Source organism: Bradyrhizobium liaoningense, from assembly GCF_018130955.1.
GTDB classification, from domain to species: Bacteria; Pseudomonadota; Alphaproteobacteria; order Rhizobiales; family Xanthobacteraceae; genus Bradyrhizobium; species Bradyrhizobium liaoningense_C.
The window spans coordinates 1-43918 of the sequence record NZ_JAFCJM010000057.1 but is presented as its reverse complement, the minus strand read 5'-3'; the positions used below and the strand labels follow the sequence as shown (position 1 = coordinate 43918).

Sequence of the window (43918 nt, the reverse complement as noted above, 5' to 3'; positions counted from 1 at the left end):
CTCGCCCTTCTCAACCGCCACCATAAAGCGCATCCGCTCGTCCACGGCACAGGTCTCCTTCCAACCCATCGGCAAAGTCCTCCTTGCCGACAGTTGACCTGTTACCCATGTCGTCGGTCTATTCTGTTACCCATGTAGCCGGTTAGGACCGCTCACTTCCCTTCTCCCCTTGTGGGAGAAGGTGGCATAGGCCGCCTCCGGCGGCCGTTCCTAAGAACGCCGAAGCGAAGCTTCGGCTATGGTGCCGGATGAGGGGTTCTCTCGGCGAACTCGAGCGGGCGACTGACTCGTGGAGAGAACCCCTCACCCGTCTCGCCGCTACCCGGCAAGCCACCCTCTCCCACAGGGGGAGAGGCAAGAAAGCGGCTACCACATCGTCGCGGCAGCGCGCGCGGGCCAAGCGCGATCGTATTCCTCGCCGCCGACGGTGTGCTGGCTCATCTCGGCGAGGATCTGGCCGGGCGTCGGCAACGTCTTCGGATCGATGCGCTTGTCGGGATTCCAGAGGTCGGAGCGTACGATGGCGCGCGCACACTGGAAATAGATCTCGTCGACCTCCATCACCATCACGCTGCGCGGCGCCTTGCCGTCGACCTTGAACGAGGCAAGCAGATCGGCATCGACGGAGAGGTGCGCGCGGCCGTTGGCGCGGATGGCGTTGCCGGAGCCCGGGATCAGGAACATCAGCGAGACGCGGGGGTCACGGACGATGTTGCGCAGGGAATCGACGCGGTTGTTGCCGCGGCGATCCGGTAGCATCAGCGTCTTTTCGTCGTGAACGCGGACAAAGCCCGGCAAGTCGCCGCGCGGCGAGCAATCGATGCCCTCGTGGCCGATGGTCGCGAGCGCGGCAAACGGCGATTTCTCGATGAAGGTGCGATAGAGTGGCGTGACGTGATCGGCGACCTTCACGGTCGAAGCGTCGTTGGTCTGGCCGTAGATGGCCTCGAGCTGGTCGATCGTCGCAATCACCGTCATTCCGTCACTCTCCTTGCTTTCCGTGCCTGATCTACTCGTGCCAGCACTCGTTCCTGATGACCCGCACCAGATGCCGGCCGTGATATTCGGCGCTGCCGGCATTGACAATGGTGACGTCGGCGCTGGTTCCGACAGCGCGATCGAGCCGTTCGCGGATATTGCCGTCGCTGACGCGGGCGCGTGCGGCCAGGCGTTCGGCGAGCACTTCCGGCGGCGCCGTGATCGCGACCACGACGACGTTGACATAGGCACAGCGCAGATCGTCCAGCACCGTGCGCGAGACATTGGCGACGACCGTGCGGCCGGCCCGGATGTCGTCATTGATCTCGATCGGGAGAGCATAGGCATGGCCGTGCGCCTCCCAATGCTCGGCAAAGTCGCCGTGATCGAGCGCGCGGCGAAACTCGTCCGGGCTCATCGCGATGTTGTCCTCGGCCGCCGACGCCTCGCGCGTCACGATGCGGCGCGGGAAGACGATGTCGGTGTCCTCGGCGCAGGCGGCGCGCGCGAGGCCCAGCAGCGTGTCCTTGCCGGCGCCGCTCGGCCCGACCACGAGGATCAGCCGGCCCGGCCCGATCGCCTCTTTCTGTTCGGCCATCGCCAGGGTTTCGCTCATGCGACGCGGCGCCCTTCGCGCCAGACGCTGCGCACCACGGGAACGTTTCCGACGACGTGCACGCGGATCAAATCGGCACGCTTGCCGACCGCGATTTCGCCGCGGTCGGTCAGCCCAACGGCTTCAGCGGGCGCCTTGGTCACGGTGCGGATCGCGGCCGGCAGGTCGATCGCGGGCGCGACCACCGGCAGTTGCAGCGCCGCCATCAGCAGGCTCGAGGGAATGTAGTCCGACGACAGGATGTCCAGAAGGCCTTCGCGCGCGAGATCGACGGCTGCGATATTGCCGGAGTGCGAGCCGCCGCGTACCACGTTCGGCGCGCCCATGAGGATGTCGATGCCGGCCTCGTTGAGGCCGCGCGCCGCTTCGATCGTGGTCGGGAATTCTGCCACCGCAACGCCATCGCGCACCGCGTCCACCACGTTCTCTTCCGTGGTGTCGTCGTGGCTCGCGAGCGGAATCCTGTACTCATGCGCCAGCGCCACGATCTCGCGCATGTTGTTGGCCGCATAGGCCTGCTGATAGGCAAAACGCTTGGCGAAGAGCTCGTCGAGCTGGGCATCGGTCATGCCGGCGCCCTTGCCGCGATAGTAGTCGCGCAGCTTGACCTCGTCGCGGAACTGGCGCTGTCCGGGCGTGTGGTCCATCAGCGACATCAGCCGCACGTCGGGGCGGCCGATCAGCTCCTTGGCCTCCTCGACCACGCTCGGCATCGGGATCTCGCAGCGCAGATGCAAAAAGTGGTCGGCGCGCAGCAGATTTTCGTCACGTGCAGCCGTGATCGCCTTCGCCAGAATGCCCGCGCGGCCGTCGACTTCTTCGGCGCCGTCCTCGCGCCAGACACGCAAGGAATCCAGCACGGTGGTGATGCCCGAGGTGGCGAGCTGGCCGTCATAGGAGATGACAGCGGCAATCGGGTCCCAAAACACCTTTGGACGCGGCACGTAATGGGCTTCGAGATGGTCGGTGTGCAGTTCGATCAGGCCCGGTGTGACGAGGTCGCCGCCGGCATCTTCGGCGCCCGCGGGCGCCCTGCCTTCGCCGACCTCGGCGATCTTGCCGTCGGCAAGAGCGATCCAGCCTTGCTCGATCACGCGGTCCGCCAGCACAATCCTGGCGTTTGCGATCACGGCTTCATTCGGCTTCGCGTTCATTTCCATTTGTCCTTCAGGCCGCGGCGGCAAAGCTGGTGACATCGACGATGCGGTCGGCAATCAGACGGCGGATCTCGTCGTCATGGACGATCGCGACCATGGCGACGCCCTGGCGTTTCTTCTCGGCGATCAACTCGACCACGACGGCGCGGTTGGCGGCATCGAGCGAGGCGGTCGGCTCGTCCAGCAGCAGGATCGGCAAGTCGGAAATGAAGCCGCGGGCGATGTTGACGCGCTGTTGCTCGCCGCCGGAAAAGGTCGCCGGCGGAAGCTGCCAGAGGCGCTCGGGGATGTTGAGGCGATGCAGGAGCTCGCCGGCACGCTTTTGCGCCTCCGCGCGTTCCACGCCGTTGGCGATCAGCGGCTCCGCGACGACGTCCACGGTCGCAACGCGCGGCACGGCGCGCAGGAACTGGCTGACATAGCCGATCGTGGAGCGGCGGATATTGAGCACCTGCCGTGGCTCGGCGGTGGCGAGATCGACCAGCGTGCCGCGGTGACGAATGCCGACGCGGCCGCCGTCGCAGCGGTAGTTGCCAAAGATCATCTTCAGGATCGACGATTTGCCGGCGCCGGAGGGGCCGGACAGCACGACGCACTCGCCGGGGTTCACATGGAAGGTTACGCCGCGCACGACCGGCAGCTCGATGCCACCTTGCAGATGCATCGTAAAAGTCTTTTGCGCGTCGGCGATGTCGATCATGGCGGTCATCGGCAAACTCATGGCGGCAGAATCGAGGAAACCAGCAGTTGGGTGTAGGGCTCGCGGGGGTCGTCGAGCACCTGGTCGGTCAGGCCGGTCTCGATGACGCGGCCGCCCTTCATCACCATCACACGGTGCGACAGCAGTCGAGCCACTGCGAGGTCATGGGTGACGATGACGACGGCAAGATGCAGCTCGGCGACGAGGCTGCGCAGGAGGTCGAGCAGCCGCGCCTGCACCGAGACGTCGAGCCCGCCGGTCGGCTCGTCCATGAATACAAGCCGCGGCTCGGTGACGAGGTTGCGCGCGATCTGGAGACGCTGGCGCATGCCGCCGGAATAGGTTTTTGGCGCGTCATCGATGCGGGCCGTGTCGATCTCGACGCGCGTCAGCCAGTCGGAGGCGGTGTCGCGGATGCGGCCGTAATGATTCCAGCCCACCGCCATCAGCCGCTCACCGACATTGGCCCCGGCCGAGACCGCCATGCGCAGGCCCTGCGCGGGGTCCTGGTGCACAAAGCCCCAATCGGTGCGAAACAGGAAGCGCCGCTCGGCTTCGCCGAGGGTGGCGAGATCGCGCGTGATGCCATCGCGCATGCGGTAGGACACGCGACCGCCGCTTGCTGCAAGCTGGCTCGACAAAAGCTGCAGCAGCGTCGACTTGCCCGATCCGGACTCGCCGACGATCGCCAGCACTTCGCCGGGATAGAGCGCAAAGGACACGTCGCGGCAGGCCGCGATCTTGCCGTAGGACTTACTGAGGCCGTCGGCAATCAGCAGCGGCTCGTCGTTCTCGAGCAGAGCCTGATCAGCCATTGCTTGTCTCCTGCTGCTGCGCCTTCTCCTTGTACGGAGCAGCGCTCAGGCTGCCGTGATGGCCGTCCGCCTGACGGCCTTCGCAGAAATCGGTATCGGAGCAGACGAACATGCGCCCGCCCTTGTCGTCGGTCACGATCTCATCGAGGTAGGAGTTGTCAGCGCCGCACAGCGCGCAGGGCGCGTTGTAGCGGTAGGGTTCGAAGGGATGATCCTCAAAATCCAGAGAGACCACCTGGGTATAGGGCGGGATCGCATAGATGCGCTTCTCGCGGCCGGCGCCGAACAATTGCAGCGCCGCGCAATTGTCCATCTTGGGATTGTCGAATTTTGGCGTCGGCGACGGATCCATCACGTAGCGCGCGTTCACCTTCACCGGATAGGCGTAGGCGGTGGCGATGTGGCCGAAGCGAGCGATGTCTTCATAGAGTTTTACATGCATCAGGCCGTATTCGGCGAGTGCGTGCATGCGCCGCGTCTCGGTCTCGCGCGGCTCGAGGTAACGCAGCGGTTCGGGGATCGGCACCTGATAGACCAGCACCTGGCCCGCTCCGAGCGTCGTCTCGGGGATGCGGTGGCGGGTCTGGATCACGGTTGCATCTTCGGTCGCGGTCGTGGTGGCGACGCCGGCGGTCTTGGCGAAGAATTTGCGGATCGAGATCGCGTTGGTGGTGTCGTCAGACCCCTGGTCGATCACTTTCAGCTTGTCGTCGGGACCGAGGATCGCGGCAGTCACCTGCACGCCGCCGGTGCCCCAGCCATAGGGCATCGGCATTTCGCGGCTGGCGAACGGCACTTGATAGCCGGGGATCGCGATCGCCTTGAGGATCGCGCGGCGGATCATCCGCTTGGTCTGCTCGTCGAGATAGGCAAAATTATAGGCGGGCGCGTTCATTCCGCGGCCTCCTGCAATGGCTCGACATCATTGGCCTCAACGAATTCCTGGCGCAGCTTGCGCAGCAGGCCGAGCTCGGACTGGAAGTCGACATAGTGCGGCAGCTTCAGATGCTCGACAAAACCGGTCGCCTGGACGTTGTCCGAATGCGACATCACGAATTCCTCGTCCTGCGCGGGCGCCCTCACCTCTTCCCCGAGCTCGCGGGCACGTAGCGCGCGGTCGACCAGCGCCATCGACATGGTCTTGCGCTCGCTCTGCCCGAAGGCGAGGCCATAGCCGCGGGTGAAGCACGGCGCTTCCGTGGCCGATCCCTTGAACTGATTCACCATCTGGCACTCCGTGAGCTCGATCGAACCGAGCGGCACGGCAAAACCGACGTCCTCGGCGAAGAACTCCACATCGACCTCGCCAAAACGGATCTCGCCGGCAAAGGGATGGTTGCGGCCATAGCCGCGCTGGGTGGAATAGCCCATCGCAAGCAGAAAGCCTTCGTCGCCGCGCGCGAGATTTTGCAGCCGCAGATCACGATCGGCCGGAAAGTTGAGTGGCTCACGCGTGAGATCGCCAACCGGCGCATCCGGCGCCGCCTGCGGCGATGGCTCGATCAGGCCGTCACGTCCCAGAATGTCGGTGACACGCGGCGTCGCCGTGGTCGCAACCTCCGCCGTCGCGGGTTCTTCCGGCACAAATCCTTCGGCGAGCTGGGGATCGAGCAGCCGGTGGGTGTAGTCAAAAGTTGGCCCGAGAATCTGGCCGCCCGGAATGTCCTTGAAGGTCGACGACACCCGCCGCTCGACGCGCATGGCGCCGGTATCGACCGGCTCGCTCGCGCCGAAGCGCGGCAACGTGGCGCGGAAGGCGCGGACCAAAAAGATCGCCTCGATCATGTCGCCGCGCGCCTGCTTGATCGCAAGCGCGGCGAGCTCGCGATCATAGAGCGATCCCTCGCTCATGACGCGATCGACCGCAAGCCCAAGCTGCTCGGAGATCTGACCGAGCGTCACCTCGGGAACGTTCCGGTCGCCGCGGCGCGCATGCGCGAGCAGGCGATGGGCGTTCTCGATGGCGCGCTCGCCGCCCTTGACTGCGACATACATTCTACTGACTTCCCTTCGTCACGAGGCGCGTGGTGCGCGGGATCGCAACCACTGTCGCGTCGGCCACCAGCACGACGTCGATGCCGCGCGGAAACAGCGCCTCGTTGATGCGCAGACGCTCGAACAGGTCGGCAGGCTTGATCGCGGCCTGGAACGCGGCGGTGCCGTCGATGCCCGGCCCGCGCAATTCATAGGCGCATCCGTCGGACAGGCTCTCGACCTGGAGGATGACCGTGGCCGAGCGATCCGGATATTCGTTGCTGCCGAGCGCAAAGCGCTCCAGCGGTGGAAGTGCTGCGCCGTCGGCGATGAGCGCAAAGCTCACCACCGACGAGTCCTGCACCACCGGCGCGCCGGTGTGGAATTTCAGCCACTTCAGGACATCGGGGCTCTCCCGCAGCCGCGCATCGAGCCAGAGCGGGGTGTCGTGATCGAACAACGTCAGCGCGATCGCGGCGGTGCCGCGCATCATCGGGCCGGGCGTGCCGGCGACCGGCGCGATCCGCCGCACCGAGCCGGGCCGCGCCATCGCGTCCATCACGGAGCGAAACGTCGACTGCGCCGACAGCACCTTGTCGGCAAAACCCGGCGGCAGTTCCGCAATCGTGGTCATGGCCTCACCCCTCACCGCGCACCATGGTGTAGAAATCGACTTTCGTTGCCGCCGTCTCGACCGCACGCTGCTTGCGCTGCGCAGCGAGGCTCGCACGCAAGGGCGCAACGACCTCTCGCTCGACAGCAACGCCAAACTCCTTCGACTGCACCAGCGCATCGCACAAGGCGATCAAACGCGCCTTCTCCCCATCCCGGCCGAGCGTGTAGCCAAAACCGACTTCGCCGCCCGCGAGCCGCACCGCGGCGCGGGAAACGGTCGCTTCGCCGAGATTGAACGGCGCACCGTCGCCGCCGACCCGGCCGCGCAGCATGACGAGGCCGTTTTCCGGCTCCCGCAGCGTCTCATGTGCCGGAAGTGCGATGTTGCGGAGGCGGGCGGCGATCTCGCCCGCCTCCGCGTGCACCAGCACGGCCATCGCGGCCTTGCGCTGGATTTGCTGACTGTCCTGCCGGGTCATGCGGATCGCCAAACTTGCCTGATCGAAGTTGTCTATGATAATAGACAACTTCATAATGAAGCGCCATGACTGTTTCGTGACAAACGTGTGATTTTGGAGCCAGGCTTCGCGTCATGAGCTTGCAGGACACCGTCTCTTCCGGCGTCGCGCTGTGGCGCCTCGTTGCCGACGGCATCGAGCGCGGCATCGCCGACGGCCGCTTCGCCGCCGGCGAGAAACTGCCGGGCGAAATGGAGATCGCCGAGACCTATCGCGTGAACCGCCACACGGTGCGGCGCGCGCTGGCGGCGCTTGCCGAGCGCGGCCTTGTGCGCGCCGAGCGCGGCAGCGGCACCTATGTCAAAGCCCAGCGCCTGGCCTATCCGCTGCGTTCACGGACCCGATTCTCCGAGATCGTCGGCGCCGGCGGCCGCGAGCCGCGCGGACAACTGATCGAGGCCTCCGAGGAGGCGGCAAGCCGCGAGCTTGCGCGTGAATTGGGATTGAAGACGGGAGCTGATCTTGTGCGAATCGAGTCGGTGCGGCTCGCCGACCGCACACCGATCTGCGTCTCGACGTCCTGGCTATCGGCCGAACTGTTTCCCGACGCCGGCAACGTCTTCGCCGCGACGCGCTCGATGACAAAACTGCTGGCGCATTACGGCATCCGCGACTACGCGCGCGGCTCAACGCGGATCACCGCAGGGATCGTCGACGCGACCGACGCGGCCCGGCTCGATCTCGCGCTGGGACGGCCGATCCTGGTGGTGGACTCGACGGACGTCGATCCGGCGGGAAAGCCGCTGGTGACGAAGCGCTCAAGGTTTGCCGCGGAGCGCGTGGAATTCTTGATCGAGAACGGGTGACGGCGCTCTTGTAGGGTGGGTTAGCCCCGTGGCCGCGCGAAGCGCAGGCCGCACGGCGTAACCCACCACTTCTGTCAACGCGGAAACAAAGACCCAGCGCGATTACAGGGACGATCATCTCTACAAGGGGCCGACGCCCTCGCAGCGTCATTTCGATGCGCTCAAGCGCCTGCTGGATCGCAAGGAGCCGGATTACGCGGAGTAGATCTAGCCAAGCGCTCGGAATCGGTAGGGTGGGTTAGCCTTGCGACTGCGCGAAGCGTAGTCGCTGAGCGTAACCCACCAACTGCATGACACCTCCCTGCTGACCTGTTTGTTGTGGTCCGGGACGATTTTTCGCTAGCGGGACGCCCGGACGCTTATGTGGGCAGTCTAGCGCAATTCAGGGTGGTGGCGGTTGATATTGCCGCAGGCCGGCCATCCGGATTTGCGGCATGCGGGCGCAGGGAGATTGTGGCCCGGATGGAGCGCAGCGCAATCCGGGATCACTGCAGCATCATGCAAGCAAGAACCCGGATTACGCTGCGCTCCATCCGGACTACGCGAGCCGCTACGCGCTGCGCGCCAGCGCGCCGTCGATCATGTTGACGGCATTGCCGACACCGTAGACCGCGACGAAGGAGCCGAAGCGCGGGCCCTTCTCCTGGCCGAGCAGCACTTGGTAGAGCATGTTGAACCAGTCGAGGGTCACGCCGGGGCGGCCGTCCTTGCCCTTCTTGACGTGGTCGAGGAACGGCTCGCGGCGGCCGATCTCGTAGACGACGTTCTGGATGTCTTCGGCGGATGCCTCCTGCGGCAGTTGCGACAGCGCATCGCGCAGATCCTGCAACGCGGCGCGATCGCCATCCGTCGGCTCGCGGAACTGCTTGGTCGGCGCGACGAAGTCGCGATAATAGTTGATGGCGTAGCCGACCATCGCGTCGAGCTTCGGATGCGTCTTCGCCGTCACGCCCGGGCGATAGCGGCCGATGAAACCCCACAACGTCTCGGCGTTCTCAGCGTTCGACGACGACACCAGCGTCAGCAGGAGCTGGAACGTCACGGGCATGTCGGCCTTCGGTGGATGGCCGTGATGGATGTGCCAGACCGGGTTGCCGAACTGCTGCTTGGCGTCCTGCCGCGGAAAGCCGTCGAGGAACTGCTGATAGTCGTCGACGTTGCGCGGGATGACGTCGAAATAGAGCCGCTTCGCCGCCTTCGGCTCGCGATACATGAACAGTGTCAGCGATTCCGGCGAGGCGTAGCGCAGCCATTCGTCGATGGTCAGGCCATTGCCCTTGGACTTCGAGATCTTCTGGCCCTTCTCGTCGAGGAAGAGCTCGTAGTTGAAGCCTTCCGGCGGCGTGCCGCCGAGCGCGCGCGCGATCTGGCCCGAGAGCTTTACGGAATCGATCAGGTCCTTGCCGGCCATTTCATAGTCGACGCCGAGCGCGACCCAGCGCAGCGCCCAATCCGCCTTCCACTGGCACTTCACATTGCCGCCGGTGACGGGAGTTTCGACTTCCTCGTGTGTATCAGGGTCGACATAGGTCACGGTGCCGGCGGCGACGTCGCGGCGGATCATCGGCACCTGCAGCACGACGCCGGTGGTCTTGCTGATCGGCAGGAACGGCGAATAGGTCGCGCGGCGGTCCGGCCCCAGCGTCGGCAGGATGATCGCCATCACCTTGTCGTAGGCGGCGAGCATCTTCAGAAGCGTCGCGTCGAAGCGGCCCGACGTGTAGTAGTCGGTCGCGCTGGCAAACTCGTAGTCGAAGCCGAAATGATCGAGGAAGGCGCGCAGGCGCGCGTTGTTGGCGGCACCGAACGAGGGGTGCTCGTTGGAGAACGGGTCCGGCACGCGCGACAGCGGCTTGCCGAGATGGGCCGCCATCATGTCGCGATTGGGCACGTTGTCCGGCACCTTGCGCAGGCCGTCCATGTCGTCGGAGAAGGCGAGCAGCCGCGTCTTGATCTTGTCCTCGGTCAGCACGCGGAAGGCATGACGCACCATCGAGGTGCGCGCGACCTCGCCAAAGGTGCCGATATGCGGCAGGCCGGACGGACCGTAGCCGGTCTCGAACAGCACCTCGTCCTTCGGGCTTTTCTTCAGCCGCGCGACAATGGCCTTCGCCTGCTCGAACGGCCAGGCGTTGGATTGTTCGGCGAGCGCGCGAAGATCGCTCGGGCTTGCGGCGGGATCGATGACAGACATAAGGGCCTCCGGGCCGCGGAAAATAGCGATTTCCGGGCAGAATGCAATTTTGCGGGGAGCTCACCGCGCTTACTCCCTCTCCCCGTTCTTATGGGGAGAGGGTTTGGGTGAGAGGCTCTATCCGCGGGGACGGTGAGAGTTGGATTCGCGGAGAGTCCCCCTCACCCGGAATCCGCGCTTCGCGCGCCTTCCGACCTCTCCCCGCAAGCGGGGCGAGGTGAAGAAATCAGAACGGGCTCACCGAGAAATAGCGCAGCCACAGATCGGTGTAGCGGCCCTTTTCCCAGACGCGGAATAGCGCCCAGTTAAGGGCTTGCCGCAACAAATCGTTGCCCTTGCGCACGGCGATGCCGATGCCCTCGCCGAAGAAACGGCTCTCGACGAAGGGGCCGCCGGAGAAGGCGCAGCAATCGCCGGAATCCGTGCCGTTGATCCAGAACGCGAGCGAAATGGCGTCGCCGAAGATGAAATCGACCTCGCCGCGGCGCAGGGCGGTCCGCAGCGCGTCGTCGTTGGGATAGGGATGCAGTTCGGCGTCGGTGAACATCGCCTTCAGGTAAGCCTCATGCGCGGAGCCCGCGATCGCGCCGACCTTCTTGCCCTCGAGATATTCGGGGCGGATCTCCGGCATGACAGCGTCCTTGCGCGAGGCGAAGCGCGCCGGCACGCGGTAATAGGGATCGGTGAAGTCGACGCGCGCGCGAAGCTGCGGACTGACAGCCATGGAGGCGATGATGGCATCGCCCCGGTTCGAGGACAGCGCATCGACCAGCGTCTCGAAGCGGCGCATCTGCACGGTGCAGGTGACCTTGATCTCGTCGCACAGCGCGCGCGCGAGATCGACGTTGAAGCCGGCCGGGTTGCCGTCGGCGCCGGTGTAATTGAACGGCGGATAGTCGGTCTCGGTCAGGAAGCGGATCACGGTCAGGCGCGACAGGTCCGGCCGCTCCGGGCGGCGGCGCGGGTCCCAAAAGCCGGGCACGGCCTGAGGGGCCGCCTGAGGCGCGGTCTGGGGCACCGCCTCGGCGGGTTTTGCCCCGGCCTTGGGCGGCGGAGTGGTCTGCTGCGCATGGGCGGCGCCCGCGAACACGCAGGCTCCGGCCGCAAGGGCGGCCAGCAGGCGGATGATTCGGGGCGATTTGGCCTGTTGCGCGGAAGCCATCGGCGGAGACTAGCGGGATTTCGTTGGAATTGGATGGCCTTATAGCCCATCCCGCCGGGAACGCGAGCGCCGTTTCGGAGCCCAGCCCAAGGCCGTTAGAGGTAGCGCTTCAGGTCGCTGGCGGCTTCCTCGGGGGTCCGCTTGAGGTTGAAGGGCGAGACGAACCGGCCCTCGCGGTCCATCAGATAGACCAGCGCGGTGTGATCCATGGTGTAGTCGCCGTCCTTGCCCGGGATCTTCTTGGCATAGACCCGGTAGGACTTGATCACCTTCTCCACCTCCGCCAGATCGCCGGAGAGGCCCTCCAGATGCGGATCGAAGCTCGACAGGTAGTCCTTCATGACCGCGGGCGTGTCGCGCTCGGGGTCGACCGACATGAAAACGGCATTCACGCGACCCGCATCCTTGCCGAGCGCGCGCATGACCTCGGAGATCTCGAACAGCGAGGTCGGGCAGACGTCGGGGCAGTGGGTGTAGCCGAAGAAGATCAGGGTCGGCTTGCCCTTGAGGTCCTTGTCGGTGACTGTCTTGCCGTTCTGGTCGGTGAGCTGGAACGGGCCGCCGATCGCCGCCGGTTGGGCGACATTGCGCACGCCGCCCATGGCCCAGAACATCAGGAGCAGCCCGACGACGAGGCTTGCGGCGAAGGCGGTTGCGATCACCAGCGGGCGGGCAGTCCGGCTCATCGTGGATGAAATCCCGTTTTACGGATCAGAAGCAGGCGGACAGGCCGGCCCTGATCGTTTCGAAGAACACCTGGGTGCCGTAGTGGAACCACAGCGCCAGCGTGGCGAGCACGGCGAGACCGCCAAGCCCTGCGCCCGCAAATAGCAGCACGGACGGCGTCCTGCCGGCAGTGGGCGAATTGTCCGATACCGGATGCGCTGATTGCAGTGGTTGTGCCATGACAATGACCGGGGCGATACGCGCCGGTTCCCTGCCCTTCAAATAGGCGCAGGCTTGCGCCTGGGCAAGCGCTGCCGGCAGGCCACGGCGCTGCTGGCAGGCCAGGGAACGCCTGCCCCGGGATCAGGGTGATATCAGTGAAGCAGCTGACCCCGGGCGGACTCGAGCTGTTCCGTTTGCGGAAGAGCCCGGCGCGACGGTCGGTTGGTCGAGGCCTGCGCGTCCAGGTAGCAGGGCTTGTACATGGACTGGAGCTGCTTGCCCCTGAGGAAGATCATGCGCGGGGTGAGGCCGCCGCGGTGTGCGATCCACCGCTTCACCTGCGACGGATACATCGAATACAGCATGTGGGTGGCTTCGGGATTGGTCACCGCCCGGCCGTTGGAGCCGAAATCCCACGCGGCGTGGAACCCGAGCGTTGCATGCGACGTCACGCAAATACGGTCAGACGGGATGGCGCCGAGAACAATGGTGCAGGCCGAGGCGCAGAGCCCGTCGATGATGACGGTCTCACCGGACTGACGCAGGTCCTGGTATCTGTCGACATAGGTACCGATCCTGCCGCCGCGATCATCCGCGATCCGGACCACGGCGTGAGACACCCCCATACCCGCGAGCAAGAGCACCAACGCGAGCAACCCCGTCAGAACCTTCATGTCCCCCGCCCCAGTCGAATTCGAATCCGCGTGTCAGGTGATGCAAGACCGATACTAAGGTCCGTCGTCTCTGTGGTTTTGTCTAGGCACGCGAGCTCGCTCAAAACAAATTCAAATCCGGTGTTGCGCCCGCGCTGCACTTGGCCGGTCTCTATCCCAAAGTGGAACAAGTTAACGGGCTCTTACGCCCGGCACCCTTGATCTCAGCGACGGCGGCTGGCTTCAATCCGGATGAATACAGGGGGGGGAACTCAATGGCAGAGCAAGCGGACGTCATTGTCGTCGGCGCGGGACTGGCGGGGCTGGTCGCCGCAACCGAGATTGCCGATGCCGGCAAGCGCGTGATCGTCGTCGACCAGGAGGGCGAGCAGTCAATCGGCGGCCAGGCGTTCTGGTCGTTCGGCGGATTGTTCATGGTCGATTCGCCGGAGCAGCGCCGGCTCGGCATCAAGGACTCCTTCGACCTCGCGATGCAGGACTGGCTCGGCACCGCCGGCTTCGACCGCGACGAGGATCACTGGCCGCGCAAATGGGCGGAGGCCTATGTCGCCTTCGCCGCCGGCGAGAAGCGATCCTGGCTGCGCGCGATGGGCCATCGCATCTTTCCGGTGGTCGGCTGGGCCGAGCGCGGCGGCTATGACGCGATGGGGCACGGCAATTCGGTGCCGCGCTTCCACGTCACCTGGGGCACCGGGCCCGGCATCGTCGAGCCGTTCGAGCGGCGCGCGCGCGAGGCCGCCAAGAGCGGAAAGCTGATCTTCAAGTTCCGCCATCGCGTCGATGCGCTGTCGATCACCAACGGCACCGTCGATGGCGTGAGCGGCGCGATCCTCGAGCCCGACAATGTCGAGCGCGGCAAAAGCACTTCGCGCAAGACGGTCGGCGAGTTCACGCTGAAGGCGCAGGCCGTGATCGTCGCCTCCGGCGGCATCGGCGGCAATCATGATCTCGTGCGGCAGAACTGGCCGGAGCGGCTCGGCACGCCGCCAAAGTTCATGATCTCCGGCGTGCCCGAGCATGTCGACGGCCGCATGATCGGCATCACGGAAAGTGCCGGCGCGCGGCTGATCAACCGCGACCGCATGTGGCATTATGTCGAGGGCATCCAGAACTGGAATCCGATCTGGCCGCGCCACGGCATCCGCATTCTGCCCGGCCCCTCCTCGATGTGGTTCGACGCCACGGGCGCACGGCTGCCGACGCCGCTGTTTCCCGGCTCCGACACGCTCGGCCAGCTCAAATACATCATGTCGACCGGCTACGAATATTCCTGGTTCGTGCTGACGCAGAGCATCATCAAGAAGGAATTTGCGCTGTCCGGCTCGGAGCAGAATCCGGATCTCACCGGCAAGAGCTGGCGCATGACGGTGAAGCGCGCCACCAACAAGGGCGCGCCGGCGCCGGTGGAGGCGTTCAAGCAGCACGGCGTCGACTTCATCGTGCGCGACCGGCTCGACGACCTCGTGGCGGCCATGAACAAGCTCGCCGGCAGCGATCTGTTGAAGCTCGACCACATCAAGGCCCAGATCGAGGCGCGTGATCGCGAGATCGCCAACCCTTACGTCAAGGACGCGCAGGTGATGAACATCCACAATGCGCGCCGCTATATCGGCGACAGGCTGATCCGCACCGCCGCCCCGCATCGCATCCTCGATCCCGCGCACGGGCCGCTGATCGCGGTCAAGCTCAACATCCTCACCCGCAAGACGCTCGGCGGTTTTGAGACCGACCTCGACTCCCGCGTATTCGGCAATGGCGGTCAGCTCATTCCGGGGCTCTATGCAGTCGGCGAGGCCGCCGGCTTCGGCGGCGGCGGCGTGCATGGCTATCGCTCGCTGGAAGGCACGTTTCTCGGCGGCTGCCTGTTCTCGGGCCGCAACGCAGGACGCGCGGCGGCGAAGGCGGTGTGAGCATGATGCGGCCGTTGCGATGCTGCAGACATGCGCGGCGAGGTTCGCGGCCTGCTCTGAACGGGGTGGCGGAGCACGAGGCGCTGCGCTAGACAGTGCCGCCATTCAATCAGGAGATCCCGATGAGCATCCAGCGTTTCGAAACCGGCCCGCGCATGAGCCAGGTCGTCGTCCACGGCAACACTGTCTATCTTGCCGGCGTCGTCGCCAGCAACGCCGCCGGCGAGAGCGTGACGAAGCAGACCCAGGATATCCTCGCCACCATCGACGGCCATCTCGCCAAGGCCGGCACCGACAAGTCGAAGCTGCTCTCGGCGACGATCTACATCACCGACATGAAGACCTTTGGCGAGATGAACGCGGTGTGGGACGCCTGGGTGTCGCCCGGCAACACGCCTGCGCGCGCCACCGTCGAAGCCAAGCTGGCGGCGCCGCAGTACACGGTCGAGATCATGGTGGTCGCGGCGAAGTAATGTCCAAGGAAATCACGCGCGCTGATAACCTCCGAGGTAATCGATCAGCGCGCGTGAACCTTCGATAGTGACGGTCAGCCGAAGCAAACGGCGCCATCGAAGGAGAGCACCATGACCGACGTCACGACAATCGCCCGCCGCTACATCGACCTCTGGAACGAGCGCACCGAAAGCCGCCGCCGCGACATGCTGAGCCGCGACTGGACCGCGGATGCGAGCTATGTCGATCCGCTGATGAAGGGCGACGGCCATGCCGGCGTCGATGCGCTGATCGCGGGCGTGCAGCAGCGCTTTCCCGATTTCCGCTTCAAGTTGATCGGCGAGCCCAACGGTTTTGGCGACCATGTGCGCTTTAGCTGGGGTCTCGGTCCCGACGGCGTCGACAGCCCGATCAAGGGCACCGATTTCGCCGTGCTGAGCGATGGCCGCATCAAGAGCATCACCGGCTTTCTCGATCAGGTGCCCGCCGGAGCGTGAGGTAGGGATCGGCATCGGCCTTCCTTCTCCCCTTGTGGGAGAAGGTGGCGCGCGAAGCGCCGGATGAGGGGTCTCCATCCGCGGATGACAGTACGAGCGAGAGTCGTCGCGGAGGCAGACTCCTCACCCCAATGAGCTCGTGTCTCCCGGCGGAGCTGCCCTCTCCCACAAGGGGCGAGGGCACAACAATGCGCAGCGCGCCCTCCCCTCCAGGGGAGGATAAGAGTTGGCTCCGACCAAAACATCGAAAACAACCCCATGCACAGTAGCCGCTGATTTCCGGCGTGATGCCCTGTGAATCCTGTGAAGCGCTTGACACGTCGAGAAAATCGGCGGCTCCGGCGCAAAAGGCGCGCTTCCTTCCCCTTTTCCCTCGTGGGAGAGGGTGACACGAAGCCGACCAAAGAGACGCCAATGGGAGGACCTCAGTTTCGTTCTTCCCCACCCGCCAATCGCTGATGAAAACGCATGGCCAAGGTTTCGAACAGACCGATTGTCCAGCACATCGGACACCCCCGAAGCAGATAGAGGGACACGGGAAGCAGAACGAGGGACGGCCAAAGAGTCGTATTCATGGTCGCGAGCGCTGCGCCAAGCGCAAGGAAACCACCCACGCCTCTGAGAAGATGAACGGAAATACGACGACTACCGAAGGTCAATTGGGCCTCTTTATGCAAGGGATTGGCGTATCAGATAACGAGCGCGGTGCAGTCGGCTCTTGGCGGCCTCGACCGACGTACCGAGCTCGCTGGCGGTCTCTTCAGCGCTCAGTCCCTTGACGTCACGCAGGATGACGACTTCTCGATAGAGTTCGGGCAGCATCGCGATCGAGCGGCAAAGGTCCAGCCGCAGGTCGATGTCCAGGGATTCCTCCGGTTGGTGTTGGTCGTCCCCACTCAATCCTTCAGATTTTCGCCTCTGAAATCTGCGCAGGCAGGCTCGCTTGACGATCTGAAAGAGCCACCCCGAAAAGCTGGCGATCGTGCGCAAGGCCCCCAGGCGGCGATACAGGATGAGCAGGGCATCCTGGATCGCCTCCTCCACGTCTTCCGTTGCGCAGTTGCGTCGGGCGTAGCGGCGCAAATCTGGCTGGCAGGCATCGAGCAGACGAGCAAGCGCTTGCTCGTCGCCCCGCCTTGCCGCCTCAAGCAGTCCGTGCTCGATCCGGGAGGTCATTCCGGTCCTTGAGCTTGCAGCTCGCTCTTTGCCCGAATCCTTCGGCCGGCCAAGGCGCACATGGGACAGAAGCCGACCACGGACGTCAGCGCCATGGGAATGGCAAGCACGGCCCAGAGATAGCCGACGGGCGTGCCCCAAAAACGGGCCGCACATACGCCCATCGCCGCCGCAGCGACCAGACGCGCAATCCTTTCCCAGGCAGGGAGGTTCTTCCGGTAGAACATTCATGATCCTTTCGATGAGGCGTTCACACCTGACAAGAGCCTCACCGAAGCAAAAAGGGTTCAGGATTCCTGAGAAAAATGTCGGCCTGCCCCGATACGCATGCTCATGCCGGCGCAACCACAGCCGAGAGTTGCCGGCAATGAACCACGGTGCACGGGCTGGTTGTCGCGCTCAGCGTCCTGGCTTTGCGAGAAGGTAAGCATCGCGGGCATTGCGACCACGGGCCTTCTCGTAGACATTGCTGCCAAGCCGCGCAAGGCACGCCTCAAGCGCGCCCTTGATCTCGGCGTAGCTGCCGGCAAGCAGGCACACCGGCCAGTCCGAGCCGAAGATCAGGCGGTCCTCGCCAAAACATTTTGCGGCGTGCTCGACGTAGGGAAACAGGCGCTCCGCGTCCCAATCGTCCCACTTGGCCTCGGTGGCAAGGCCGGAGATCTTGCACCAGACATTGCCGCAAGTCGCGAGCGCTGCGAGCAGGTCAGCCCAGTCGCGGCTAAAACCGTCGGCGATCGGCGGTTTTGCAACGTGGTCGAGCACGAAACGTGCGCGCGGAAAGGCCTGCGCGGTTGCGATGGCGGCCGGAAGCTCGCGCGTGCGCACCAGAAAATCGTAGGCGAGATCGTGCGCGAACACCGCCGTCAGGCCGCGCTGCACGTCCTCGCGCAGCAACCAGTCGGGATCGGCCTCGTCGTGCACCTGATGACGGATGCCGACCAGCTTTGCACCGCCGGGTGAGTCACGCAGCCGGCCGAGCGTCACGTCGAGATCGCCGTCCGTCAAGTCCGCCCAGCCGACGACACCGATCACGAAGGGCGTGGCATCGGCGAGGCGCAAAAATTCCTCGGTCTCCTCGATCGACGAGCGGCATTGCACGACGATGCTGGCATCGATGCCGTTGGCACGGAGCAGCGGCGCGAGATCGGCGGGCGCAAAGGCACGGCGGATCGGCGCGAGTTCGGCCGCCTCCATCCAGGGATAGTCGGCGCGCGCCGGATCCCAAAAATGCTGATGGCCGTCGATCATCATGTCAGGCTCCGCCCGGCAGCGGCGCGTTCGCATCCACCAGCTTGCGCGCGCGCAGCTCCTGCCAGAAGGCCTGCGGCACCGGCAGTTCGGCCATCGCGATGTTCTCGGAGACCTCGGCGGCCGTACGCGCGCCCTGAACTGCGACCGTCACCGCGGGATGGGCCATGCAGAACTGCACCGCGGCGGCCTTGAGCTCGGTGCCGTGCTTCTTGCACAGCGCCTCCAGCTCCAGCGCGCGGGCGACGAGCGCAGCGTCGGCATCCTGGTAATTGAACTTCGCACTGGTATGCGGATTGGCAAGGATGCCGCTGTTGTAGATGCCGCCGAGCAAAATGCCGATGTTCTTTGCGCGGCAGATCGGGAATAGCGCGGTCAGCGCGCCCTGGTCGAGCAGCGTGTAGCGTCCCGCAAGCAGGAAGCAGTCGACCGGCAGGATTTCCGCGAAACGCGTGAGCATTTCGGACTGGTTCATGCCGGACCCGATCGCCTTGACGGTGCCATCGTCGCGCAGGCGCATCAGCGCGCGGAAGGCGCCGTTGACGGCGTCGTCATAGTGATCGTCGGGATCGTGCACGAGGAGCACGTCGACGCGATCGAGCCCGAGGCGCTCGAGACTTTCCTCGACCGAGCGCATCACGCCGTCGTAGCTGAAATCGAATTGCGGCCGGAGCGCCGGCGCGCCCTTGTAGTGATCGTCTTCGCCCGAGTTGGCCTCGGGGCGCAGCAGCCGGCCGACCTTGGTCGAGATCGCAAAGGAGTCGCGCTTCTGCTGGCGCAGGAAAGCGCCGAGGCGGCGCTCGGCGAGGCCAAAGCCGTAGAGCGGCGCGGTGTCGAAGAAGCGCACGCCGAGCGACCAGGCCTTTGCGATGGTGGCTTCCGAGTCGGCATCGCTGACGGCTGAAAACAGGCCGCCGAGTGGCGCCGAGCCGAGGCCGATTGCGCTGACGTCGAGACCGTTAGCAAGCTGGGCTTTTTTCATTTTTTGCACCTTGCGAGCTCTCTTCCCTTCTCCCCTTGTGGGAGAGGGCGGCGCGAAGCGCCGGATGAGGGGTTGTCTCCGCGCCTCACAGCGGCATGGACTCGCGGAGAGAGACCCCTCACCCGGCTTCGCTACGCGAAGCCACCCTCTCCCACAAGGGGAGAGGGTTGCCACGGCGGGAACGTCGGGGCTGGGTGACGTTCCTGCTTTGACGTCGCTACTTCAACAGTTTAGCGACGTTGTCCTTCGTCACCAGATCGAGGCCGGTGTAGATCACTTCCGGAACCTTCTGGCCCTTCTTGATCGCGAGCAAGGCGTCCATCGACTTCTCGCCCATCTCGAACGGGCGTTGGCCGGTGAGCGCGTTGGAGTAGCCGTCGCGCAGCAGCTCGAGCTGCATCTTCAGCGTATCGGCGACGACGAGCGTGAGCTTGCCGGCGTCGATATCCTTCTTGTTCTTGTTGACGAAGGCCTTGTAGCCTTCCGGCGCGAACATCGGCCAGCCGCCGACCGGCACGATCGCGGCGAGGTCGGGCGTTGCGGTACGCAGGTCCGACATCTGCTGAACCGCAAGCGCGGAATCGTCATTGCAGAAGGTCGGCGAACCCTGGACCTCGACCCATTTCGAGCCCTTGAGCGCTTCGCGGACACCATCGACGCGTTCGGCAAGGTTTTTCGCGCCCGGGCCGCCGGAGACCATGGCATATTTGCCGCCCTCGGGCCGAAGCTCGCGCAACTGCTTGCCGAGCGCGAGGCCGAAGTCCTTGTTGTTGGTGCCGATGTAGGAGAGCCGCTTGGAACCCGGCGCATCCGCGTCAAACGTGATGACGGGGATGCCGGCTGCAGTCGCTGCCTCGATCGACTTGGTCATCGCCGCAACGTCGGCCACCGAGATCGCGAGCCCATCCACCTTCTGGGTGATGAAGTCCTGGATGATCTGCGCCTGCGTCGCCGGCTCATGCTCGATCGGCCCCTTGTAGATGCATTCGACGTTGCCGAGCTCCTTGGCACGCTTCAGGCAGCCGTCGCGCGCCACGTCGAAGAACGGATTGTTCATCGCCTTGGGCACGACGGCGAACTTGTAGGTCTGGGCGAATGCCGGAGTCGCCATCATCGCGATGGTCACGCCAGCCAACAGAAGCTTCTTCATTACTTTCCCTCCACACTTTGGTGCCTATCCTTTGTGATGTGATGCTCCGGCGGGCGGATAGACGACCTTGCGTTGTCCTTCCGGAGTAACTCTCTGAAGCGCAATGAGGATGAATCATCATTTCGCTTCAGGTCTTTGTTTGAGCATGATCTTTCCGGAAAACCGCTTCGCACTTTTCGCTAACGCGGCCCTCCGGGTCCGGATCATGCTCTAAGTCATGCGCGAGCGGATGCGATCGACCAGCACGGCCAGGATAATGATCACGCCCACCAGCGTCTGCTGCCAGTAGGCGTTGACCTGCGCGAGCACGAGGCCGTTGCGGATGACCTCGAGCAGCACGCAGCCGACGATGGCACCGAGCGGACCGCCAATACCACCAGCGAGATTGGCGCCGCCGATGACGGCGGCCGCGATCACGTTGAGTTCGTAGGATGTCGCCATGTTCGCCGGCGCCGAACCCAGCCAGCCGGAAATGATGATGCCCTGAAGTCCGGCGGCGAGCGCGCAGATCACATAGACCTCGATCTTCACCCGCACGACCGAGATGCCGGTCAGTTCGGCCGCCTTCTCGTTGCCGCCGAGCGCGAAGACGTAGCGGCCGAAACTCGTGTGATGCAACACAACCGCCATCACGGCGGCGAGTATCACCAGATAGATGAAGGGCGCGGGTATGCCAAGCACATCGCCCGAGGTGAGCGCGTAGAAATATTCGGCGTCCGGCCCGCCCGGGAAGCTGCCGCGGCCGTTGGAGACGACATAGGCGAGTCCGCGCACAATCGAGAGCATGCCTAGCGTGGTGACGAAGGGCGACAGCCCGAGCACCGCAATGCAGAAGCCGTTGACGAGCCCAACGATCAACGCGGCGCACAGCCCTGCAAGCACCGAGACCAGAAGGATCAATCCGGGCACATTGGCGACGACGGCCTTGCCGTCGGCGGCCAAATGGACGAACGGCGATCCCGGCGCCGACAGCTCGACCATGACCATTGAGGTGATCATCGCAGAAAAGCACATCATCGAGCCGACGGAGAGATCAATACCGCCGGTGATGATGACGAAAGTGATTCCGAGCGTGGCGATGGCGATGAAGGAAAAGTTCTTCGCCACGTTCTGCATATTGCCCTGGGTGAAGAAATAGGGGCTGGCGAAATGCATCACGAGCATCAGCACCAGGAGTGCCGCCAGCACGTAGCCGGTCTGGGACGCAAAAATCCCGCGCTGCCACCATTTGCTGCGGCCGACATTGGTGAACGAAATCGGGGTTTCCATGGGTACGGACATCACGCCGCCTCCTTTGCGCCGGTAATGAGGGCGGTGACTTCCTCGGGACTGGTATCAGCAATTAACTTGTCCGCACGCTTCTCGCCGCGGCGCATCACGACGACGCGGTCGCAGACTGCGAAGACATCGGGCATGCGGTGCGAGATCAGCATCACGGCGACGCCCTGCTCTTTCAGCCGATGGATCAGGCTCAGCACCTGCTCGACCTGGCGCACGGAGATCGCGGCGGTCGGCTCGTCCATCATCACGAGTTTTGCGTTGGAGAGCCGTGTGCGCGCGATCGCCACCGCCTGGCGCTGACCGCCGGACATCTGCTTGACCAGATCATGCGGCCGCGTCTCCGAGCGCAGCTCGCCGAACAGGTCCAGCGCGCGCGCCGCCATCGCCTTGTGATCGAGCAACGAGATGGGGCCAAATTTGCGCTTGAGCTCGCGGCCGAGGAAGACGTTGGCGGCCGCCGTCAGATTGTCCGCCAAGGCGAGGTCCTGATAGACGACCTCGATCCCGACACCGCGGGCGTCGATCGGGCGATGGAAGTGGACCGCGTTGCCGTCAAAGCGGATCTCGCCATGGCTGGGGCGGAAATTGCCGGCAATGACTTTTACCAGCGTCGATTTGCCCGCGCCGTTGTCGCCCATCAGGCCGACCACTTCGCCGGGAAACACCTGCATGTCGACGTCGTGCAGGGCGCGGATCGCGCCGAACTCCTTGCCGATGCCCGTCAGCTCCAGGACCGGCTGGCCGTTTGTAGAAGGGGTTGTCATGTTCGGCCTCGCTCAGACGTACCAGTTGACGAGAGATTCCAGATATTCCTGCCGGCCCGACCGCGGCTGCGGATCGAAGCCGGATGCGAGCGCCCGGTCGGCAAGATCGGCGAGCGAACGCTGGCCGGCAAGGATGGCCTGCCCTTCCGCGCCCGTCCATCCGGCGTAACGGTCCGCAATCGGCTTCGTCAGCGCCTCGGCGTCGAGCATGTCGGCTGCCGCCAGAAGCGCCCGGGCGCAGGCATCCATCGACCCGACATGGGCGTGGATCAGATCGTCCGGGTCGATCGATTGACGCCTGATCTTGGCGTCGAAATTGAGACCGCCCGTCGTGAACCCACCCGCCTTCAGCATGTCGTGGAATACGAGCGCCAGCTCCGGCACGTTCATCGCGAACTGGTCGGTGTCCCAGCCCAGGAGATCGTCGCCGCGGTTGATGTCGAGCGAGCCGAACACGCCGAGCGCCTGGGCCAGCGCTACCTCGTGCTGGAATGAATGGCCGGCAAGGATGGCGTGGTTCTGCTCGACGTTGAGCTTGACGTCGTCGAGGAGGTCGTAGCGCTGCAGGAAGCCGTAGCAGGTGGCGACGTCGAAGTCGTATTGATGCTTGGTCGGCTCCTTCGGCTTCGGCTCGATCAGCAGCGGGCCCTTGAAGCCGATCTTGTGCTTGTGCTCGACGACCAGCGAGACGAAGCGGCCGAGCTGGTCGAGCTCGCGCTTGAGGTCGGTGTTGAGCAGGGTCTCGTAGCCTTCGCGCCCGCCCCACAACACATAATTCTGCCCGCCGAGCCGGTTCGTCACCTCCAGCGCAGCGCGGACCTGGCCCGCGGCATAGGTGAAGATATCAGGATCCGGATTGGTCGCCGCACCCGCCATGTAGCGGCGGTGCGTGAACAGGTTGGCGGTGCCCCACAGCAGCCGCACCTTCGCTGAAGCCATCTTCTGCTCAAAAATGTCGGCAATCGCATTGAGGTTGGCGACGGATTCGGCGAGCGTTGCGCCTTCCGGCGCGGCGTCGACGTCGTGGAAGGTGAAGAAGGGCACGTCGAGCAGGCGGAACAGCTCGAAGGCGACATCGGCCTTGGCCCGCGCCATCGCCATGGCATCGGAGCCATGGTGCCATGGACGCATGAACGTCTCGCCGCCGAAGGGATCGCCGCCGGGCCAGCAGAACGAATGCCAATAGCAGACCGCGAACCGCAGATGATCCTCGAGCCGCTTGCCATGGACGATGCGGTCCTTGTCGTACCAGCGGAAGGCCAGCGGGTTTTTGGCGTCCTTGCCGCCATAGGCGACCGGATCGGCCGCGGCGAAGAATTTTGGTAACGCGTTCACAGGGAAAACTCCTTCAGCGCGGGATATAGCTTGCGCCATTGGTGATAGGCTTCGTCGTAGGCCGCACTGCGCGATGGATGCGGCGTGAATGTTGCGAGGCGCCGGGGGCGCGTGCAGACTTGCGCGGGATCTTCGCCCGTCGCGGCGAGCCGGCCGAGCCTGGCAGCACCGAGCGCGGCGCCGACCTCGCCTTCCTCGACGCGATGCACGGGTATGCCGAGCACGTCGGCGCAGATCTGCGCCCATAGCGGAGAACGCGAGCCGCCGCCGACGAGATCGACCTCCGATATCGCCGAGCTGGCATGGCCGAGCGCGGCGAGATTGTCGCGCGCGGCAAACGCGACGCCTTCGAGCACGGCCTGCACTAACCCATCGCGCCCCGTCGCGCCGCGCAGGCCAATGAACGCGCCGGCCGCGGCGGCATCGTTATGCGGCGTGCGTTCGCCATCGAGATAAGGCAGAAACTTCACGGAGCTCGGTCCGGCGACGCTGTCGCCGAGCGGCGCGAGCAGTGAAGCGGCCGGCGTCGCCATCACGCCCGAGAGCCAGGCGAGCGAAGCGGCGGCCGACAGCATCACGCCCATCTGGTGCCAGAGGCCGGGTAGCGCATGGCAGAAGGCGTGCACGGCCGAAGCTGGTGCCGGCGCAAAACTGTCGGTGACGCGGAACACGACGCCGGAGGTGCCGAGCGACAGGAACGCATCGCCCGGCGCAATCGCGCCGAGCCCGATCGCGCTCGCCGCGCAATCGCCGGCGCCGCCGGCAACGAGGACGCCCTTTGCCATGCCCCAGCGCTGCACAAATTCTGGCGCCAGCACCGCGCTCACCTCACTGCCCTCGACCAATTGCGGCATGTGGTGGAGATCGAGCCCGGTGGCGTGCAGCAGCAACGCCGACCAGCGGCGCTGGCCGACGTCGAGCCAGAGCGTGCCGGCAGCATCAGACATGTCCTCGACCATCTCGCCGGTCAGGCGGTAGCGGACATAGGCCTTTGGCAGCAGCACCTTTGCGACGCGCTCGAAAACCTCGGGCTCGTGGCGCGCGACCCAGAGCAGCTTTGGCGCAGTGAAACCCGGCATCGCGAGATTGCCAGCGATGGAATGCAGCGACGGGCAGCGCCGCTCGAGCCTTTCGCATTCGGCATGCGACCGGCCGTCATTCCACAGGATCGCCGGGCGCAGCGGACCGCCGTCATCGCCGAGCAAGGTCGCCCCATGCATCTGGCCGGAGAGACCGATGCCGCGCACGTTTGCGACATCGCGCGGATGGCTTGCTGCGAGATCGTCGACGGCGCCGATGGCGGCATCGACCCAGGCGTCCGGATCCTGCTCGGACCACAGCGGCGCCGGATGCGACAGCGCAAGCTCGCGCGAAGCGGTCGCGACAATCGCGCCAGCCTCGTCAGCGAGTACCGCTTTCACACCGGACGTACCGATGTCCATTCCGAGATACACTTCGTCCTCCCTCCGGCCGCTGTGCGATGTGGCGAACTTCCGCCGCCTTCCCCACCAGGGCCCCAAAATTCCTTTGCTACGGCAGATTGTCCCGCATCACGATATCGATCCGGATCTTCTCCTGTTCGATCAGGATCGGCTCGCCGCGCGCAAGCGACAGCAGCACGCGCACCGCGGCGCGCGCCTCGTGACCCGGGTTTTGCGAGATCGCCGCATCCATCACACCCTGCAACAACAGTTTTCGCGTCAGCACCGTGACGTCGTGACCGACGAACACCACCTGTTTCTCGCGGCCGCTGTCGCCGAGCGCTTTTGCAACGCCCTGCGTACCGGCACCGACATTGTAGAGACCGACGATGTCGGCGTGCTTGCTGAACAGCCGCGCCAACATCTGTTGCGAGCGCTCGTCCTCGTCGCGCCCCTCGAGCACGGGCAGCACCTCGAGATGCGAGAATTCCGCTGATATCACCTGATTGAATCCAAAAATCCGTTCGGCATGATCACGCAGGCCCTGCGAGCCCGCGACGATCGCGACCTTTCCGGGACTTGCGCCAGTTCTTGGGCCGACGAGGCGGCCGACCAGCGCGCCGGCGGTACGACCTGCGGCGATGTTGTCGATGCCGATATAGTGGTTGCGGCGCGACGACGGCACGTCCGACACCAGGGTCACGACCTTGGTGCCGGCATCGACGAGATCGTTGACCGCGGCCCGCACGCTCGGGTGATCGAGCGCGACCACTGCGACACCGTCATAGTCGCCGCCGATGAGCGCCTCCAGCGAGGCCGCGAGCACGGACGCGTCGAACACGTCGGTTGCGACGATCTCGACCGCAAGACGCCGCGCTGACAGCCAGCCCGTCATCTCGCCGAGATAGGACTCGATCTGCTGCATGAACGGGTTCGGCCCCGACGGCATCACGAAGGCAAAGCGGCGCGCCCGGCCGCGGGCGAGCTCGGCGGCCGCCACATGGGGCTGGAACGAGTTGCGCTCGATCGCCTCCCGGACGCGACGGACCGTGTCCGGACGCACGCCCGGACGGTTATGCAGCACGCGGTCCACCGTCGCGAGGCTGACGCCAGCCTGGCGCGCGATGTCCTTCAGCGTGAGAGGGCTGCTGGGGTCCGGCTCCTTCATGGGATGAAGGCTAGCAGAGGTTATTTGAGGTACGCAACTCATTTTGAGGCGAGAGCGACCCCGATCTCGGAGCGATCGTCGCCTTCAAGCCGCCGAACTCCGATCTGGAGAGCTCCAGTCCCCAACCGTACGCGTCAAGGACGTCCTGCACGATGGCAAGCCCCAGGCCTGCAGCGCCACCTCGCTCGTCGAGGCGGGCGCCGCGCTCCAGCACGCACGACAGGTGCGGAGGCTCGATGCCCTCGCCGTCATCTTCGACGACGAGGGATGGCCAATTGTCACCGGAGGTGATCCGGACGCATCCTGCAGCATGCCGGGCGCCGTTCTCGATCAGATTACCGAGGACTTCGGCGAGGTCGGTCCTATCGAGCGGTACGGATAAGTCGTCGCGGGCAAGGTTCTCGAACCTCACGCGCGCGCCGTCGGGTGTGCGCGACAGCGTTGCGACGATGGATCCGACGAGCGGCTTCACAGGGGTAGACGCTGCGGCGCTGCCTCTGGCGCGCCCGCGAACCCTGGCCCGGGCGAGTTCGCGGTCGACATGGCGGCCCATGGCTTCGCCGACGGACTCGATGTCGCGTGCGATATCGCGCTCGCCCCGCTCCCGAAGTCGAGACGCATCGGCCGCAAGAGCCATGAGCGGCGTCTTCAGCCCGTGCGCCAGGTCGGCGGCGCGGCCGCGCGACCGTTCGATTTCGCGTTCCTGCGCATCGATGAGGGCGTTGACCTCTTCGACGAGGGGCCGGACTTCGGAAGGGACCGACGAGGGGAGATATCGGGTCCGCCGTGCTCTAATCTCAGCCACGCCACGGCGCAACCCGACCAACGGACGCAGGCCCACACCGACCTGGACCCACGTCGCAAGGGCGAGCACGCAGCCGAGAAGTACGAGCGCGATCGAGAGATCCTTGGCGAAAGCAGAACTCGCCTCCGACACCCTCGCCAGGTCCTCGGCGACGGCAAGGCGGACGATCACCGGCCTGCCGCCCGCGGAAAACGTTACGGCGCGCTCGGCAACCAGAACACGCTGACCTCCGGGACCCGACGCTTCGTGCTGATGCGTTTCGCCAGGCCCCAACCGATCGGCCGGGAGTTCCATGGCGAAGTCCCACAGCGAGCGCGAGCGCTGAAGCTGGCCGCGGTCATCGCTGACCTGCCAGTACAGTCCGGAAAGGGGATCGGCGAAGCGTGGATCGACCGGGATCTGCGTCAGCACCAGCTTGCCTTGCGGATCGATGTCGATGCCCGCCAGAAGCTGCTTGAGATGAACGTCGAGATCCTGAGCCAGGGTGCGCGAGACGTGGCGTTCGAAGACGACGACGAGCGCGCCGCCGGCTATCGCGAGGGCGATGAGGATCGCGACGATGCCGCCCGCGACCAGCCGCAGCCTGAGCGAATGCCGGTTCATTCGGGGGCCTCCGGCATGACATAACCGAAGCCGCGCCGTGTCTCGATCGCGTCGGCGCCGAGCTTCTTGCGCACGCGGCCGACCAGCACCTCGAGCGTGTTCGAGTCGTGCTCTTCGCCGTGGCCGTAGACGTTTTCGTCGATCTCCTGCTGCGAGACGACTCGCCCACGATTTCGGAGCAGATGGGCGACCAGCCTGTACTCGAGCGGCGAAAGCGTGATGGGTATGCCGCGGCGGGTCACCTTCATCTGCCGCTCGTCCAGTGTGATCTCTCCCGCTGTCATGACCGAGGAGCCGTGCCCCGCCGAACGCCGCACGATCGACCGCAGCCGCGCCAGCAACTCCTCCATCCGGAACGGCTTCGGCAGGTAGTCGTCGCCGCCGGCGTCGATCCCATCCACCCGCTCGGCCCAGCTTCCCCGTGCGGTGAGGATGAGAACGGGCATGTGGCGGCCGTTGGCGCGCCAGCGCTTCAGGACCGCGAGGCCGTCCATGCCCGGCAGACCGAGGTCGAGGATGACGGCTCCGAAATCCTCAGTGTCGCCGAGGAACCAGGCGTCCTCGCCGTTGGCAACCGTGTCGACCACGTAACCGGATGCTTCGAGCGTGCGCGAGACATCAGACGCGATCCGCTGGTCGTCCTCGACAACAAGCACGCGCATCTCACTTCTCCCTAGTCCGCGCGACTTCGCCGCTACGGGCGTCCACATGGATCTCGAACAGCCGTCCCTTCTCGTCGATGACGCGCAGCTCGTACATCCAGGCACCGGCTTCCCGTTCGAGCTTCACGCCGACGACGTCGCCGGGAAGTTTGCCCTTCACCACCTTCAGAATCTCGGCAAGCGCACGTATCTCGCCGGCCTCGACGGCCCGTCGCGCGTCATCGTGGTCGCGTGCCAACGCCGACGTCCCGCCGCCCACGACCACAAGGGCGGCCGCAAGGATCAGGGCGCGAATTCGGTGCGGGCGTAAGTCCATGAAACAACTCGTCATCGGGAAGATATGGATGCCAGATCTCACCTGACAAATCGCTGACTTGGCTCAACAGGCGCCGGTCAGGCCGCGTCTGGCAGGTTGCCCCGCGTCGCCGGCGCATGGTGCGGCCGGCCACCATCAGGAGATAGCTATGCGCAAGATCGCCATTCTTACCGTCGCGGCCGGGACGCTCGTTGCAGCCTCTGCCCAGGCCGGCAGCCTCGGCAAACCGTGCACGTCGGCCCCCGAGACCCAGTGGCTGCCCATGCAGCAGTTGCAGGCCAAGGTCGAGGCCCAGGGCTACAAGATCCAGAAGGCCAAGCTCAAGAACGCCTGCGGCGAGCTTTACACGCTGGACAGGAACGGCAACCGGGTCGAGCTTTTCGTCGATCCGACCAACGGCCAGATCATCGGCCAGATGTGACGGTTCGCAAATGAGAACCGTGAGCAACACGATCGGAGCCGGCGGCGCGATGCCGCCGGCCACGGTCAAGGTATGGGATCCGTTCGTCCGGATCTTCCATTGGTCGCTGGTGGCCTGTTTCGTGATCGCCTACGCCACCGGCGACGAGATCGAGCGGGTGCACGTCGCGGCCGGCTACGCCATCGGAGGCCTCCTCGCGGCCCGCATCGTCTGGGGGTTCTTCGGTCCGCGTCACGCGCGATTTTCGAGCTTCATTCGTCCGCCGCGCGAGGTGTTTGCCTATCTTCGCGATGTCGCGCTGCTCAGAGCGCCCCGCTACATCGGGCACAACCCGGCGGGCGGCGTCATGATCATCGCGCTCCTTGTCGCGCTGGCCGGCACCTGCGGCACGGGCTACATGATGACCACCGACGCCTACCGGGGCTCCAAGCTGGTCGAACACATCCACGAGTTCCTGGCCAACATGACCGTCGGCCTCGTCGTGGCACACGTGCTCGGCGTGCTGATCGCGAGCTTCGAGCACCGCGAAAACCTGGTCGCGTCCATGATCTCCGGCCGCAAGAGGGCTGCCGACTGAGCGGCGCGCTGAGGTCGCTCGGAGCTCCGGCCGCTCAAGGCGCCCATGACCGCTGATCGCGGCCTAAGCCTCGCCCCGCAAGCGGGGCGATGTGAAGGGCCTATGGAAATGGCCCCGCTCGAGATAATCGAGAGGGGCCACACTCTGCGTCCTTCAAGCCTTGAGGAAGGTCGCAAGATAGAACAGGGCAGCCAAACCGACGGTGATGCCGACGGCCGTTAGGGCCGCCCGTTTGGTTGAAACGTCCCGCATACCAGGCCTCCTTCAGTTGGACACCCCCAGCACCGTCAAGGACCGTTTGTGGTGGGTCGGCGTCTGAAACTCGATGGCTTGGCCAACCGATAGGCCGATCAACGCAGCGCCCACTGGCGTAAGAACCGAAACGCGCTTTAAGGTTATGTCCGCTTCGTGCGGATACACCAGCACCACGTCCCGGACCTCACCGGTCCTGTCATCGCAGAACTGGACCTGCGAGCCCATGCGGACAACCCCGCGCAGTTCGGAATCGTCCGGCACCACGCTTGCACGCTCCATCTCCTGTGCAAGGAAATGCGCCACGCGCGGGAAGAGTGTCGCGCTCGAATTCGCCAGGGCGTTCAGACGCCTGGCCTCATCCTCCATCACCGTGATGGGCGGTAACACGACTTCAGGCTTGCTCTTGCGGTTAGTCTTGCTCATCTCATTCTCTCTCCTTTCCTAAGCGGCCGATGGTCCCGGGTCATCGTCATCAAAGGGCTTTTTGCCCTGGAACATGGGATTGCTAAACAGAACCCTGACAACATCATTCGGATCGGTTCGACTGACGCTTTCGATCCTGACGACGTTGCTGCGCCCGGCGGTGAAGAAGGGGATTTCGCTTCCGACCTTCAGCCCCACCAATGCCGCGCCCAACGGTGACATCACGGGGATTTGGGTGCGCTCGGACGCGTAGTCTTCGGGATACACCAGTTGCCTCGTCTCACGAGGGAAGCCCCAGTTTATCCAGAACGTCACCCAGGATCCCATGGTGACAATGCTGTCCAATCTGGCCGCGCGATCAGGGACGATTTCCGCACGCCTGATCTCACTCAACAGAAGACGTGCATCCGCGTCGCCTTGAGCTGCGCCCACGCGCGCGAGCCGCTCCAAGCGGCGATGCTCAGAGGTCGAAAGAGTGACCTCGGGGATGGAAGGAATGCTCATGACATGCTTCCTTGTTTGGCTTCCCATGGGAAAGCCACACTCCAAATCTGGTTGGTGAAGGGAGTGGTATCCGGACGGCACCAATTGCCGTCCGGCTAAGCTCCTGCTTGGAGCCGTCCGGCGCGCAAGCAACGCCGCGCAATGCGCGGATCGATGTCGAGGACGTAGATCATGTCATCACCAACATAGGATCTTCCGCCCGCCCCTGCATCGCGACCAAAGCGCGCACGGACTGCGCATTCCCTGACGCGAAGAAGGTGAAGGGGTCGGCGCAGAAGCCATACTCTCTGGAGGTCTAGCCGAACGATTGTTGCGAGGCGCTTCTTGCAGCCGGAGGCAATGCGCAGCGGGCCGCTACGCGCACCCGCTCGATCTCATATCGAGTGGGGTTAGCTCAAGCGTCAGAAAAAGACTGTTGCGGTCTTCGACATAGCCCTCGAACGGGCGGCAGAACGTAAAGCCGTGCGCCTGGTAGAGCGCGTGCGCGGGCCGAAAATAATCCCATGAGCCGGTCTCCAGGCTCAGCCGCGCCATGTTGCGGGCGCGGGCTTGATCAATGATGTGGCGGAGCATGCGGCCGGCAAAACCGCGACGGCGCGCGGCCTCCACTGTATGCATCGATTTCACCTCGCCATGATCAGGCGAGAGCACCTTCAACGCTCCCGTGGCGACCAGCGTCTCGCCGTCCCAGCCGGTCCAGAACGCGACGTCGGGCGCACGCAGCCCGGCGAGATCGAGCGCATGGGCGCTGCCCGGCTCGGTGTGCGCCCGCGCGGTCGTCACGTGATGGTCGAGCAGCGCGATCACGCGCGGGTCATAGGTGTCGCCGGTCCTGATCTCCATGACGCCCCTCGCCTTCACGGCCTGACATCGCCCGCAAGCTGCTTCTGCATCAGCACGAGATCGAGCCAGCGGCCGAACTTGCAGCCGACCTCGGGCATTCGCGCGACCTCGGCGAAGCCGAGCGAAGCGTGCAAAGCGATCGATGCGGTATTGGCGGATTCGATGCCCGCGATCATCACATGTTTGCCCATGGTGCCGGCGCGCTCGATCAGCGCGCTGACGAGGCTGCGGCCGATGCCGAGCCGGTGATGCCGCGCATCGACATAAACGGAATTCTCCGCGGTGTGGCGATAGCCGGGCCACGGCCGGAAGTCGCCGAACGAGGCAAAGCCGACCACATGCGCGCCGTTCATAGCGACCAGCACGGGGAAGCCGGCCTGCTGGCGGGCGCCGATCCAGTCGCGCCGCGACCTGAGGTCGGACGCGCCGTCGGTCCACACCGCCGTGGTGTTGAGCGCGGCAAAATTATAGATCGCGAGGATGTCCGCGGCGTCTTCCATGGTGGCATCGCGGACGATCAGCGGCATCATTCCCTCCCGTAGGCTGTGCCGCGCCTGACGACGATGACATAGCGCGCGGGCTGTTTGGAGTCGTTTTCGAAGATCACCGAGCGCATGACGTCGAAGTCGAGGCAGTCGCCTTCGCGCAGCCGCTGCGTCTTGGCGTCGATATGGACGCAGATCGCGCCCTCCAGCATCAGGAGTTGCTGGGTGAAGGCGTTGCGGCCCCAGGGGCTGTAGGACACCCGCGCGCCGGCCGGCAGGTCGACGACGATGACCTCGATGCCGCTTACCGCGCCCGTCGGTGACGCATGGCGCCTGACATAGCCGCTCTCGGGATCGCGCCATTGCGGCTGGTCGGCAAGCCGCACCAGCCGCTCCGGCGGTTTTTCGGCAAGCGCTACGACGTCGCTCAGGGACACGTCGAGCGCGGCGCAGAGCCTGTTGAGCAAGGCCGCCGTGGCGCTGCTCTGCGCGCCCTCGACCCGGCCGATCATGGCGCGGCTGACACCGGAGCGCGCGGCGAGCTCGTTCAACGTCATGCCCGCATTCATCCTCAAGGTCTTCAATCGGCGACCGATCGCCTTGTCGAGCTTTTGCTGGTCCATGGCCTTCGTTTCCGAACAAGCCGGCCGCCGGACCGCCCGCCAAGGCAAAGCTGAGATTAGCGGAGCGGGACGCGTACGCCGGGAGCGACGGTCTAATATATTGGAATCTTTGCGCGCCGTGCAGCTCCGACTAGGATGCGTCCAAATAACAACGGACCGGGAGCCAACGACATGAGCGGACCGACGCAGCGGACGATCAGGGCCAACGGCATCAACCTGAACGTCGCCGAACAGGGAACGGGGCCGCTGGTGCTGCTCTGCCACGGCTTTCCGGAGGGCTGGTACTCCTGGCGCCATCAGCTCGAAGCCCTGGCGGATGCCGGCTACCATGCGGTCGCGCCCGACATGCGCGGCTACGGCAAGAGCGACAAGCCCGAGGCGATCGACCAGTACACGATCCTGCACATGGTCGGCGATCTCATAGGCGTGCTCGATGCCTTCGCGGCCAAGGACGCGGTGATCGTCGGCCATGACTGGGGCGCCTCGATCGCGTGGCACACGGCGCGGCTGCGCCCCGACCGTTTTCGCGCCGCCGCGATTCTCAGCGTCCCCTATCGCCCGCGCAGCCCGGTGCCCCCGACCAGCGTGATGCCGCAGACTCCGGATGCGCAGTTCTATCAATTGTATTTTCAGGAGCCCGGCGTGGCCGAAGCGGAGTTCGAGGCGGACCCGCGGAAAACGCTGGCTGCGATGCTGTTCGGCGGCTCCGGCGAAGGCGTCACCGCCATTCGCGCCATGGCGGCGGCGAGCGGAAAGCCGTCCAGAGGCGTCGGCATGGTCTCGCGCGCAGACGGCATGCTGCCAAAAGTGCCGGTCCCGCTGCCGTCATGGCTGAGCGCCGCCGATCTCGACTATTACAGCGCCGAATTCGCCCGCAGCGGTTTTCGGGGGCCGCTCAACTACTACCGCAACATCGATCGCAACTGGGAGCTGATGGGCGCCTTCGAGGGCGTGAAGGTGATCGTGCCCACGCTGTTCATCGCCGGCGACCACGACATGGTCATCGCCTTCCCCGGCGCCGCCGAGCATCTCGCCAACATGAAGCAGTGGGTACCAGAACTGCGCGAGATCAAGATGCTGCCGGGCTGCGGACACTGGACGCAGCAGGAGCGGCCGGAAGAGGTGAATGCGGCGATCGTGGAGTTTTTGCGGGGGTTGCCGAACTAGTCCTGCGAAGCGCGTGAGCACGAAGCAGGATGGAGCGGGCGAAGGGAATCGAACCCTCGTATGCAGCTTGGGAAGCTGCCGTTCTACCATTGAACTACGCCCGCGAGATGCGTGGTCACGCCGCTCCTGATTAGCCGAGACGGCGCCGGTCGCCAAGCGCTTTGGCGCCACAGGCGCCACGCATCTTAACCTCCTGGCAAGATTTTGGATGCGCCGGATTGTGGCGGTGTTATGATCGGAGGCGTCGGGGAACGTGGTGCACAGGGCGGGGCGTGCACATGGTGGGGCGTGCTTATTCCATTTTCGACACGGCGATGGGCCGCTGCGGCATTGTCTGGAGCAATGCCGGAGTGGTAGCCGTGCAATTGCCGGAGGCGCGGGAGATCGACACCCGCCGCCGGATCTATCAGGCCCATCCCGAAGCCCGCGAGCAGCGCCCGGCCGACAATACCGAGCTTGCGATCGAGGGCATTGCGGCAGTGCTGCGTGGCGATCACGCCGATCTTGCCGAGATCGGCCTCGATGCCGGCAACGTGCATCCCTTCAACCGCCGCGTCTACGAGCTTGCCCGCACCATCCCGCGTGGGGAGACGCGGACCTATCACGAGATCGCCAAGCAGCTCGGGGCCTCCGGCGCGTCGCATTCGGTGGCGCAGGCGATCGCCAAAAATCCGTTCATGATCATCGTGCCCTGCCACCGGGTGCTGGAGGCCGGCAATTATGCCGACCGCATCTCGGCCTATGGCGGCGTGATTTCGAAGCGGCGGCTGCTCTCGATCGAGGGCGCGCATCCGGTCGCCAGCAAGACGCTGTTCGAGGTGCTGCTGCCCGTTGCTCCTCCCCGTCCCTCCACCTAGATAGGTTGGATGGAAGCGACCACCCTGCTGACGACGCCCTCGATGACGGTGTCGCGGTTTCGCTGCGATGCGGGACCGGACGACGCGCCGTTCGCCGAATGCCGCAACGGCCATTCGATCGCCTATGTGCGCGAGGGCAGCTTTGGCTGCCATTGCCGCGGCAAGTTCTTCGAACTGGTCGCGGGTTCCGCGCTGGTCGGCTACCCCGGCGACGAATACACCTGCACGCATGAGCACGTGGCCGGCGACGAGTGCCTGTCCTTCTTCCTCAGCGAGGACCTGGTCGATGCCGTCGGCGGCCGCCGCGAGACCTGGCAGGTCGTCGCCACGCCGCCGCTGCCGGAACTGATGGTGCTGGGCGAGCTGGCCCAGACGGCAGCAGATGGCAACAGCGATCTCGGCCTCGACGAGATCGGCCAGATCTTTGCCAGCCGTTTTGCCGAGGTCGTTTCCGGCAAGCCGCGCAAGCAAGCCGCGCCGACGGTGCGCGATCGCCGCCGTGCGGTGGAGGCGGCGCTGTGGATCGACGACAATTCCAGCCAGGAGATCGACCTCGAGGAGGCCGCGCGGCAGGCGGGGCTGAGCCCGTTCCACTTCCTGCGGCTATTCTCGAGTGCGCTCGGCGTCACCCCGCATCAATATCTCGTGCGTTCGCGGCTGCGGCATGCGGCCCGGCTGCTGACAGATGATGACATCGCGGTCACCGATGTCGCCTATGATGTCGGTTTTGGCGATCTCTCCAACTTCGTCCGCACCTTCCATCGCGCCGCCGGCGTTTCGCCGACGAAGTTCCGCCAGGCTTCAAAAGGCGAGCGCAAGATTCTCCAAGAGCAGCTCGCCTGCAACTGAGTAGCGTCGTCTCCGGCTCGCACCCAACCGGCGCGATTTGCAAATGGAGACGACCATGTACGACCACATCGGAATCCGCGTCGCCGATCTCGACGCCAGCACGCGCTTCTACACCGCCGTGCTTGCCCCGCTCGGCTTCGTGCTCTGCACCAGCGGCGACGGCTATGCCGGTTTCGGCCCCAAGGGCGAGCCGGCGCTCTGGCTGCATCTCAACAAGGGACGGAAGGCCGACGGCGCCCACATCGCCTTCCGCGCCAAGGACCACGACGCTGTGAAGAAATTTCACAGCGAGGGGCTGAAGAGCGGCGGCAGCGACAATGGCGGCGCCGGTCCGCGCAAGGATTACAGCCCGACCTATTTTGCGGCGTTTTTGATCGATCCTGACGGCAACAATGTCGAGGCGGTTTGCACGTGAGCTTGAGCTTTTGACTCCGTCATTCCGGGGCGGTCCGAAGGACCGAACCCGGAATCTCGAGATTCCGGGTTCTCGCTTCGCGAGCCCCGGAATGACTCCATCTCATAGGGATCTCTCATGGCCTCCATCCACAACGACGTCCCCCTCAATGCTCCCGCGCACAAGGTGTGGGATGCGGTACGTGATTTCGGCGCCTTGCCGGAGCGGCTGGTGCCGGGCTTCGTGACAAAGTGTCAGCTCGACGGCGATGCGCGCATCGTCACCTTCGCCAATGGCTCGGTGGCGCGCGAGACGCTGATCGATTGCAACGACGCGCGGCAGCGGCTGGTCTACGCCATCAATAACGAGCGGCTGAAGCACTACAGTGCATCCGTTCAAGTGATTGCGGACGGCGAGACAAAGTGCCGTCTGCTCTGGACCATCGACATGCTGCCGAACGAGCTCGCGCCTTACGTCGAGGGCCAGACCAAGGAAGCCGTCATCGCCATGCACAAGGCGTTTCCGCCGTCTGCCGGATAACCGCGGCCTCGCTCAACCTCTCCCGCTTGCGGGAGAGGTCGACGCGCTCGAAGAGCGCGGCGGGTGAGGGCTCGCTCCGCATTGGGGGCGTCGATTGTGGAAGCAGCCCCCTCCCCAACCCTCCCCCGCAAGCGGGAGAGGGAGCGCACCGTCAGTATGGCTGCATCCCGCGCTAGCGCCTCCGTGATTTTTCTCACAGAGCCCTCCCCTCGCCCGCCCTAACCATGGCTGCATGTGAGCAAGCCAAAGGAGCGAGCTATGCGAGGTGCGGACAAGGTGATCTGCCAGGCGGCCGCCGTGCTGCTGCTGTATTCGATGACGAGCGTGCCGGCCAAAGCACAGTTCGCCGGCTTCGGCGGTGGCGCCGGTGGCGGCGACATGATGACCCAGATGGCGCCGATGCTGGAGATGATGAAGGCCAGGATGGGCAAGCGCCGCTTTGCCATGCTGATGCAGACCATGGGCCCGATGATGAGCGGCATGATGGAGAATGGCGGCGGCGGCCTCGGCGGAATGATGGGCGGTCTTGGTGGTGGCAGTTTTGGCGGCGGTAGCTTCGGCGGCGGCTATGGCGGCTACGCCCCGATGGGCGGCGGCTACATGCCGTCAGGCATGGGCGGCGGCGATATCATGGGGATGCTCGGCGGCGCCGGCGGCGGCGAGATGATGAGCATGATCCCGCAACTGATGCGGATGGCGAATGTCGGCGGCGGCCACCGCCGCCACCGCAGGCATCGTTAATCTGCGGCCGACAGCGCCGGCCGGATTTCCGGCTTGGTCTCGCGCGGGCCCCAGCGCGTCAGCACGACGCTGGAGCAGGACAAGATTCCGAGCACGACCATCGAGCTCGCCGCGAGCCAGAAGAAGCTCTGCGCCGACGCATCATGCGTCGACAGAAACCAGCCGCACGCCGAGATGTAGATGAGCCGCGCGGTCTGTGCCAGCACCGGGCCGAGCACCTTGGCCGCACCTTGCGAGCAGAAGTACATCGTGGAGGCGAGGCCGATGAAGGCGTAGAACGGCGCCACCGTCGAGAGATATTGATGGCTCGCGGCCCGCACGGTCGCGTTGTCGGTGAAGATATTGACCCAGAGATCGGGGAAGATCGCGACGAGGCATGCGGGCGTGCCAACGGCGAGGAAGGCGGAGATACCGGCCGTCCATGCGATGCGGCGCGCTCGCGCAATCTTCCTTGCGCCGATCGCCATGCCGATCATCGGCACCGTGGCGATGCCGAACGAGAACGCGATCGAGGTCAGCAGAAATTCGAGCCGGGCGCCGACGCCATAGCCCGCCAGGATCGCCGTGCCGAATTTTGCCAGCATGTGGGTGAGGATCGAGATCGTCAGCACCGATTGCAGCGGCGAGAAGCAGGCGATCGCACCGACCTTCAAAATGTCGAAGAACATCGCCCACTGCACGCGAAGCCCGCGCAGCTTCGGCACCACGCGCGCGCGGCCGGAGAACAGGTACCAGCCCATCACGCCGATATTGAGGGTGTAGGCGATCAGCGAACCGGCCGCGACGCCGCGCATGCCGAATTGCGGGACGGGCCCGAGGCCGAGGCCCAGCGTGCCGCCGAGGATGATCTGGCACGCTGCCGAATTCAGCATCAGCAGCGAGGGCAATTTCATGTTGCCGGTGCCGCGCAACACGCCGGCCATGGTGTTGAGCAGCCAGGGCAGCACCGCGCCGCCGAAGAACACTTGGGTATAGGCGATCGCATGCGTCAGCACCTCGCCGCGGCCGCCTAGCATCTCAAGCACTTTTGGCCCGAAGATCAGCATCCCCAGCATGAAGACGAGGCCAAAAGTGATGCCGATCAGGAAGGCGTGCGAGGCGAGCGTCGAGGCGCGCTCACGATCGCCGGCGCCGAGCGCGCGCGCGATTGCGGAGGCTACCGCGCCGCCCATGGCGCCGCCGGACATCGTCATCATCAGGATCACGCAGGGGAAGACCAGCGCCATCGCCGCCAGTGCCTCGACGCCGAGCCTGCCGATATAGGAGGTCTCCGCGATCACGACGCAGGTGCCGGCGGACAGTCCGATCACGTTCGGCCAGGCGAGGCTCAGCAGCGTGCGCAGGATCGGCCCGTCGAGCAGCGTGCTCTTCACCGGCCGTGGGGCCGGCGGCAGCGGAAGCTCCTCCTCATCGACCGGAATCTCGGCGACGCCGACGTCGGACATTTCCTCTCCCGGGCACGAAACGCCGCTGACGCGGCGGGGGCAATGACTGCGTGTGCCAATTGATTGTTTCGCGCAAAAGGCGCGGCAGGCGTCTTGTTAGCACGGGACGGGGTGATTCCGCCTGCGTTCGGCGCAGGGGGCCCCTGCGGGAGGGCATGATGTTCACCTCGCCCCGCTTGCGGGGAGAGCATAGGCCGCCTTCGGCGGCCGTTCTGAGAAACGCCGAAGCGAAGCTTCGGCTATGCGCGAAGCGTCGGGTGAGGGGGAGCTTCCGCGATCACGGTGCCAGCTAGACTCGCGGAGACTCCCCCTCACCCGGATCGCATCTGACGATGCGATCCGGCCTCTCCCCGCAAGCGGGGCGAGGCGAAGTGCGCGGCGCGACCGAGCTCTAGCCGATAGTCCAATTGAGGGGCGGCCGGCCGTTAGGCGCCGCCTTCATGTCAACCCGGATATGCCTCCCACATCCCGCAGCCAGCCCCTCGAACAGGCCCTTCAGCACGTTTGCGCAGGCGCGGTGATAATCCGGGACGTCATCCATCAGCTTCCAACTCTGCTGGCGGATCTCGAAGGCGCCTGCAGACTCGCCGACATCAGCGGCATCGTCCTGCGCCGCGAAGAGTGCGGTGAGGAACGACGAAAACTCCTTCGCACCGCCACGGCTCGCGGACAGTGCTGCGGCGACCTCGTCAAAATATTGCATGCCGATCAGTTTTCCCGTGAGATGCAGGAGATAGCCGGCATCCTCGGGGCCAAAGAGCTGCACCATCACGGGCGCCGCCGTGCGCACATATTCCATGGCGTAGTTGCGATAGGCTTTCTCGAGCCGCGGTTTTGGCCAGCTCGACACCGGCAGCGCCGGCGCGGTCTTGGCGTCGAACATCGGCGCTTCGATATGCCGCGCGAACACCAGGCGCTGGTCGAGCTCGAGCGGGTGATCGTATTCGTGATAGTAGCCTTCGAGGCCGTCCTGGCCGTCGACGCTCTGCTTGGTGCAGACGAAGCCGAGCCGGAGGTCGCGCAGCGCCACGCCATTATTGGCGTGCCAGCCGCGCAGCATCGCGCGCGACACCTCGCCCGGCACGCCGCAGATCGCGGTGCCCTTCCAGATCCAGCGCGGCGGCGGATAGCGGATCCAGGCTTTGCGGTCGCTCTCATACATGTATTCGACATGCACGCCGCCGATCCAGTTGGAGAGATAGTGATATTGCGCAGCCGCGACTGCGGGCGGGAGGTGGCTGAGGCCGAGCTTTTCGAGCCCTGGCAGAAAGCGCTCCTGCTGCTGGCGGCGAAACACGCGGAACACGAACTCCGCCGCATCAGCCGTGCCGCGTCGCGTGACCACGGTGAGGATGAGGCCGGTGAAGTAGGCGTGATAGAGATCGGCCACGCCGCGCCAGCGTTTCCATTGGGCTTCCTGCGCGGTGTCTGCAGCGGTCATGTTCGCTCCCGATCATCGTTTCGATCGAGTGTGTCACTGCCTCCAGTGACAGGCAACCTGACGCGCATGCAGGGCGCCCTGCATGGCGGCGGGGCAATTCCGCTTCACGAAGTTTTCGGTGCAGAGGCTGCCCTGGCCGCGCGCTCGCGCTCGACCCTTTCGGTGACGTCGCGCGCCATCGCCACCGATCCCTGCACTTGGCCTTCGGCATCGCGCACCAGTGCAAACGTCATTTCGATGTAGAGCTTTGTCCCGCTCTTATGCAGCGCGCGGGTCAGCGTCGGCTTCCCTGCGAGCTTCATGGTGCCGCTCGCAAGTGCGGCCTCAAATCCCTTCCAATGCGCGGCGCGCAAATGCTCCGGGACGATCATATCGAGATTTTGCCCGAGCGCGTCATCAGCCGTGAAACCGAACAGCGCGGAGGATGCGCGATTCCAGCGCCTGATCGTGCCGGAGCGATCGGAATAGATCAGCGCGTCGGCGACGTCGTCGAGGATTCTGGCGTCGAGCTGGGATTGATTTGTCATCTGAGGCCTCGCCGAAAAGTAGCCCGGAGGAGCATAGCGTAGTCCGGGATTTTCTTGGTGGCGAGATTGCGCTTCGTTCCCTGACACACATTTCGGTGTCATCGCCCGGCTCGACCGGGCGATCCAGTATTCCAGAGACGGTGACGACTACGGAGAAGCTGCGGCGTACTGGATTCCCCGCCTTCGCGGGGAATGACACCGGAGAGAGATCGCGAGATCTGTAGCCCGGATGGAGCGCAGCGTAATCCGGGATCGTGCACACAAGCGAACGTGTCCCGGATTTCGCTGCGCTCCATCCGGGCTACAGCAGATCGCTACACCCGAAAATGCTTGCTCAGCTTCAGGCCCTGCGCCTGGTAGTTCGAGCCGATGCGCTGGCCGTACATGGCGTCGGGCCGCGACAGCATCTTCTCGTAGACGAGGCGGCCGACGATCTGGCCGTGCTCGAGGATGAAGGGCACTTCGCGCGAGCGCACCTCCAGCACGGCGCGCGCGCCCTGCCCGCCGGCGCCGGCATAGCCAAAACCGGGATCGAAGAAGCCGGCATAGTGGACGCGGAATTCTCCGACCAGGGGGTCGAACGGCACCATCTCGGCGGCGTAGTCCGGCGGCACCTGCACCGCTTCCTTGGACGCAAGGATGTAGAACTCGCCGGGATCGAGGATCAGGCTGCCGTCGGTGCGCGCCGCGATCGGCTCCCAAAAATCCTCGATCGCATAGCCCGCGCGGCGATCGACATCGACCACGCCGGTATGCCGCTTGGCGCGATAGCCGACAAAACCGCCGCCCTTCTCGCCGGAGAGATCGACGGAGACGGCGACGCCGCCGGTCAGATCGGCATCGTCGACATCGACGAGACGCTCGGTGCCGTGCAGGGCCTCGAGCTCATCGAGATTGAGGATGGCATCGCCGGTGCGGAAGCGCACCTGGGACAGCCGCGAGCCTTCGCGCACCAGCACCGGAAACGTCTTTGGGCTGATCTCGGCATAGAGCGGGCCGTGATAGCCGGCGCCGATCATGTCGAAGCGACGGGTGCCGTCGGCTATCACGCGGGTGAAGACGTCGAGGCGGCCGGTCGAGCTTTTCGGGTTCGCGGCTGCGACGATCTCCGGCGGCAGCGCGAGGCTTTCAAGCAGCGGGACGATATAGACGCAGTTAGTCTCGAGCACCGCACCGTCGGCGAGGCTGAACTCATGCAGCTTCAATTCGTCGATACGCTCGGCCACGGTCGCGCCGGGGCCCGGCAGAAAGCTCGCGCGCACGCGGTAGGCGATGTCGCCGAGCCGCAGGTCCAGGCTCGCCGGCTGGATCTGGCTTTCGACGAAGTCGTAGGCGGGCAGGATGAGGCCGTCCTCCGCCATCGCCGCGATCATGCGGTCGGGCAGGATACCATTGGCGTCGGCGGCAACCTTGAAAGTCACCCTTGGGTCCCCAGGATCGGTCAACTGCACCCGAAATACAGCAAATTCAGCCTTTTTACCGCTAGCCGATGCAAGCCTTGACGGAAAGGGTTCGGCGGAATAAGAGCATCACTTATCCCGTGGTGATTTGAGCCGGCCGGCTTGCAGCCACGTTAAATAAATCGCTAAACAGGCCGGGGACACGTGTGATCCCGGCCAGTGGAGATATCCAGGCCGGTTTTTTTGTGACCATTTTCGGATGGTCCTTGGAGGTCACATGTCGAAGTCCCCGGCGTCAGCCGCTCACTACCGTCCCGAAACCCGGCTGGTCCATTCCGGCACGCTCCGCTCGCAATATGGCGAGACCTCGGAGGCGTTGTTCCTCACGCAGGGCTACGTCTACAACAGCGCCGAGGAGTGCGAGGCGCGCTTCAAGGGCGAAGATCCCGGCTTCATCTATTCGCGCTATTCCAACCCGACCATTGCGATGTTCGAGCGCCGCATGATCGAGCTCGAGGGCGCGGAAGCGGCGCGCTCGGCCGCGACCGGCATGGCGGCGGTGACGACCGCGATCCTGGCGCCGCTCAAGGCGGGCGATCATTTGGTCGCCTCCCGCGCTCTGTTCGGCTCCTGTCTCTACGTCGTGCAGGACCTGCTGCCGCGCTACGGCATCGAGACCACGCTGGTCGACGGCCTCGATCTCGACCAGTGGAAGCGCGCGCTCAGGCCGAACACCAAGACGTTCTTCCTGGAGAGCCCGACCAACCCGACGCTCGACGTGCTCGACATTCCCGCCATCGCCGATATCGCGCATAGCGGCGGCGCGCGGCTCGTGGTCGACAACGTGTTCGCCACCCCGATCTGGCAGAGCCCGCTCGCGCTCGGCGCCGACGTCGTGGTCTATTCCGCGACCAAGCATATCGACGGCCAGGGCCGGTGCCTCGGCGGCATCATCCTGTCCTCGGAAGCCTTCATCGCCGAGCACGTCCATAATTTCATGCGCCAGACCGGGCCGTCGATCTCGCCGTTCAACGCCTGGGTCTTGCTCAAGGGCCTGGAGACGCTCGGCGTGCGCGTGCGCGCGCAGACCGACACTGCGGGGCGCGTTGCCGAGGCGCTCGCCAGCCATCCAAAGATCTCGCGCCTGATCTATCCGGGCCGCGCCGATCATCCGCAGGCAGCACTGGTGAAGAAGCAGATGCGCGGCGGCTCGACGCTGGTCGGCTTCGAGGTGAAGGGCGGCAAGCAGGCGGCCTTCCGCGTCCTCAATGCGCTGAAGCTCGCAAGGATCTCCAACAATCTCGGCGACGCCAAGAGCCTGGTGACGCATCCGGCGACCACGACGCATCAGCGCCTGAAGCCGGAAGACCGCGCCGCGCTCGGCATCAGCGAAGGCTTTATCCGCTTCTCGACCGGGCTGGAGCACGCGGATGATCTGATCGAGGATCTCGCCGCGGCGCTGGAGAAGGCGTGAGGCTTGAGCAACCGGCGAGATGGGTAACAGTTCAAACCGACGACATGGGTAACACAATTCTTGTTTCGTTCAGGTCTGTTG

Annotated in this window: 49 protein-coding genes, 1 tRNA gene and 1 riboswitch; of the genes, 13 read left to right on the top strand and 37 right to left on the bottom strand. The window is 65.1% G+C overall.

What is annotated here, in order from left to right; genetic code table 11:
* Positions 1-366 precede the first annotated feature (366 nt).
* The 9 genes from JQ632_RS31215 to phnG are packed head-to-tail and all read right to left on the bottom strand — an operon-like array spanning position 367 to position 7334.
* Positions 367-978, bottom strand: coding sequence for a pyridoxamine 5'-phosphate oxidase family protein (locus JQ632_RS31215; RefSeq protein WP_212406495.1), 612 nt, complete (start codon positions 976-978; stop codon positions 367-369).
* Between the two features lie 31 nt (positions 979-1009).
* Positions 1010-1594, bottom strand: coding sequence for a phosphonate metabolism protein/1,5-bisphosphokinase (PRPP-forming) PhnN (gene phnN / locus JQ632_RS31210; protein ID WP_212406494.1), 585 nt, complete (start codon positions 1592-1594; stop codon positions 1010-1012).
* Complete coding sequence (locus JQ632_RS31205) at positions 1591-2748, bottom strand: alpha-D-ribose 1-methylphosphonate 5-triphosphate diphosphatase (RefSeq protein WP_212406493.1); 1158 nt, start codon at positions 2746-2748, stop codon at positions 1591-1593. Before JQ632_RS31205 ends, phnN begins: the two co-directional genes overlap by 4 nt.
* Positions 2749-2761: 13 nt before the next feature.
* On the bottom strand, positions 2762-3460 hold the full coding sequence (gene phnL / locus JQ632_RS31200; protein ID WP_212406492.1) for a phosphonate C-P lyase system protein PhnL: 699 nt from the start codon (positions 3458-3460) through the stop codon (positions 2762-2764).
* Positions 3461-3468: 8 nt separating this feature from the next.
* The gene (gene phnK / locus JQ632_RS31195; RefSeq protein ID WP_212406491.1) at positions 3469-4266 is read right to left on the bottom strand and encodes a phosphonate C-P lyase system protein PhnK; all 798 of its coding nucleotides are present in this window, start codon (positions 4264-4266) and stop codon (positions 3469-3471) included.
* Positions 4259-5161 carry an alpha-D-ribose 1-methylphosphonate 5-phosphate C-P-lyase PhnJ gene (locus tag JQ632_RS31190; RefSeq protein WP_212406490.1) on the bottom strand — a complete coding sequence of 301 codons (903 nt, stop codon included), beginning with the start codon at positions 5159-5161 and terminating at the stop codon, positions 4259-4261. The genes phnK and JQ632_RS31190 overlap by 8 nt, the downstream gene beginning before the upstream one ends.
* Entirely contained in the window at positions 5158-6261 is a 1104-nt protein-coding gene (locus JQ632_RS31185) for a carbon-phosphorus lyase complex subunit PhnI (protein ID WP_212406489.1), read from the bottom strand. The genes JQ632_RS31190 and JQ632_RS31185 overlap by 4 nt, the downstream gene beginning before the upstream one ends.
* A 1-nt stretch (position 6262) precedes the next feature.
* The gene (gene phnH, locus JQ632_RS31180; RefSeq protein ID WP_212406488.1) at positions 6263-6874 is read right to left on the bottom strand and encodes a phosphonate C-P lyase system protein PhnH; all 612 of its coding nucleotides are present in this window, start codon (positions 6872-6874) and stop codon (positions 6263-6265) included.
* Positions 6875-6878: 4 nt separating this feature from the next.
* A complete protein-coding gene (gene phnG, locus JQ632_RS31175) occupies positions 6879-7334 on the bottom strand; it encodes a phosphonate C-P lyase system protein PhnG (protein ID WP_249152661.1) in 456 nt (151 codons plus the stop codon).
* Between the two features lie 113 nt (positions 7335-7447).
* Here phnG and phnF point away from each other — a divergent pair, with 113 nt between their 5' ends.
* On the top strand, positions 7448-8179 hold the full coding sequence (gene phnF, locus JQ632_RS31170) for a phosphonate metabolism transcriptional regulator PhnF (protein WP_212406487.1): 732 nt from the start codon (positions 7448-7450) through the stop codon (positions 8177-8179).
* 550 nt (positions 8180-8729) lie between these two features.
* Here phnF and JQ632_RS31165 read toward each other — a convergent pair.
* The 5 genes from JQ632_RS31165 to JQ632_RS31145 all read right to left on the bottom strand — a co-directional run bounded on the left by JQ632_RS31165 (position 8730) and on the right by JQ632_RS31145 (position 13097).
* Entirely contained in the window at positions 8730-10373 is a 1644-nt protein-coding gene (locus JQ632_RS31165) for a lysine--tRNA ligase (RefSeq protein ID WP_212406486.1), read from the bottom strand.
* A gap of 226 nt (positions 10374-10599) precedes the next feature.
* Positions 10600-11535 carry a transporter substrate-binding domain-containing protein gene (locus JQ632_RS31160; protein ID WP_212406485.1) on the bottom strand — a complete coding sequence of 312 codons (936 nt, stop codon included), beginning with the start codon at positions 11533-11535 and terminating at the stop codon, positions 10600-10602.
* A gap of 95 nt (positions 11536-11630) precedes the next feature.
* Entirely contained in the window at positions 11631-12221 is a 591-nt protein-coding gene (locus tag JQ632_RS31155) for an SCO family protein (RefSeq protein WP_212406484.1), read from the bottom strand.
* A gap of 25 nt (positions 12222-12246) precedes the next feature.
* Positions 12247-12441 carry a hypothetical protein gene (locus tag JQ632_RS31150; protein ID WP_212406483.1) on the bottom strand — a complete coding sequence of 65 codons (195 nt, stop codon included), beginning with the start codon at positions 12439-12441 and terminating at the stop codon, positions 12247-12249.
* A gap of 134 nt (positions 12442-12575) precedes the next feature.
* A complete protein-coding gene (locus JQ632_RS31145; RefSeq protein WP_212406482.1) occupies positions 12576-13097 on the bottom strand; it encodes a hypothetical protein in 522 nt (173 codons plus the stop codon).
* A gap of 254 nt (positions 13098-13351) precedes the next feature.
* Between JQ632_RS31145 and JQ632_RS31140 the strand changes: the two genes are divergently transcribed.
* The 3 genes from JQ632_RS31140 to JQ632_RS31130 all read left to right on the top strand — a co-directional run bounded on the left by JQ632_RS31140 (position 13352) and on the right by JQ632_RS31130 (position 15957).
* Positions 13352-15007: an FAD-binding dehydrogenase gene (locus JQ632_RS31140; RefSeq protein ID WP_212406481.1), complete on the top strand. Its 1656-nt coding sequence runs from the start codon at positions 13352-13354 to the stop codon at positions 15005-15007.
* 122 nt (positions 15008-15129) lie between these two features.
* Positions 15130-15480 carry a RidA family protein gene (locus JQ632_RS31135; RefSeq protein ID WP_212406480.1) on the top strand — a complete coding sequence of 117 codons (351 nt, stop codon included), beginning with the start codon at positions 15130-15132 and terminating at the stop codon, positions 15478-15480.
* Between the two features lie 111 nt (positions 15481-15591).
* A complete protein-coding gene (locus JQ632_RS31130) occupies positions 15592-15957 on the top strand; it encodes a nuclear transport factor 2 family protein (RefSeq protein WP_212406479.1) in 366 nt (121 codons plus the stop codon).
* A 669-nt stretch (positions 15958-16626) separates the two neighbouring features.
* On the opposite strand, the gene JQ632_RS31125 is transcribed toward JQ632_RS31130, so the two are convergent.
* The 13 genes from JQ632_RS31125 to JQ632_RS31065 form a co-directional block, all read right to left on the bottom strand.
* Positions 16627-17133, bottom strand: a complete 507-nt coding sequence (locus JQ632_RS31125; RefSeq protein ID WP_212406478.1) for an RNA polymerase sigma factor — start codon at positions 17131-17133, stop codon at positions 16627-16629.
* Positions 17130-17360 carry a DUF2892 domain-containing protein gene (locus tag JQ632_RS31120; RefSeq protein ID WP_212406477.1) on the bottom strand — a complete coding sequence of 77 codons (231 nt, stop codon included), beginning with the start codon at positions 17358-17360 and terminating at the stop codon, positions 17130-17132. Before JQ632_RS31120 ends, JQ632_RS31125 begins: the two co-directional genes overlap by 4 nt.
* 172 nt (positions 17361-17532) lie before the next feature.
* The gene (locus tag JQ632_RS31115) at positions 17533-18387 is read right to left on the bottom strand and encodes an amidohydrolase (RefSeq protein WP_212406476.1); all 855 of its coding nucleotides are present in this window, start codon (positions 18385-18387) and stop codon (positions 17533-17535) included.
* A gap of 1 nt (position 18388) precedes the next feature.
* Positions 18389-19366: an aldo/keto reductase gene (locus JQ632_RS31110; RefSeq protein WP_212406475.1), complete on the bottom strand. Its 978-nt coding sequence runs from the start codon at positions 19364-19366 to the stop codon at positions 18389-18391.
* Between the two features lie 217 nt (positions 19367-19583).
* Positions 19584-20516 carry a sugar-binding protein gene (locus JQ632_RS31105; protein WP_212406474.1) on the bottom strand — a complete coding sequence of 311 codons (933 nt, stop codon included), beginning with the start codon at positions 20514-20516 and terminating at the stop codon, positions 19584-19586.
* A gap of 210 nt (positions 20517-20726) precedes the next feature.
* Positions 20727-21797 (bottom strand): ABC transporter permease, encoded by a 1071-nt coding sequence (locus JQ632_RS31100; protein WP_212406473.1) that lies wholly within the window; start codon positions 21795-21797, stop codon positions 20727-20729.
* The gene (locus JQ632_RS31095) at positions 21797-22561 is read right to left on the bottom strand and encodes an ATP-binding cassette domain-containing protein (RefSeq protein ID WP_212406472.1); all 765 of its coding nucleotides are present in this window, start codon (positions 22559-22561) and stop codon (positions 21797-21799) included. The genes JQ632_RS31100 and JQ632_RS31095 overlap by 1 nt, the downstream gene beginning before the upstream one ends.
* A gap of 12 nt (positions 22562-22573) precedes the next feature.
* The gene (xylA, locus tag JQ632_RS31090; protein WP_212406471.1) at positions 22574-23896 is read right to left on the bottom strand and encodes a xylose isomerase; all 1323 of its coding nucleotides are present in this window, start codon (positions 23894-23896) and stop codon (positions 22574-22576) included.
* Positions 23893-25350: a xylulokinase gene (gene xylB, locus JQ632_RS31085; RefSeq protein WP_212406470.1), complete on the bottom strand. Its 1458-nt coding sequence runs from the start codon at positions 25348-25350 to the stop codon at positions 23893-23895. The genes xylA and xylB overlap by 4 nt, the downstream gene beginning before the upstream one ends.
* A gap of 76 nt (positions 25351-25426) precedes the next feature.
* On the bottom strand, positions 25427-26485 hold the full coding sequence (locus JQ632_RS31080) for a LacI family DNA-binding transcriptional regulator (protein ID WP_212406469.1): 1059 nt from the start codon (positions 26483-26485) through the stop codon (positions 25427-25429).
* 10 nt (positions 26486-26495) lie between these two features.
* The gene (locus JQ632_RS31075; protein ID WP_212406468.1) at positions 26496-27893 is read right to left on the bottom strand and encodes a HAMP domain-containing sensor histidine kinase; all 1398 of its coding nucleotides are present in this window, start codon (positions 27891-27893) and stop codon (positions 26496-26498) included.
* Positions 27890-28555 carry a response regulator transcription factor gene (locus JQ632_RS31070; protein WP_212406467.1) on the bottom strand — a complete coding sequence of 222 codons (666 nt, stop codon included), beginning with the start codon at positions 28553-28555 and terminating at the stop codon, positions 27890-27892. Before JQ632_RS31070 ends, JQ632_RS31075 begins: the two co-directional genes overlap by 4 nt.
* 1 nt (position 28556) lies before the next feature.
* Positions 28557-28871: a PepSY domain-containing protein gene (locus JQ632_RS31065; RefSeq protein ID WP_212406466.1), complete on the bottom strand. Its 315-nt coding sequence runs from the start codon at positions 28869-28871 to the stop codon at positions 28557-28559.
* A 148-nt stretch (positions 28872-29019) separates the two neighbouring features.
* On the opposite strand from JQ632_RS31065, the gene JQ632_RS31060 reads away from it, so the two are divergent.
* A complete protein-coding gene (locus JQ632_RS31060; RefSeq protein ID WP_212406465.1) occupies positions 29020-29292 on the top strand; it encodes a PepSY domain-containing protein in 273 nt (90 codons plus the stop codon).
* Between the two features lie 10 nt (positions 29293-29302).
* Positions 29303-29869 (top strand): cytochrome b/b6 domain-containing protein, encoded by a 567-nt coding sequence (locus JQ632_RS31055; protein ID WP_212406464.1) that lies wholly within the window; start codon positions 29303-29305, stop codon positions 29867-29869.
* Positions 29870-30133: 264 nt separating this feature from the next.
* On the opposite strand, the gene rnk is transcribed toward JQ632_RS31055, so the two are convergent.
* From rnk to JQ632_RS31030, 5 genes are all read right to left on the bottom strand, one after another.
* Positions 30134-30547 carry a nucleoside diphosphate kinase regulator gene (gene rnk, locus JQ632_RS31050; RefSeq protein WP_212406463.1) on the bottom strand — a complete coding sequence of 138 codons (414 nt, stop codon included), beginning with the start codon at positions 30545-30547 and terminating at the stop codon, positions 30134-30136.
* An 18-nt stretch (positions 30548-30565) separates the two neighbouring features.
* Entirely contained in the window at positions 30566-31051 is a 486-nt protein-coding gene (locus JQ632_RS31045) for a GreA/GreB family elongation factor (RefSeq protein ID WP_212406462.1), read from the bottom strand.
* Between the two features lie 354 nt (positions 31052-31405).
* Positions 31406-31894, bottom strand: a complete 489-nt coding sequence (locus JQ632_RS31040; RefSeq protein ID WP_212406461.1) for a GNAT family N-acetyltransferase — start codon at positions 31892-31894, stop codon at positions 31406-31408.
* A gap of 14 nt (positions 31895-31908) precedes the next feature.
* Positions 31909-32421: a GNAT family N-acetyltransferase gene (locus JQ632_RS31035; RefSeq protein WP_212406460.1), complete on the bottom strand. Its 513-nt coding sequence runs from the start codon at positions 32419-32421 to the stop codon at positions 31909-31911.
* Entirely contained in the window at positions 32421-33002 is a 582-nt protein-coding gene (locus tag JQ632_RS31030) for a helix-turn-helix domain-containing protein (protein ID WP_212406459.1), read from the bottom strand. The genes JQ632_RS31035 and JQ632_RS31030 overlap by 1 nt, the downstream gene beginning before the upstream one ends.
* A gap of 171 nt (positions 33003-33173) precedes the next feature.
* Between JQ632_RS31030 and JQ632_RS31025 the strand changes: the two genes are divergently transcribed.
* Entirely contained in the window at positions 33174-34169 is a 996-nt protein-coding gene (locus JQ632_RS31025) for an alpha/beta fold hydrolase (RefSeq protein ID WP_212406458.1), read from the top strand.
* 30 nt (positions 34170-34199) lie between these two features.
* On the opposite strand, the gene JQ632_RS31020 is transcribed toward JQ632_RS31025, so the two are convergent.
* Positions 34200-34273: transfer RNA gene (locus JQ632_RS31020), tRNA-Gly, on the bottom strand.
* Between the two features lie 174 nt (positions 34274-34447).
* On the opposite strand from JQ632_RS31020, the gene JQ632_RS31015 reads away from it, so the two are divergent.
* The 5 genes from JQ632_RS31015 (at position 34448) to JQ632_RS30995 (ending at position 37550) form a co-directional block, all read left to right on the top strand.
* A complete protein-coding gene (locus tag JQ632_RS31015) occupies positions 34448-35026 on the top strand; it encodes a methylated-DNA--[protein]-cysteine S-methyltransferase (RefSeq protein WP_212406457.1) in 579 nt (192 codons plus the stop codon).
* A 9-nt stretch (positions 35027-35035) separates the two neighbouring features.
* Entirely contained in the window at positions 35036-35875 is an 840-nt protein-coding gene (locus JQ632_RS31010; protein WP_212406456.1) for an AraC family transcriptional regulator, read from the top strand.
* A 55-nt stretch (positions 35876-35930) separates the two neighbouring features.
* Positions 35931-36290 (top strand): VOC family protein, encoded by a 360-nt coding sequence (locus tag JQ632_RS31005; RefSeq protein ID WP_212406455.1) that lies wholly within the window; start codon positions 35931-35933, stop codon positions 36288-36290.
* A 117-nt stretch (positions 36291-36407) separates the two neighbouring features.
* Entirely contained in the window at positions 36408-36809 is a 402-nt protein-coding gene (locus tag JQ632_RS31000; protein ID WP_212406454.1) for an SRPBCC family protein, read from the top strand.
* A 258-nt stretch (positions 36810-37067) separates the two neighbouring features.
* A complete protein-coding gene (locus JQ632_RS30995; RefSeq protein WP_212406453.1) occupies positions 37068-37550 on the top strand; it encodes a hypothetical protein in 483 nt (160 codons plus the stop codon).
* Here the strand turns inward: JQ632_RS30995 and JQ632_RS30990 are convergent.
* From JQ632_RS30990 to JQ632_RS30975, 4 genes are all read right to left on the bottom strand, one after another.
* Entirely contained in the window at positions 37547-38995 is a 1449-nt protein-coding gene (locus tag JQ632_RS30990; protein WP_212406452.1) for an MATE family efflux transporter, read from the bottom strand. The genes JQ632_RS30995 and JQ632_RS30990 overlap by 4 nt on opposite strands.
* 391 nt (positions 38996-39386) lie before the next feature.
* Positions 39387-40436, bottom strand: coding sequence for a hypothetical protein (locus JQ632_RS30985; protein WP_212406451.1), 1050 nt, complete (start codon positions 40434-40436; stop codon positions 39387-39389).
* Between the two features lie 104 nt (positions 40437-40540).
* On the bottom strand, positions 40541-40963 hold the full coding sequence (locus JQ632_RS30980) for a PAS domain S-box protein (protein ID WP_212406450.1): 423 nt from the start codon (positions 40961-40963) through the stop codon (positions 40541-40543).
* 314 nt (positions 40964-41277) lie between these two features.
* Entirely contained in the window at positions 41278-42384 is a 1107-nt protein-coding gene (locus tag JQ632_RS30975) for a 2'-deoxycytidine 5'-triphosphate deaminase (protein ID WP_212406449.1), read from the bottom strand.
* Between the two features lie 109 nt (positions 42385-42493).
* Positions 42494-42573, top strand: a riboswitch (SAM riboswitch).
* A gap of 67 nt (positions 42574-42640) precedes the next feature.
* Here JQ632_RS30975 and JQ632_RS30970 point away from each other — a divergent pair.
* Positions 42641-43837, top strand: coding sequence for an O-succinylhomoserine sulfhydrylase (locus JQ632_RS30970; RefSeq protein ID WP_212406448.1), 1197 nt, complete (start codon positions 42641-42643; stop codon positions 43835-43837).
* The last annotated feature ends 81 nt before the right edge of the window (positions 43838-43918 follow it).

Coding starts and splice junctions, on each gene's coding strand:
- JQ632_RS31215 (WP_212406495.1), bottom strand. CDS start 978: ATGACGGTGATTGCGACGATCGACCAGCTCGAGGCCATCTACGGCCAG.
- phnN (WP_212406494.1), bottom strand. CDS start 1,594: ATGAGCGAAACCCTGGCGATGGCCGAACAGAAAGAGGCGATCGGGCCG.
- JQ632_RS31205 (WP_212406493.1), bottom strand. CDS start 2,748: ATGAACGCGAAGCCGAATGAAGCCGTGATCGCAAACGCCAGGATTGTG.
- phnL (WP_212406492.1), bottom strand. CDS start 3,460: ATGACCGCCATGATCGACATCGCCGACGCGCAAAAGACTTTTACGATG.
- phnK (WP_212406491.1), bottom strand. CDS start 4,266: ATGGCTGATCAGGCTCTGCTCGAGAACGACGAGCCGCTGCTGATTGCC.
- JQ632_RS31190 (WP_212406490.1), bottom strand. CDS start 5,161: ATGAACGCGCCCGCCTATAATTTTGCCTATCTCGACGAGCAGACCAAG.
- JQ632_RS31185 (WP_212406489.1), bottom strand. CDS start 6,261: ATGTATGTCGCAGTCAAGGGCGGCGAGCGCGCCATCGAGAACGCCCAT.
- phnH (WP_212406488.1), bottom strand. CDS start 6,874: ATGACCACGATTGCGGAACTGCCGCCGGGTTTTGCCGACAAGGTGCTG.
- phnG (WP_249152661.1), bottom strand. CDS start 7,334: ATGACCCGGCAGGACAGTCAGCAAATCCAGCGCAAGGCCGCGATGGCC.
- phnF (WP_212406487.1), top strand. CDS start 7,448: ATGAGCTTGCAGGACACCGTCTCTTCCGGCGTCGCGCTGTGGCGCCTC.
- JQ632_RS31165 (WP_212406486.1), bottom strand. CDS start 10,373: ATGTCTGTCATCGATCCCGCCGCAAGCCCGAGCGATCTTCGCGCGCTC.
- JQ632_RS31160 (WP_212406485.1), bottom strand. CDS start 11,535: ATGGCTTCCGCGCAACAGGCCAAATCGCCCCGAATCATCCGCCTGCTG.
- JQ632_RS31155 (WP_212406484.1), bottom strand. CDS start 12,221: ATGAGCCGGACTGCCCGCCCGCTGGTGATCGCAACCGCCTTCGCCGCA.
- JQ632_RS31150 (WP_212406483.1), bottom strand. CDS start 12,441: ATGGCACAACCACTGCAATCAGCGCATCCGGTATCGGACAATTCGCCC.
- JQ632_RS31145 (WP_212406482.1), bottom strand. CDS start 13,097: ATGAAGGTTCTGACGGGGTTGCTCGCGTTGGTGCTCTTGCTCGCGGGT.
- JQ632_RS31140 (WP_212406481.1), top strand. CDS start 13,352: ATGGCAGAGCAAGCGGACGTCATTGTCGTCGGCGCGGGACTGGCGGGG.
- JQ632_RS31135 (WP_212406480.1), top strand. CDS start 15,130: ATGAGCATCCAGCGTTTCGAAACCGGCCCGCGCATGAGCCAGGTCGTC.
- JQ632_RS31130 (WP_212406479.1), top strand. CDS start 15,592: ATGACCGACGTCACGACAATCGCCCGCCGCTACATCGACCTCTGGAAC.
- JQ632_RS31125 (WP_212406478.1), bottom strand. CDS start 17,133: ATGACCTCCCGGATCGAGCACGGACTGCTTGAGGCGGCAAGGCGGGGC.
- JQ632_RS31120 (WP_212406477.1), bottom strand. CDS start 17,360: ATGTTCTACCGGAAGAACCTCCCTGCCTGGGAAAGGATTGCGCGTCTG.
- JQ632_RS31115 (WP_212406476.1), bottom strand. CDS start 18,387: ATGATGATCGACGGCCATCAGCATTTTTGGGATCCGGCGCGCGCCGAC.
- JQ632_RS31110 (WP_212406475.1), bottom strand. CDS start 19,366: ATGAAAAAAGCCCAGCTTGCTAACGGTCTCGACGTCAGCGCAATCGGC.
- JQ632_RS31105 (WP_212406474.1), bottom strand. CDS start 20,516: ATGAAGAAGCTTCTGTTGGCTGGCGTGACCATCGCGATGATGGCGACT.
- JQ632_RS31100 (WP_212406473.1), bottom strand. CDS start 21,797: ATGTCCGTACCCATGGAAACCCCGATTTCGTTCACCAATGTCGGCCGC.
- JQ632_RS31095 (WP_212406472.1), bottom strand. CDS start 22,561: ATGACAACCCCTTCTACAAACGGCCAGCCGGTCCTGGAGCTGACGGGC.
- JQ632_RS31080 (WP_212406469.1), bottom strand. CDS start 26,485: ATGAAGGAGCCGGACCCCAGCAGCCCTCTCACGCTGAAGGACATCGCG.
- JQ632_RS31075 (WP_212406468.1), bottom strand. CDS start 27,893: ATGAACCGGCATTCGCTCAGGCTGCGGCTGGTCGCGGGCGGCATCGTC.
- JQ632_RS31070 (WP_212406467.1), bottom strand. CDS start 28,555: ATGCGCGTGCTTGTTGTCGAGGACGACCAGCGGATCGCGTCTGATGTC.
- JQ632_RS31065 (WP_212406466.1), bottom strand. CDS start 28,871: ATGGACTTACGCCCGCACCGAATTCGCGCCCTGATCCTTGCGGCCGCC.
- JQ632_RS31060 (WP_212406465.1), top strand. CDS start 29,020: ATGCGCAAGATCGCCATTCTTACCGTCGCGGCCGGGACGCTCGTTGCA.
- JQ632_RS31055 (WP_212406464.1), top strand. CDS start 29,303: ATGAGAACCGTGAGCAACACGATCGGAGCCGGCGGCGCGATGCCGCCG.
- rnk (WP_212406463.1), bottom strand. CDS start 30,547: ATGAGCAAGACTAACCGCAAGAGCAAGCCTGAAGTCGTGTTACCGCCC.
- JQ632_RS31045 (WP_212406462.1), bottom strand. CDS start 31,051: ATGAGCATTCCTTCCATCCCCGAGGTCACTCTTTCGACCTCTGAGCAT.
- JQ632_RS31040 (WP_212406461.1), bottom strand. CDS start 31,894: ATGGAGATCAGGACCGGCGACACCTATGACCCGCGCGTGATCGCGCTG.
- JQ632_RS31035 (WP_212406460.1), bottom strand. CDS start 32,421: ATGCCGCTGATCGTCCGCGATGCCACCATGGAAGACGCCGCGGACATC.
- JQ632_RS31030 (WP_212406459.1), bottom strand. CDS start 33,002: ATGGACCAGCAAAAGCTCGACAAGGCGATCGGTCGCCGATTGAAGACC.
- JQ632_RS31025 (WP_212406458.1), top strand. CDS start 33,174: ATGAGCGGACCGACGCAGCGGACGATCAGGGCCAACGGCATCAACCTG.
- JQ632_RS31015 (WP_212406457.1), top strand. CDS start 34,448: ATGGTGGGGCGTGCTTATTCCATTTTCGACACGGCGATGGGCCGCTGC.
- JQ632_RS31010 (WP_212406456.1), top strand. CDS start 35,036: ATGGAAGCGACCACCCTGCTGACGACGCCCTCGATGACGGTGTCGCGG.
- JQ632_RS31005 (WP_212406455.1), top strand. CDS start 35,931: ATGTACGACCACATCGGAATCCGCGTCGCCGATCTCGACGCCAGCACG.
- JQ632_RS31000 (WP_212406454.1), top strand. CDS start 36,408: ATGGCCTCCATCCACAACGACGTCCCCCTCAATGCTCCCGCGCACAAG.
- JQ632_RS30995 (WP_212406453.1), top strand. CDS start 37,068: ATGCGAGGTGCGGACAAGGTGATCTGCCAGGCGGCCGCCGTGCTGCTG.
- JQ632_RS30990 (WP_212406452.1), bottom strand. CDS start 38,995: ATGTCCGACGTCGGCGTCGCCGAGATTCCGGTCGATGAGGAGGAGCTT.
- JQ632_RS30985 (WP_212406451.1), bottom strand. CDS start 40,436: ATGACCGCTGCAGACACCGCGCAGGAAGCCCAATGGAAACGCTGGCGC.
- JQ632_RS30980 (WP_212406450.1), bottom strand. CDS start 40,963: ATGACAAATCAATCCCAGCTCGACGCCAGAATCCTCGACGACGTCGCC.
- JQ632_RS30970 (WP_212406448.1), top strand. CDS start 42,641: ATGTCGAAGTCCCCGGCGTCAGCCGCTCACTACCGTCCCGAAACCCGG.